Origin of the sequence: Thermomonas sp., from assembly GCF_041919455.1 — a bacterium.
Classification (GTDB): domain Bacteria; phylum Pseudomonadota; class Gammaproteobacteria; order Xanthomonadales; family Xanthomonadaceae; genus Thermomonas.
The window spans coordinates 109,736-151,158 of sequence record NZ_JAYRTQ010000010.1; the positions used below are offsets into that span (position 1 = coordinate 109,736).

Genomic DNA, 41,423 nt, shown 5'->3' on the forward strand with positions numbered 1-41,423 from the left:
GAAGCTGATCCGGGTCGCGCTGCCGCCGCCGGCCGAGGCCTGGTAGAGCTGCGGGCGACCACCGCGATCCGAGGTGAACACCAGGCTGGCGCCGTCCGGGCTCCAGGTCGGTTCGGTGTCGATGCCGAAGTGGTTGGTCACCTGGGTGAGGTGCTTGCTGCCCAGGTCCATCACGTAGATGTCCGGATTGCCGCCCTTCGAGAGGGTCAGCGCCAACCGGTTGCCATCCGGCGAGAAACTCGGCGCACCGTTGATGCCGCGGAAGCTCGCGACCTTTTCACGCGAGCCGCTGGCGATGTCCTGGATGTAGACCGCCGAGTTGCCGCCTTCGAAGCTGACATAGCCCAGCCGACGCCCGTCCGGCGCCCACGACGGCGACATCAGCGGCTCGGTGGAATTCACCACCGTGCGCGGGTTGAAGCCGTCGGAGTCGGCGACCATGAGTGCGTACCTCGCATTGCGGCCCAGCCCGCTCGAGGTCACGTAGGCGATGCGGGTCCAGAACGCGCCGGGCACACCGAGGATCTTCTCGTACACCGCATCGCTGATCTGGTGGGCCACGTCGCGCATCGCGCCGGCCGGGGCGGTCAGCGCGAAGCCGAGCAGGCGCTGCTGCTTGGCCACGTCGAACAATTCGTATTCGACCCGGTAACCGTCGCCGCTCGGGATGCTGCGACCGACCAGCAGGAAGTCCTGCTTGAGCATGCGCCACGTGGGATACGCGACTTCGCTGCCCTGGGTCGGGCGTTCCGGCAAGCCGGCTTCGGCGATGGTGCGGAACTGGCCGGAGCGGGCCAGGTCGGCGCGGATGATGTCGTCGACATCGGTCTCGCCGGTCTCGCCGCCGAACGGCACCACCGCGATCGGAAGGGCCGCGGCATTGCCGCCGACGATGTCGATTTCCAGCCCGCCACGCGATTGCGCGGATGCCGCGAACGCCGGGGCCAGCAGGAAGAGGGAAACGAACAGGCGACGGGCAATCCGGATCATGCGGCCTCGCGGGCGGTCGACAAGATGAACAGGGTCGCCCATCCGGTGTGAAAGTGGATGAACGGCGACGGACCAAGCCGCCATCTTCGGCGATTCAGAGGTCTTCGGCGCGGAACTTGAGCACGGGGTTGCGCTCGAACACGTCCTCGAAGCCGGCATACGGCAGCGGCGAAGCCTTCAGCACGGCTGCTTCGACCGAACGCCGGCCTTGTTCGTCGTAAGGACAGCTGGGCGAAATCTCCACGGACACCACTTCCCCGCCCGGGATCTGCCGGATCAGGACCTGGCAGACCTGGCCCAGCTTCACCGACTCCGGTCGCGTCCACTGGCGCAGGATCGCGTTCATCAGGGCGACCTGATAGCCCGCGCTTTCCCGCAGGCGACTGTCGGGATTGCCCGGCGGCGGCCGGGTCGGCGTGGCGGCGCTGTTGCGCGCATCGTTCAACTGCTGGGCGCGCTGCTCGGCCATCGTGCGTTCCTGCACGGCCAGGGCACGTTGCCGGCGGATTTCCGCCAGCGCCTGCATGCGTCGACGCGCGTCCAGTTCGGCCTGGTCCGGCGCCTTGCGCTGCTCGTCCTGCTCCTGGTCGACCTTGGCCACCTGCGCGGAGTCGGCATCGCGTTGCACGCGCTCCTGCTCGACCGGCGCGGGATCGGGCTCGGGCGGCGGCAGTTCGTCCACCGGCGGCTCGACCACGGGCTCCGGCAAGGGCTCGGGTTCCGGCGGCAGGGGTTCGGGTTCGACGATGGGCTGCGGCAGCGGCTCGGGATCGCGACGCAATGCGCGCTGCATGCTGGCGCTGAGGTCGGATGCCGTGGCCAGGTCGGCGGAAACCGCCTCGCCTCGCGCGGCCTCGGCCACCGTCTCCCGCGGCAAGTACATGCTCGCGAACAGCAACGCCAGCAGGCCAAGATGCAGGCCGACTGCCTGCAACACCGCCGTACTCACGCGGGCACTGGATTCCCGCCCTGCCTGCAGGCTGCCTCGGCGATCTGCGCTCACTTGCCCGCGCTACCCGCCGTCTGGTCGCCCATCAAGCCGACGCGGCCGATCCCGGCACGTTGCAGGTCCGCCATCACGCCCAGCACTTCCGAATAGCGGGCGTCACGATCGCCTGCAACGTAGACCACCAGATCGGGGTCTGCGCTCTTGAAGCCTTGCACCATGCTCACCAGTTGCTCGCGGGTCACCCCGCGCGGCCGGTCCTGGCCTTCGTGCATCAACGCCAGGTTGCCGTCCTTGTCGACCTGCACCACCACCGGATCCTTCTTCTTGGTGTCCAGCGCCTTGGCATTCGCCTGCGGCAGGTTCACGTCCACGCCCACGTTGAGCAGCGGGGCGGTGACCATGAAGATGATGAGCAGCACCAGCATCACGTCGATGTACGGCACGACGTTGATCTCGGACTTGAGCTTGCGGCGCTTGCGATGGATCGCGATTCCGGCCATGGAGGACTCCGGTCAGCCCGCGGGTGCCTGGCGCTGCAGGATGGAACTGAGCTCCTCGGCGAAGCTGTCGTAGCGCACGGCGAGCCGTTCCACGCGCGTGGTGAAGCGGTTGTAGGCCCACACCGCCGGGATCGCCACGAACAGGCCGATGGCGGTCGCGAACAGCGCCTCCGAAATGCCCGGCGCCACCGCGGCGATGCCCGCCTGCTCGCCGCTGTTGAGCATGTCGTGCATGGTCACCATGATGCCGAACACGGTGCCGACCAGACCCACGTAGGGCGCCGTCGAGCCGATGTTGGCGAGCAACTCCAGATTGCGTTCCAGCTGGTCGATCTCGCGCGTGCCGGCCACCCGCATCGCCCGCTGCGCGCCTTCCAGTTGTACCCGCCCGTCGGGATCACGCCTGTCCTTCAAGCGAACAAACTCGCGAAAACCGTTCTCGAAGATCGCCTCCAGCCCACTGGACACGCGGCTGCGGTCGCTGGCGGCGGCATAGAGCTTGTTGAGGTCGGTGCCCGACCAGAACCGGTCCTCGAACTCGCGGGCCTCCTCGTTGGCCTGCTTGAACACCCGCGACTTGCGGAAAATGATCACCCAGCTGATCAGCGACCCCACCAGCAGCAACGCCACGATGAGCTGCACCGGCAGGCTGGCCTTGAGCATCAGGTCGATGTAGTTGATCCCGCCATGCGCGCCTGCCGCCATCGCGGACGTCGCCGCGTTCGCGGCCAGTTCGGTGGTGGTCGCCACGGCCTCTTCCGGCAGCGGCTGGGGCATGGATTGCAGCATCGCGACGGGCATCAAGCGGTCTCCAGCAAGGACTTCAATTCGGTGAGCAGTGCATCGGGGATCGGCCGCGGCCTGAAGTCGGAGGCGCGCAACGCGGCGATCCTGACCCGGGATTCGACCAGCAAGGCGCCATCGCGTTCAATGCGCTGGCCCACGCTGAAGCTGGCCCCGCGGCATTCAAGCAGCCGGACGCTGACCTGCAGCTGATCGTCGAGCCGGGCCGGCGCACGGAAGTCGATGTCCATCGCCCGCACCACGAAGACCTGGTCGTCGCGATCGCGCAGCACGCCCTGGTCCCAGCCGAGCGCCCGCATCCATTCGCTGCGCGCACGCTCCATGAAGGCGAGATAGCGTGCGTGGTAGACCACGCCGCCGGCATCGGTGTCTTCCCAGTAGACGCGGGCGGGCCAGGAAAAGGCAGAGCCGGGAATTTCGCTCACGGCATCGCCGCTGCGGAAAAGGGGTCAGAGTGAAGTTTCCTGACGGAGCGTCCGGAACGATGGGAGAGGTTGGGCAGGAAATTCACTCCGACCCCTTTTCCGAATCGAACAGTTCCGTGTTGCCGCCCGCCTTCGGCTTGAAGCCCAGGTGGCGATAGGCCTTCGCTGTCGCCATGCGCCCGCGCGCGGTGCGCACCAGGTAGCCCTGCTGGATCAGGTAGGGCTCGATCACGTCTTCCAGCGTGCCGCGCTCCTCGCTCAGCGCCGCCGCCAGCGACTCCACGCCAACCGGGCCGCCATCGAAGGCGTCGATGATGATGCCGAGCATGCGCCGGTCGAGTTCGTCGAAGCCCTCGGGGTCGACCTTCAGCATGTCCATCGCCGCGCGCGCGATGCCCGCGTCGATGCCGCCGCTGCCCTTGACCTGCGCGTAGTCGCGGACGCGGCGCAGCAGGCGGTTGACGATGCGCGGCGTACCGCGCGCGCGGCGGGCGATCTCGCCGGCGCCGTCCGCATCGCAGTCGATGCCGAGGATGCGCGCGGATCGGCGGACGATGCGGGTGAGCTCCTCCGGCGAATAGAACTCGAGCCGCTGGACGATGCCAAAGCGGTCGCGCAACGGCGCGGTCAGCAGGCCGGCGCGGGTGGTGGCACCGATCAGGGTGAACGGCGGCAGGTCCAGCTTGATCGAACGCGCGGCCGGACCCTCGCCGATCATGATGTCGATCTGGTAGTCCTCCATCGCCGGATAGAGGATTTCCTCGACCACCGGCGACAACCGGTGGATCTCGTCGATGAACAGCACGTCGTGCGGCTGCAGGTTGGTGAGCAGGGCCGCGAGGTCGCCGGCCTTCTCGATCACCGGGCCCGACGTCACCCGCAGGCTGACCCCGAGTTCGTTGGCGATCACGTGGCTCAGCGTGGTCTTGCCCAGGCCAGGCGGCCCGAAGATCAGCACGTGGTCCAGCGCCTCGCCACGGCCCTTGGCGGCCTGGATGTAGATCTCCATCTGCTCGCGGACGGGCTGCTGGCCGAGGTAATCGCCCAGGCTGCGCGGACGGATGCTGGCCTCGGCGGCTTCGTCTTCGCGGGTGGCGCCGGCGCCGATGATGCGGTCTTCGGTCATGCCTGGATTATCGCCGCATTTCAGCCCTGCCCTTCGTCTCTGGCGAAAGGCAGGGAACAGATCGCTTACGCCAGCCGCGTGTCGATGAAGGCCTGGCTGGCCAGCGCGAACGAATACTTGCGCGCGGCGTGGTCGAAGATGTTGCCGGTCAGCATCAGTTCGTCCGGGCGATGCCGGGCCACGAAGGCGGCGATGCCCTCGCGCAGGTCGGCCGCGTCGCCCACCACGCTGCAGGCCAGCGCCTCGGCCACCATCGATTTCTCGGCCGGTGTCCAGAACGCCTCGATGTCGTCGATCGGCGGCGGCACCAGCCCGAGTTCACCACGACGCAGGCGGACGAAACTCTGCTGCTGGCTGGTGGCCAGGCGCTTGGCCCCGGCGCGGGTATCGGCACCGAACACGTTCAGCGCCAGCATCGCGTACGGCGTGCGCAGGCGCGCAGAGGGCCGGAAATCGCGGTGGTAGAGGGCCAGCGCCTCGTCCATCGCCGCCGGTGCGAAATGCGAGGCGAAGGCGTACGGCAGTCCCAGTGCAGCGGCCAGGCGCGCACCGAACAGGCTGGAGCCGAGGATCCACACCGGCACGTCCTGCCCGCTGCCCGGCACCGCCTGCACCGCCTGTCCCGGCTGCACCGGCTCGAAGTAATGCAGCACTTCCTGCACGTCGCGCGGAAAGGCATCGGCGTTGTCGTAGTAGCGGCGCAAGGCCTTGGCGGTGGCGTGGTCGGTGCCCGGTGCGCGGCCCATGCCCAGGTCGATGCGGCCCGGATGCAGGGCGACCAGGGTGCCGAACTGCTCCGCCACCTGCAGCGGCGAGTGGTTGGGCAGCATCACTCCACCCGCACCCACGCGGATCCTCGAAGTGCCGCCGGCGATATGGCCAATCAGGATCGAGGTCGCCGCGCTGGCGATGCCCGGCATGTTGTGGTGTTCGGCCAGCCAGTAGCGCTTGTAGCCCAGCGCTTCGGCATGGCGGGCCAGGTCGAGCGCATTGGCGAAGGCCTGCGAGGGCGTGCTGCCTTCGCAGACCGGGGCGAGGTCGAGCAGGGAGAACGGGATGGTCGGCATCTGCAGGAGATGCAGGCGCCCAGCGGCGGAATCAACCTGTCGTCAGATTTCGACCTGTGCGCCCAACTCGACCAGCCGGTTGCCGGGAATGCGGAAGAAGCCCGTGGCCGGCGCGGCATTGCGATGCATCAGTGCGAACAGCTTGTCGCGCCAGATCGGCATGCCGCGATGGTGGCCGGCGACGATGGTCTCGCGGCTGGCGAAGTACGTGGTGTCCATCGGGTTGAAACTGAGGTCGCACTGGTCGCAGCTGCGCATCAGCGCCAGCGGCACGTCGGGTGTTTCCATGAACCCGTAGCGGATCAGCACCCGGTGGAAATCCTCGCCGCTGATCGACTCGATCTTCAGCCGCTTTTCCTTCGGCGCGTACGGCGTGTTCAGCGTCTCCACGGTCAGGAACACGTTGTGCTCGTGCAGTACCTTGTTGTGCTTGAGGTTGTGCATCAATGCGTGCGGCACCACGCTCGGGTCGGCGGTGAGGAACACCGCGGTGCCCGGCACCCGCACCGGCGGCGCCAGCATCAGGCCGGGCAGGAAGGTATCCAGCTGGATGCCTTCCTTGCGCACTTCGGCGCGCAGCAGCTCGCGTCCGCGACGCCAGGTGCGCATGAGGGTGAACAGCGCCGCACCCAGCACTACCGGGAACCAGCCGCCAGCGAGGATCTTCGCGCCGTTCGCGATCACGAAGGCGACATCGGCGACCAGGAACACCACGCACAGCGGCAGGACCCACCAGCGCCAGCGCGTCCACAGCGCGCGCGCCACGATCGCCAGCAGCAGGGTGTCGATCAGCATCGTCATCGATACCGAGATGCCGTATGCGGTGGCCAGCGCGGTCGACGTGCGGAACGTCAGTACCAGCACGATGACCAGCACCATCAGCATCCAGTTGATGCCGGGAATGTAGATCTGGCCGATGGTGTCGCGGCTGGTGTGCTTGATCCGCATGCGCGGGATGTAGCCCAGCTGCATCGCCTGCCGCGCGATCGAGAACGCGCCGGTGATCACCGCTTGCGATGCGATCACCGTCGCCGCCGTCGCCAGCCCGATCATCGGCCAGCGCGCCCACTCCGGCACGCCGATGTAGAACGGGTTGCGGATCGCCGCCGGGTCTTCCAGCACCAGTGCGCCCTGGCCCAGGTAATTGAGCATCAACGCCGGCAGCACGAAGAAATACCAGGCATAGCGGATCGGCCTGGCACCGAAGTGACCCATGTCGGTGTAGATCGCCTCGCCGCCGGTGACCGCCAGCACCACCGCGCCGAGGATGAACACGCCGCCCCAGGTGTGTTCCGCGAAGAAACGCATCGCCCACCACGGGTTGATCGCGTGGAGCACTTCCGGCTCGTGCAGGATGTTGACTACGCCGAGCACCGCCAGCGAGGTGAACCAGAGGATCGTGATCGGACCGAACACCTTGCCGACCTTGGCCGTGCCGAAACGCTGGGTGGCGAACAGCGCCACGAGGACCAGCAAGGTGATCGGCACGATCCAGCTGTGCAGTTGCGGGGCGACCACCTCCAGGCCCTCGACCGCGGAGAGGACCGAGATCGCCGGGGTGATCACCCCGTCGCCGAAGAACAGCGAACCGCCGAGGATGCCGAGGATGCCGATCGCGTAGGTCGACTTCGAGCCCTTCGGCAGGCTGCGCTGGGCCAGCGCCATCAACGCCATGATGCCGCCCTCGCCATCGTTGTCGGCGCGCATGATGATGGTCACGTACTTCAGGGTGACCACCAGCATCAGCGCCCAGAACACCAGCGACAGGATGCCGAGCACGGTGTCGTGGTTGGCGATCAGGCCGTAATGCGGGCTGAAGGCCTCGCGCAGGGTGTACAGCGGGCTGGTGCCGATGTCGCCGAAGACGACCCCGACGGCACCGACGATCAGGCCGGCGAGGCCGACCTGGCCATGACCCTGCGCGTGCGACTGCGGGTCATGCGGCTGGCTGGCGTGAGATTTGGACATGCGATTCCGGGGTCCCCGGCCTCAGCGAAGCGCGGACTGTAGCGCTTTTCGAATGATGGTTTCGGCCGTGTCGCCATCCACGGCGACCTTGCGCGCCATGCGGTCGGCGTCGGCCGGCTTGTAGCCCAGCGCCTGCAGGGCGGTGATGGCCTCGGACAGCGGATCGTGCGGCAGCGTGGCGGCACCCGAGGGCAGGCCCGTGGCCATGCCGGCAGCGCGGTCGCGCAATTCCACCACCATGCGTTCGGCGGTCTTCTTGCCGATGCCGGGGATGCGGGTCAACGCGGCCACGTCGCTGGCCTGCAGCAGGCGCGCGAACTCGTCCACGGAGACGCCGGACAGCACCGCCAGCGCGATCTTCGCGCCGATCCCGCTGACCTTCTGCACGTCGCGGAACAGCCGGCGCTCGGATTCGCGCAGGAAGCCATACAGCGAGACGCTGTCTTCCTTCTGCGCGTGGTGGACGAACAGGAACACCTCGCGGCCGACCTCGGGCAGGTCGTAGAAGGTACTCATCGGCGCTTCGAGTTCGTAGCCGACGCCATGCACGTCCACGACCAACCACGGCGGCGCCTTGTGGATCAGGATGCCTTTCAAGCGACCAATCATGGCGCCGCCTCACGCAGCCATCCATGGCGCAACTGCCTCGCTTCGGCAACCCCCGGCCCGGCCTTCCGTGGCCGGGCGCTCGGCAGCGCGCGAGGCAATGCCTCGCAAGCGCGCCGCTTCGCCCACGGCGGCGCCTTGTGGATCAGGATTCCCTTGAGCCGACCGATCATCGCGAGCCTCTCATCGTGCGGCTTCTCATCGAGATTTCCGCCACGCCGTGCGCGTGGCCACGCCCAGCCGGTTGGCGCTGACGCGCACGTGCGCATGGGTGATCGCGACCGCCAGCGCGTCGGCGGCATCGGCCTGCAGCTTGCCCTGCAGGCCCAGCATGATCCCGACCATGTGCTGCACCTGGGTCTTGTCGGCGCCACCGCTGCCGACCAGGCCCAGCTTCACTTCCTTGGCCGCGTATTCGCTCACCGGCAGGTCGCGCGCCACGCAGGCGGCGATCGCGGCGCCACGCGCCTGCCCCAGCTTGAGCGCGGACATCGCGTTGTTGGACAGGAACACCTGTTCGATCGCGACTTCATCCGGCGCGAACTGTTCGATCAGTGACCACAGCCCGTCCAGCAACACGCGCAGGCGCAGCGGGAAGGATTCGGCATCCAGCAACTTGATCGGCTGGTGGTGCACGTGCACGACCTTGCCCGCGGCGTCCACGTCGATGATGCCCACGCCGGTCCGCTGCGAACCGGGGTCGATGCCGAGAATTCGGGTGCGCATGCTAGCGGGCGCCCTCAAGGCGCACGCTGCGCACCCGAATGCCCGACCATGGATGGCCGGGCCAGGGCCCGAGACATCGAATGTGTAGCGCCATGGATGGCAGCGACTGCATGCGACAGGATATGGATCCGGCGTCTTACGCAGCGTCGCCGAGGTCGGCGTTGGAATAGACGTTCTGCACGTCGTCCATGTCTTCCAGCCACGCCAGCAGCTTCTTCACCTGCTCGGCGGTATCGCCTTCCACCGCGATGTCGTTGTCGGCGCGCAGGGTGGTTTCGGCGAAGCCGGGGACATGGCCGGCGGCTTCCATCGCCGCCTTGACCTCGGCGAAGGCATCGGGCGCGGTGATCACGTCGATGGCGCCGTCGTCGTAGACGGTCACGTCGTCGGCACCGGCCTCGATCGCGACCTCGGTGATGGCGTCTTCATCGGCACCGGTGTCGTAGCTGAGCACGCCCAGCTTCCTGAACATGAAGGCGACCGAGCCTTCGGTGCCCATGTTGCCGCCGAACTTGCCGAACGCATGGCGGACGTCGGCCACGGTGCGCACGCGGTTGTCGGTCAGGCAGTCCACGATCACCGCTACGCCACCGGGCGCGTAGCCCTCGTAGCGGATTTCCTCGTACTCGACGCCTTCCAGCTCGCCGGTGGCCTTCTTGACCGCACGCTCGATCACGTCCTTGGACATGTTGACCGCCAGGCCCTTGTCGATCGCCACCCGCAGGCGCGGGTTGCCGGCCGGGTCGCCGCCACCGGCGCGCGCCGCCACCGAGATCTCGCGGATCACCTTGGTGAAGATCTTGCCGCGCTTGGCGTCGACCGCGTTCTTGCGACCTTCGATGGAAGGACCACGTCCCATTGCAGCATCCAGCGGAAACCAGAGGGCGCGGATTATACGGCGGGCGGTTCGGCGGCGCGCTCGAAGCGGCCGTGGCGGAGGAAATGCGCGGCCTGGCGCACTGCCGCGGGCGAGAACACCAGCCCGGTGTGGCTGCTGTGCACGGTGCAGTGGTCGGCCAGCCCTGGCAGGCGGGTTTCCTCCAGCCCCACGGTGCCGTCCGAACCCCCATCGAAGCGCGCGAACAGCCGGCCCAAGCCATGCGCCACGTCGCCGGCCACCACGCCGACCTGCGCCGGCCCGTCCCAACCGGCCAGCCCGCCGGCCAGCATCGGCGCGCTGCGGCCGAGCAACGGACGCGTCCACGGACTGGCCGCGAGGTTGCGCGCAGTCTGGCTGCCGCACAGCGGCGAGCCCAGGCAGACCACCCGCGACACCGCCAGCTCCGGCGCCTGCCGCAACGATTCCAGCGCGATCAGCCCGCCCAGGCTGTGGCCGACCAAGGCGTCGGCCGGCTCGCGGCGCAGCCGCTCCAGCAACTTCGGCACCGCCCGTTCCGGGCCGTCCAGCACGCTGGAGTAGCCGAACAGCGCGGTCTCGAAGCCCTCGGCACGCAGCCGCGCGGCCAGCGGCCGCAACCACCAGTCGGCATTGAGCAGGCCATGCACCAGCAGCACCCGCGGCTTGCGTTCACTCACTGATGTGATCCTGCACGTCTGCGCCCGATTGATGGCCCGGATAGTACGCTTGGCATCCGACCCGCCCCAGGAACCCCCCGCCATGTCGATCGAAACCGTCCTGTATTCCGCCACCGCCACCGCCACCGGGGGCCGCGACGGCCGCGCGGTGTCGTCCGATGGCGTGCTCGATGTCGCCCTGGCCGTGCCCAAGGGGCTGGGCGGTGCCGGCAACCCGGGCACCAACCCGGAGCAGTTGTTCGCCGCCGGCTACTCGGCCTGCTTCCTCGGCGCGCTCAAGCACGTGGCCGGCAAGCAGAAGGTCGCCCTGCCCGCCGACACCACCGTGACCGGCAAGGTCGGCATCGGCGCGATCCCCACCGGCTTCGGCATCGAGGCCGAACTCACCATCAAGGCGCCGGGCGTGCCGCGCGACACCCTGCAGGCGCTGGTCGATGCCGCCCATATCGTCTGCCCGTACTCCAACGCAACCCGCGGCAACATCGACGTGACCCTGGTCGTCGCCGACTGATCCTCGCGCCGACGTTGCATGCGAAAACGGCCACTGCAAGGTGGCCGTTTTCATGTCGGGGTTCAAGCGGCGCGCGGATGCCGCCGGTAGATGAATTCGCGGTCGCGCTGCTCGCCGACGATGAATTCGTACTCCCCGGCGTACTCGAAGCCGTGGCGCCCGTAGAAGCGCTGCGCGCCGAGGTTTTCCGACCACACGCTGATCCACAGCATGCGTGGCCCGTCGCGTTCCAGCCAGGCCAGCGCCTGCTCGAACAGCGCGCGGCCAACGCCGCCGTTCTGCTCGCCTTTCAGCAGGTACAGGCGCTTCAGCTCGCCATCGCCGGGCCGGACGTCCGCATGCGGCAAGCCTGACGGCCCGGCCTGCGCATAACCGATCGCGCGGCCACCCCTCTCCGCGATCCACAGTGCGTAATCGGCGTTCGCCAGCACCTTCGCGTAGGCGGCCACCGAATGACTTTCCTCGAGGAAGGCCTGCAGGTCCTCCGGCGAGTACAGCTGGCCGAAGGCTTCGATGAAGGTCGTCGCGCCGAGTTCGGCGAGCGCGGGCGCGTCGTCAAGGTTGGCGCGGCGGATCGTAGTAGTCATGCAACCTCGAAATCGTCATCCCGGCGAATGCCGGGATCCAGCTTCCGGAAAAGGGGTCAGAGTGAAGTTTCCTGACCAGGAATATTGCAAGGCCAGACAGTCAGGGCAGGAAATTCACTCTGACCCCTTTTCCTCACAGTGACGCCACATCGCCCATCAAGCTTTCTCGCGGGCGCGTACCGATACATGCACTTCGGCGAGCTGCTTGTCCGGCACTTCGCTCGGCGCGCCGGTCATCAGGCATTGCGCGGTCGTGGTCTTGGGGAACGCAATCACGTCGCGGATCGAATCGCTGCCGGCCATCAGCGCGGCGATGCGGTCGATGCCGAAGGCGATGCCGCCGTGCGGCGGCGCGCCGTACTTCAGCGCGTCCAGCAGGAAGCCGAACTTGCCTTCCGCTTCCTCGGCGCCGATGCCGAGCAGCTCGAACACCGCCGACTGCATCGCCGAGTTGTGGATGCGGATCGAACCGCCGCCGATCTCGTTGCCATTGAGCACCATGTCGTAGCCACGGCTCACCGCGGTCTTCGCGTTGGCGCGCAGGTCCTCGATCGAATCCACGGCGGGCGCGGTGAACGGATGGTGCAGGGCGACGTAGCGCTGCTCCTCGTCATCCCACTCGAACATCGGGAAATCGGTGACCCACAACGGCGCCCAGCCGTCGGCGACCAGGTTGAAATCCTTACCGGCCTTCAGGCGCACCGCACCCATGAAGTCGGACACCTTGTTGTACGCACCGGCACCGAAGAACACGAGGTCCCCATTGCCCGCGCCGACATGCCTGAGCACGGCATCGAAGGCACCTTCGGCGAAGAACTTGGCGACCGGCGAATTGACCGCGCCAGCCTCGTCGATCTTGGCGTAGGCCAGGCCCTTGGCACCGAACTTGGCGGCATGGGCGGCGTACTCGTCGATCTGCTTGCGCGACAGCGACGCGCCACCGGGGATGCGCAGCGCGACCACGCGACCGTCGGGATCGTTCGCCGCGGCGGTGAATACCGCGAATTCGCAGTCCTTGACCTGCTCGGCCACGTCCACGAATTCCAGCGCGATGCGCAGGTCGGGCTTGTCCGAGCCGTAGCGGCGCATCGCCTCGGCATAGGTCATGCGCGGGAACTCGGCGGCCAGTTCGACGCCCATCACCTCGCGGAAGACGTGGCGGACCATGTCCTCGGTGAGGTTCTGCACGTCGCTTTCGGCGGCCCACGCGAATTCCATGTCGAGCTGGGTGAATTCCAGCTGGCGATCGGCGCGCAGGGCTTCGTCGCGGAAGCAGCGCGCGATCTGGTAGTAGCGGTCGAAGCCCGCCATCATCAGGATCTGCTTGAACAGCTGCGGGCTCTGCGGCAACGCGTAGAACTCGCCCGGGTGCATGCGCGCGGGCACCAGGAAGTCGCGCGCGCCTTCCGGCGTGGCCTTGGTCAGGATCGGCGTCTCGATGTCCTGGAAGCCGCGCGCGTCCAGGTAGTGGCGCAGCGCACTGACCAGCCTGGTGCGGGTGCGCATCTTGCGCTGCATGTCCGGGCTGCGCAGGTCCAGGTAACGGTACTTCAGGCGCACGTCCTCGCCCGGGTTCTCGTGGTGGTGGAACGGCAGCGGCTCGGCCTTGTTGAGCACTTCGATACGTTCGGCAACGACCTCGACCTTGCCGGTCCTGATCTTGTCGTTGACCGAATGGCGCACGCGCACGGTTCCGGTGATGCGCAGGCAATCCTCGTAGCCCACCTTCGATGCGGCGGCGATCACCGCGGCATTGCCGGCGGCATCGGACGGCTCCGCCACGACCTGGACGATGCCCTCGTGGTCGCGCAGGTCGATGAAGCACAGGCCGCCGAGATCGCGGGCGACATCGGCCCAGCCGCAGAGGATGACGGTCTGGCCGACCAGGGACTCGTCGACGAGGCCGCAGAAATGGGTACGCATGGGAACTCCGGAGGTGACTCGGGCGGCAACGCAGGCGCGTGCCGCGGAAACGCCATTTTAACGGGGCGAAGCGCTACTGTGCCGGCGACCGGGCGCATCCATCCGTCATCAAGCCAACGACCAACGCCACGGGGAACCACCATGCCAAGTCCTTCGTCACATCGCCTGCTGCTCGCATCGCTGCTGTCCCTCGGCCTGGTTGGTGGCCTGACCGCGCTTCCGCTCCCGGCCAACGCCCAGATCGGCACGCGTGCTTATGCGCCCGAAGACCTGTGGACGCTGAACACCGCGGACCAGACCCGGGTCATTTCGCTGGAGTACCGCGAGCAGTCGAGCGGCCGCACCATTCCGAACGACCAGTTGCGCTTCTACCTGGACCAGGTGCGGTTGTCGCGCTGGACCTTCAGCAAGGTCAAGCAGGACATCGCCAAGTCGCTGGGCAACAACGGCGGCTGGAATCCGGGCCCCGGCCCCGGGCCGGATCCTGGCGCTCAGACCATTCGCTGCGAAAGCAATGATGGCCGCATCCGCACCTGCCAGGCACCGTGGCAGGGGCAATCGCGCCTGGTCAGGCAACTGTCGAGCGCGCGCTGCACACTCGGCCAGACCTGGTTCACCAGCCGCGGACAAGTCACCGTCACCCAAGGCTGCCGTGCCGAGTTCGGCCCCGGGGTCGGCATCCCGGGCGGCCAGCAGGTCACCGTGCAATGCGAGAGCAACGATGGCCGCCTGCGCACCTGCGGCAGCAACCTGGTCGGCCGCGCCACGTTGCAGCGCCAACTGTCCAACCAGCGCTGCATCGAGAACAGCAACTTCGGCCTGCGCAACGGCGGCGTGTGGGTGAACAACGGCTGCCGCGGCGTGTTCCTGGCCCGTAGCAACCAGGGTGGCGGGTTGCCGGGCAACTACAGCGTGACCTGCTCCAGCGACCGCGACCGCTACACGACCTGCGCCTGGGATGCCCGGTATGGCGCGCCGCGATTGATCCAGCAGTTGTCCAAGGATGCCTGCCGCGAGGGCTATTCCTGGGGCTATGCCGCGCGCACCGGGATGTGGGTCAACCACGGCTGCCGCGCACGCTTCGGCACGCGCTGAAGCATCGACTCAAGCGGCCGGGGTTGCGCCCCCGGCCGGCTTGGCCGGTTCGGCCTTGGTGGCAGGCGCCGCAGCGGGTTTCGCGTCGGACTTGGTCTCGCTGGCGGGCTTGGCACCCTCTCCGCCTTCGCCCGCCAGGTTGCGCTTCCTGTCGCCGTCCTTCTTGAAGTCGGTTTCGTACCAGCCACCGCCTGCAAGGCGGAACTGCGGCGCGGTCAGCTGGCGGCGCACCTGCCCGCTGGCCGCGCAGGCCGGGCAATCCACCGGGTCGGCATCGGAGAGCTTCTGCAGGCGGTCGAAGGCGTGCCCGCAGGCGTCGCAGGCGAAAGCGTAGATGGGCATCGGGCTACTTCCAGGAATCGAGCCCGGATTCTGGGGCCCTTGCATCGGGTTTCAAGTCGGCGACCTCAGTCGTACAACGCCAGCAGATCCGCTTCCGCGGTTTCCAGCTTGCTGCGCAGTGCGGCCTGTTCGCGACCGAGCTCAGCCACGCGGCCGGCGTTGCCGTAGATCTTGGGATCGGCGAGCTGGGAGTCGATGCCGGCCAGCTTCGCTTCCAGGTCGGCGACCAGCGCCTCCGCCTTCTGCAGCTTGTGCGGATTGACCTTCGACACCGGCTTCGCGGGTGCCGGCGCGAGCGCCGGCTGGGCCTTGGGTGCCGGCGTCTTCGGGTTGTCGCTGCCCGGGCGCGAGCGCAGCCACGCGGCGTATTCGTCCAGGTCGCCAGCGAACGCTTCGACCTTGCCACCGGCCACGCGCCAGTACTCGTCGCAGACCAGGCCGATCAAATGGCGGTCATGGCTGACCATCACGATCGCGCCATCGAAATCGCTCAGCGCTTCGGCCAGCGCCTCGCGCATGTCGAGGTCGAGGTGGTTGGTGGGTTCGTCGAGCAACAGCACGTTCGGACGGCGATATGCGAGCAGCGCCAGCGCCAGGCGGGCCTTCTCGCCGCCGCTGAAGGTGTCGATCACCTCGAAGGCGCGGTCGCCGGGGAAATTCCAGCGGCCCAGGAAATCGCGCAGTTCCTGGTTGGCCACGTCCGGCGCCAGCTTGCGCAGGTGGTCCAGCGGGGTGGTGCCGAATACCAGCGATTCGACCGTGTGCTGGGCGAAGTAGCCGATCCGCATGTCCGGGTGCGCCTTGCGCTCGCCGGTCATCGGCGCGAGCTCGCCGACCAGGGTCTTCACCAGGGTGGACTTGCCGGCGCCATTCGGGCCCAGCAGGCCGATGCGGTCGCCGGCCTCCAGGCCGAAATTGACGTTGGCAAGGATCCGCGCGTCCGCACCGTAGCCGGCGTCGACATCGTGCAGCGACAGCAGCGAGTTCGGCAGCCGCAGCGGTTCCGGCAGGGTGATGTGCAGGGAACGCTCGGCGCGCACGGCCTCGGTGCCTGCAAGCTTGGCCAACCGCTTCATGCGGCTTTGGGCCTGCTTCGCCTTGCTCGCCTTGGCCTTGAAGCGGTCGATGAAGCTCTGCAGGTGGGCGCGCTCCGCCTGTTCCTTCAGGTGGGTGATCTGCTGCAGGCGCAGATGTTCGGCGCGCTGCCGCTCGAAGTCGGTGTAGTTGCCGACGTACAACTTCGCCCGGCCATCGTGCAGATGCAGGATGTGGGTGGTGACGTTGTCCAGGAACTCGCGGTCGTGCGAGATCACCAGCAGGGTGCCGGCATAACGCTTCAACCATTCCTCCATCCAGACCACCGCATCCAGGTCGAGGTGGTTGGTCGGTTCGTCGAGCAGCAGCAGGTCGGACGGCGTCATCAGTGCGCGGGCGACGTTGAGCCGCACCCGCCAGCCGCCGGAGAAGTCCGCGACCGCCTTGCCATGGGTCTCCGCCGGAAAGCCCAGACCATGCAGCAGGCGGCCGGCACGCGCGGAAGCGTCGTAACCGTTGAGTTCTTCCAGGCGGTGATGGGCCTCGGCGACCGCTTCCCAGTCCTCGTTGGCGAAGGCATTCGCCTCGGCCTGCACGGCCGCGTGGACCTCGGCATCGCCGGACAGCACGAAGTCCAGTGCCGGGTCCGGCAAGTGCGGGGTTTCCTGGGCCACGCTGGCGATGCGCGCCTTGCCGGGCAGGTCGAGGTCGCCCTTGTCGGGCTCGACCTCGCCCATCAGGGCCGCGAACAGGGAGGACTTGCCGGCGCCGTTGCGGCCGATCACGCCGACCCGCCACCCCGCATGCAGGGTCAGGTCGACATCGGACAACAACAGGCGCTCGCCGCGGCGCAGCGCGAAATTGCGGAAGGAAATCATCCGCGCATTGTAGTTCGGACGGCGGCCACGACTGCCATGCGATCATGGGCCGCCACCCAGACGGAACCCGGATGCCGCATCACACCTCGCTCATCGCCTTGCTCAGCGTCGGCTTCGTGTCGGCCTTCGTGTTCGGCCTGCTCGCCCAGCGCCTGAAACTCTCGCCGCTGGTCGGCTACCTGCTGGCCGGCATCATCGTCGGCCCGTTCACGCCCGGCTTCGTCGCCGACCAGGGCCTGGCCTCGCAGCTGGCGGAGATCGGGGTGATCCTGCTGATGTTCGGGGTGGGCCTGCATTTCTCGCTGCGCGACCTGCTCGACGTAAAGGGGATCGCGATCCCCGGCGCCCTCGGCCAGATCGCCTTCGTCACCGCGATCGGCACCGGCTTCGGCCTGTGGCATGGCTGGGACACCATGGGCGCGGTGGTGTTCGGGCTGGCGCTGTCGGTGGCCAGCACCGTGGTGGTGATGCGCGCACTGGAAGAGCGCCGGCTGCTGGACACCCGCCGCGGGCGGATCGCGATCGGCTGGCTGGTGGTCGAGGACCTGGCGATGGTGCTGGCGCTGGTGCTGCTGCCGGCGATCGCCGGTGCGCTGGGCGCGGGCGAAAAAATCGGCGCGGCCGGCATCGCCGGCGCGCTGGTGTGGACCCTGGTGAAGGTCACTGCCTTCGTGGTGGTGATGCTGGTGGTCGGCAAGCGCGCGATCCCGTGGATCCTGGAACACGTGGCCGGGCTGGGCTCGCGCGAGCTGTTCACCCTCAGCATCCTGGCGATCGCCCTGGGCGTGGCCTTCGGCGCGGCCTACCTGTTCGACGTGAGCTTCGCGCTGGGCGCGTTCTTCGCCGGGATGCTGCTCAACGAATCCGAACTGAGCCACAAGGCCGCGGCGGATTCGCTGCCGATGCGCGACGCCTTCGCCGTGCTGTTCTTCGTCTCGGTGGGCATGCTGTTCAACCCGTCGATCATGCTCGAGCAGCCGATGTGGGTGTTGGCGACGGTCGGCATCATCGTGCTGGGCAACGCACTGGTCGGCTACCTGATCGTGCGCCTGCTCGGCCTGCCCAAGCTGACCGGCCTGACCATTTCCGCCAGCCTGTCGCAGATCGGCGAGTTCAGCTTCATCCTGGCCGGGCTGGGACTGTCGCAGAAGCTGCTCCCGCAGGAAGCGCACGACCTGATCCTGGCCGGCGCACTGCTGTCGATCATCGCCAACCCGTTCCTGTTCGCCTGGCTGGATGCGTGGCAGAGGCGCCAGCAGCCGGGCACCGCGGTGACGACGGTGACCCAGCCGCTGTCCGAAGTCCCGGAAGACATGGGTGGCCACGCGATCGTGATCGGCTACGGCCGGGTCGGCCGCGAACTCACCCGCCTGCTGCAGCATCGCGGCATCCCGCTGGTGCTGGTCGAAAGCGATCCGGACAGGGTCGAGGCCGCGCGCAAGAATGGCCTGGTCACGGTCCGCGGCAACGCCGCTGCGGAAGGCGTGCTGAAAGCCGCACGCCCGCAGAGCGCACAACTGGCGATCCTGGCGATGCCGCAGGCGCTGGAAGCCGGCGAGATCATCGCCCGGCTCAAGGCGATCCACCCCGGCATCAGCGTGCTGGCGCGCGCGCACAGCGAGGCCGAGGTCAAGCACCTGCTAGCCCACGGCGCCGACGCGGCCGTGCTGGCCGAACGCGAGCTGGCCTATTCGCTGGTCGACATGATGATGGCCACGCCGCCGTGGCGCGCCGCGCGCGCGGACGTCGCGCCCGCCGCGAGCTGAGCCGCGCCTACTTCGCGTTGCCGGTCTGCGCGGGCAGCGTGCTGCCCGGCCGCGCCACGGCGTACATCTCCCACGCCATCTTCTTCAGCAAGGCACGGCGGTCATCGCCTTCGACGTAGAGATCGGAGTGGGTCTTCCCGGGCAGCAAGCGCACCTCCGCCTTTGCGCCCAAGCCATCCAGCACGACCTTGAGCCGGCGGGCGGCGCCGTCCAGGTAGAACGTGTCGGCATCGCCCACGATCACCCGGATCTTGCCGTCGAGATCGGGTTTCAAGGCCGGCCACTGGGTCTGCAACTTGTGCGCGATGTCGTAATGCTCGCGCCAGTAGGCGACCACCACCGGATCCACCTTGCCGGTGGCGCGATCGAACATCGGCATCGGCCGGCCATCCGCGCCGCGCGGCGAGAACACCCAGTCGAACGACGCCAGCTGCCCGCCCACCTCGCCCTTCACCGCCTCCTGCCGCGCGTACTGCTCGAAGGTGGAAACGACCTTGCCATCGACCCGGACCAGCGGCCAGGCGCTGCCATCCGGCCGGCGATAGACATTGGCATTCGCTGCGTACAAATCCGGGCCGGTGAAATCGTGGAAGTCGCTGGAATCCGGCGCGGTCGACCAGGTGCCGCCGAACAGCGCCGGATAGGTGACCTGCAGCCACAACGTCGCCCAACCGCCGGAGGAATGGCCGTTGAGCAAACGCCCGGAGGCCTTGCCGTCCATCCGGTAGCGGGTTTCCAGCGCCGGGATCAGTTCGGCGGTCAGCGCCCGGCCCCACGGACCGTTGTTCACCGAATCGGCGAACTCGTGGGTGCCGGTGGCGCTGGATTCGTCCAGGAACACCCAGATCATGGGCGGCATGCTGCCCTCGCGCATCGCCTCCGCCACGTACGCCACGCTTCGCACCAGGCCCGGCAGGCTGCCGCCGAACCCGTGGGTGAAGTACACGGCGGGATACCGCGTTTTTGCATTGCCGGCATCGGCATAGCCGGGCGGTAGCAGGACCCAGCCGCGCATGCGGATGTCGCGGCCCCAGAACTTGCTGAGCGCCGGACTGGCGAAGTCCAGCAACTCGGTCTGCGCGCGGGTGGCGGCCATGGCGGCGCGCGCCTCCGCGGGCGCGTCGTCGGCGACGGCCCATGGATCCGGCCGCGCAGGCAGCACCCGGGTGAGAGACAGCGACGGCATCCACCCGGCAGTGCCGAGGCGAACCCGGGTCGGTTCGCTGACCAGGTCGCCCTCGCCACGGCCACCGTAGTTGTAATCGCGATTGCCATCGAGCACTGCCTGGAGGTAGTAATCGCCCTTCGGCAGTCGCGAGAACGGCTGCGGGAAGGCGATCGCATCGGCATCCAGCACCACGCCTGCGCCCGCGGCCAGGAACGGGACCTCCATCGCGGCAATCGTCACCGCCTCCGGTGTCATCGGGCTGGCATTGACCACCACGACCTTGCCCTCCTTCGCGGCCGCTTCCGCCTCGTCGGCGGGCATCGCGAAGACCAGCAATCGGCCCGACGCATGCGACTGCCCGGCGGCGGAATCCAGCCGGACTTCGACATGCCGCGACACTTGCGCGACCGCCACCATCGGCGACAGCGCACAACACAACACGAATGCGGCGTGGATCGTTTTCGGAAGGCATGGCGACGACATGGCGGATTCTCCCGGGGCGATGCATGGATTAGACACCACGCATGCCCCTGCCTGCCCGTCGCACCTGCGGGTTACGCGCCCGCGCCCGCCACGAACACCAGCTTGCCGCCCTCCGCATCCACCTTGACCGTATCGCCATTGCCGAACCGGCCGGACAGGATCGCCTGCGCCAGCGGGTTCTCCAGTTGCTGCTGGATCGCGCGCTTGAGCGGTCGCGCACCGTAGACCGGATCGAAGCCGACGTTTCCGAGCAGCTCGAAAGCCTTGTCGCTCAGTTCGATGCGGATGCCGCGCTCGCTCAGTCGCTTCTCCAGGCCGCGCAGCTGGATGCGCGCGATCGACTTGATCTGCTGCTTGTCCAGCGGATGGAAGACCACGATGTCGTCGAGCCGGTTGATGAACTCCGGGCGGAAGTGCGACTGCACCACGCTCATCACCACCGCCTTCATCTGCGTGTAAGCCTCCGGACTGTCGTCGTTGCCAAGCTCCTGGATGTGTTGCGAGCCCAGGTTGCTGGTCATCACGATGACGGTATTGCGGAAGTCCACCGTGCGGCCCTGGCCGTCGGTCAGGCGACCGTCGTCCAGCACCTGCAGCAGGATGTTGAACACGTCCGGATGCGCCTTCTCCACCTCGTCCAGCAGGATCACGCTGTAGGGACGGCGGCGCACGGCTTCGGTGAGGTAGCCACCCTCTTCGTAGCCCACGTAGCCGGGAGGCGCACCGATCAGGCGACTGACCGCGTGCTTCTCCATGAACTCGCTCATGTCGATGCGGACCATCGCATCGCTGCTGTCGAACAGGAACTCGGCCAGCGCCTTGCACAGCTCGGTCTTGCCCACGCCGGTCGGGCCGAGGAACAGGAACGAGCCGCTGGGGCGGTTGGGATCGGACAGGCCGGCGCGCGAGCGGCGCACCGCATCCGACACCACCTTGATCGCCTCTTCCTGACCCACCACGCGCGTGTGCAGCGCCTCTTCCATCTTCAGCAGCTTCTCGCGCTCGCCTTCCAGCATCTTGCTGACCGGGATGCCGGTCCAGCGCGCCACCACCTGCGCGATCTCCTCGGCGGTGACCTTGTCCTGCAGGAGGGTGAAGCCCTTGGTTTCCGCTTCCTGCGCGGCGGCGAGCTGCTTCTCCAGTTCGGGAATGCGGCCGTACTGGATCTCGCTCATTGCGGCGAAATCCTGCTTGCGCTGCGCCGCTTCCAGTTCAAGCCGCGCCGCTTCGATCTGCTCCTTGATCCGGGTCGCGCCCTGCAGGGTGGCCTTCTCGGCCTTCCAGACTTCCTCCAGGTCGCTGTACTCGCGCTCGAGCACGTCGATCTCCTTTTCGAGATCGGCAAGGCGTTGCTTCGACTCGGCGTCCTTCTCCTTCTTCAGCGCCTCGCGCTGGATCTTCAACTGGATCAGCCGGCGCTCCTTGCGGTCCATCTCCTCCGGCTTGGAATCGATCTCCATGCGGATCCGCGACGCAGCCTCGTCCATCAGGTCGATGGCCTTGTCCGGCAGCTGCCGGTCCGCGATGTAGCGGTGCGAGAGCGTGGCCGCGGCGACGATGGCGGGATCGGTGATCTCCACGCCATGGTGCACGGCGTAGCGTTCCTTCAGGCCGCGCAGGATCGCGATGGTGTCCTCGACGCTGGGCTCACCGACGAACACCTTCTGGAAGCGGCGCTCCAGCGCGGCGTCCTTCTCCACGTACTTGCGGTATTCGTCCAGCGTGGTCGCGCCGATGCAGTGCAACTCGCCGCGGGCGAGCGCGGGCTTGAGCATGTTGCCGGCATCCATCGAGCCTTCCGCCTTGCCGGCACCGACCATCGTGTGCAGTTCGTCGATGAACAGGATGATCTGCCCTTCGTTCTTCGACAGGTCGTTGAGCACGGCCTTCAGGCGCTCCTCGAACTCGCCGCGGAACTTCGCACCGGCGATCAGCGCGCCCATGTCCAGCGACAGCAGGCGCTTGCCGCGCAGGCCTTCGGGCACCTCGCCGTTGATGATGCGCTGGGCCAGGCCTTCAACGATCGCGGTCTTGCCCACGCCGGGTTCGCCGATCAGCACCGGGTTGTTCTTGGTGCGCCGCTGCAGGACCTGGATGGTGCGGCGGATCTCCTCGTCGCGGCCGACCACCGGATCGAACTTGCCGCTTTCCGCGCGCGCGGTCATGTCGATGGTGTATTTCTCCAGCGCCTGGCGTGCCTCCTCGGCGTTCTCGTCCTGCACCTTCTCGCCGCCGCGCAGCTTGTCGATCGCCGCTTCCAGCTTCGCCTTGTCGCCACCCGCGGCCTTCAGCGCCTTGCCGGCATCGCCGGAATCCTCCAGCGCGGCGAGCAGGAACAGCTCGCTGGCGATGTAGGCATCGCCGCGCTGCTGGGCCAGCTTGTCGGTGACGTTGAGCAGTCGCAGCAGGTCGTTGCCGGCCTGCACATTGCCTGCCTGGCCGGTGACCTTCGGCAGCTTGTCGAGCGCTTCGGTAAGGCGCTCGCGCAGCACCGGCACGTTGATGCCGGCCTGCGCGAGCAGCGGCCGGGTGCCGCCGCCCTGCTGGTCGAGCAGAGCCAGCAGCAGGTGGGTGGGTTCGATCAGGTTGTGGTCGCGGCCGACAGCCAGCGACTGCGCATCCGCAAGGGCCTGCTGGAAGCGCGAGGTGAGTTTGTCCATGCGCATGGGGGAAATCCTTCAAAGGGATGGGCCGTCGCGGCCAATGTGCTCCAGATGCGGTTGCCCGGCCGTGATTCAAGTCAAATCGCGCGCATCGGTTCGGCGTCGGTTATGGTCGCGGCTGCCTGTTCCGGAAACCACTCGATGCTTCGTTCCCGTGCCCTCGCCTGCGGCCTGCTGCTCGCACTGTCCGTCGCGCCCTGCCTCGGCGCCACGCCATCCGCGAGCGAACAACGGATGCGCGACTCGATCCGGTCTGACCAGCCGCATGCGATCGCGCTGCTGGAACGCCTGGTCAACCAGAACTCGGGCTCGCTCAACCTCCCCGGCGTCACCGCGGTCGGCGAGATGGTCCGCGCCGAACTGGAGCCGTTGGGGTTCGACGTTCAATGGATCGACATGCGCGCAACCGGGCGCGCCGGCCATCTGATCGCCACCCACACCGGCAACGGACGCGGCAAGCGCGTGCTGATGATCGGGCACCTCGACACCGTGTTCGAACCCGACTCGCCGTTCCAGCGCTTCGTCCGCAATGGCGACAGTGCGACAGGACCCGGCATCGGCGACGACAAGGGCGGCGTGGTGATCATCATCGGCGCGTTGCGTGCGATGCATGCCGCCGGCAGCCTGCGCGATGCCGACATCAAGGTGATCCTGACCGGCGACGAGGAATCCGCCGGCACGCCGCTGCAGGCCGCCCGTGCCGACCTGGTCGCGGCCGGGAAATGGGCCGACGTGGCGCTGGAATACGAAGGCCTCATCGTCGATGGCGGCCAGGATTACGCCACGGTCGCGCGCCGTGGCGTGACCGACTGGGAACTCACCACGACCGGCATCACCGGGCATTCCAGCGGGGTGTTCGGCAGCGGCCTCGGCTACGGCGCGAACTACGAACTGGTGCGCATCCTCGACGCCTTCCGCCGCGAACTCCCGGAACCGAACCTCACCGTCAACGCCGGCCTGATGGTCGGTGGCACGCCCGCGACGCTGGAGCCGGGCGGCGCCCGCGGCAGTGCGGCCGGCAAGACCAACATCGTGGCCGAGCGCGCCGTCGCGCGTGGCGACCTGCGCGCGCTCACCCCGGATCAGCAGGCGCGTGCGGTCGCGCGCATGCAGGCGATCGTGGCGCAACACCTGCCGAAGACCGGCGCGTCGCTGGTGTTCGAGGATTCGTATCCGCCGATGGCGCCCACCGACGGCAATCGCGGACTGCTCACGTTGCTCAACCAGGTCAATGCGGACCTGGGCCTGGCCGCGATGGGCGAGTGGGATCCGGCCAGGCGTGGTGCCGCCGATTCCAGCTTCGTCGCCGCCGACGTGGACGTGCTGGCAGGACTGGGTGCGGCCGGTTCGGGCTCGCACGCGGAGGGCGAAACCGTCGACCTCGCCAGCATTCCCCGCCAGGCGCTGCGCAGCGCGGTGCTGATCGAGCGGTTGTCGCGCACGCCGCGATGAGCGCGGGCTGGCATCTCTACCTGCTGCGCTGTCGTGGCGGCAGCGTGGATGCCGGCATCACCACCGATCTCGAACGCCGCTTCCGCGAACACGTGTCCGGACGCGGCGCGAAATACACCCGCGCACATCCGCCGGAATGCGTGCTCGGCAGCCGCGCCTATCCGGATCGCGCCAGCGCCTCGCGCGCCGAACACGCGCTCAAGCGGCAGCCGAAGGCGCGCAAGCTGGCGTGGTTGCTGGCCGACGACGACATGCCATGACACCCGGCATGCAAGGCATCACGTCGGGTCAGAGGAAGCGGCTTCGATGCCCGGGGGCAGGAATGCTGCAGGCATCGTGGCGGCCGAACCAGCGATACCGATTGCGCGCCAGCCAGCGGTACGCCACATCGCGGATGCGACGTGGCACCAGCGCGATCACATGCGCGGAACGCCAGGCACCGCCCAGTCCCGCCAGCACGCGACGGATCGCATCGGAGTCGGTGGAGATGCGTGGCAGCGCGCCGACATCGTGTTCGACCAGCAGGAACGACGCGGGATCCTCGGGATCCAGGCCGTGAGCCGACAGCAGCGCGCGGCCGGCGTCGGTCTGCATCGCCGCGTAGCGATAGCGACCCACATGATCGTGGCGCAGCAGGAAACCGACCCAGCCGTTGCACAGCACGCAGACGCCATCGAAGACGATGACGGCGCCACCTGGCTCAGCCTGCGGCATCGTCCACCGGCAGCAGCCAGCCTTCGTAACGAATCACCTGGCCGACCAGTGGCAGGCGCGCTTCGACATCGAATCGATAGCGCGCTTCATCGCCGCGCTCGCAACAGCGCACCCCGCGAAACCAGCGTGCCGGCAGCGGCAATAGGCCGAACAGGCGCACGCCGGCGACCCGCCACCAGATCGCCCCGGCATTCGCCAGCAACGCATGGCGGAACTGCAGGGGACCGATCCGCTCGTGCAGCAGGCCGTCCTTGAACGCCAGCCGCGACTGCATGCGGGTGCCGGCGAAATCGCGCCGCCAGGTTTCGCCGCGCGCATCGGCGGTGAATTCGACCGTGATCGGCACGTCCTGCATCGTGCCGGGCAGGCCAGCCACGCGCGCGCACAGCCGCGCCAGCGGATTGCGCCCGCGCTGGACGCTGGCGATGCCGGCATAGCGCGCACTGCCGCGCACCGCATGCAGGCTGCGCACCGGTGCCGGCAGGTTGAAGAAGGACGCGCCCAGCGCCTGCTGGAACAGGGTGGGCTGCACGGAATGGCTCACCGTTCGATCCATGCCAGCGTCGCGATGCGCCCGCTGCGGCCGTCGCGGCGATGCGAGAAGAAACGCGACGGATCGCTGATCGTGCACAGACCACCACCATGCACGTCGGTGACGCCGACGGCGGCCAAGCGTCGACGCGCCAGCGCATACAGATCGACATTCCAATGGCCGGGGCGGGTCGATGCGAATGCCGCGGAGGCTCCGGCATCGTCCGACATGAAGGCCTCGAAGACCTCCTCGCCGATTTCGTAGGCATCGGGGCCGGCGGCAGGGCCGAGCCAGGCGACGATGTCGTTTGCGGGCGTGCGCATTGCCGCCACGGTCGATTCCAGCACGCCGTCGGCCAGTCCGCGCCAACCGGCATGCGCGGCAGCGATTTCGGAACCGTGGCGGTCAGCGAACACCACCGGCAGGCAGTCGGCAGTGAGGATGGCGAGCACCGTGCCGGAAGTGGCCGTGACCGAAGCGTCGGCTTCGGGTTCGTCGACGCTTCCACCCTCACCCCGGCCCTCTCCCGCCAGCGGGAGAGCGAAGTCAACGCGCGCCACGTCGATGCCATGCACCTGGCGCAACCAGTGCGGCGGCGAGGGCAGCTGCAATGCAGCTTCAAGCTGCCGGCGATTCTCCATCACCGCCTCCGGGTCGTCACCGCAGCGCGACCCGAGGTTGAAGGCATCGAACGGTGCCTGCGAGACACCCAGCCCGCGGCGCGTGCTGGTCAGCGCGCGGACGCCGGGCGGCGCGCGCCAGTCGGCGTCCAGCCAGGCGCTCATCGGCGCTGGCGCTCCGCTTCCGCATGCACGGCGGCATCCTCGCGCAGCAGTTTCATCAACCGCTGCATGTCCCCGGGCACCGGCGCGCTGCGGCGGATCGGCTCGCCCGTGACCGGATGCGCGAACTCCAGCACCTCCGCATGCAGGGCCTGCCGCTTGAAGCTGCGCAGGGCGGCGATGAACGCGTCGCTGGCGCCCTTGGGCAGCTTGAACGACCCGCCGTACAACGGATCGCCGACGATCGGGTGCTTGAGGTGGTTCATGTGCACGCGGATCTGGTGGGTACGACCGGTCTCGAGCCGGCATTCCAGCGCGGTGTGGTTGCGGTAGCGCTCGCGCAGGCGGAAATGGGTGATCGCATCCTTGCCGTCCTCGCGCACGGCCATGCGCAGGCGGTCGCGCGGGTGGCGGTCGATCGGCGCGTTGGCGGTGCCGCCGGAGACCAGCGCGCCGACCACGATCGCCAGGTACTGCCGATGGACTTGCCGCGCGGAGAGTTGCGCGACCAGCGCGGTATGCGCGGGCAGCGTGCGCGCCACCACCATCACCCCGCTGGTGTCCTTGTCGAGCCGATGGACGATGCCGGCGCGCGGCAGCAACTCGAGGTTGGCATCGAGGTGCAGCAGGGCATTGACCAGGGTACCGGCCGGATTGCCGGCACCGGGATGGACCACCAGCCCGGCGGGCTTGTCGAGGACGAAGACGTGTTCGTCCGCGTACAGGATGTCCAGCGGGATGTCCTCGGCGACCGCGTGGGTCTGGGTTTCCTGGATCGCGGAGAGGATGACTTCCTCGCCGCCGCGAACCGGATCGCGGCCGCGCAGCGACGCGCCATCCGCCAGTACGTCGCCGGACTTGATCCACGCCGACAGCCGCGAGCGCGAATATTCCGGGAACAGTTCGGCCAGCACTGCGTCGAGCCGCCGGCCAGCGGCGGACTGGGGGACGATGGCGAGGCGGGGGCTTGCGGCGTCGGTCATGGGATCGGGCATGGCGGTTCAGGCGCCGCACAGGGGCGGCGGCCCGACTCTCAAAACGGGCTGGTATTATCCCACCCTCTCCAGGCCTCCGTGCCTCCAGGCGCCGACTCGATGCCCATGCCCGCCCGTTCCACCCTGCTGCGCCCCGCCCTGCTCGTCGCCCTTGTCATCGCCGCCAGCGGTTGCTCGGGCGTCAAGGGCATGTTCAAGGACAAGGACAAGAACGAAGGCCTGCCGGTCAGCCAGTTGTACGACAAGGCCCACGGCTCGATGGAACAGGGACGCTGGAGCACCGCGGTCGAGACCTTCGGCCGCCTGATCGCGCAGTACCCGTACGGCCCGTATACCGAGCAGGCGCTGATGGAACAGGCCTACGCCGAGCACAAGGCGGGCAAGTACGACGAAGCGGTGTCGACCATCGACCGTTTCATCCGCACCTACCCGACCCACAAGAACATCGCGTACCTGTATTACCTGCGCGGCCTGAGCAACATGAGCCGCAACACGGTGTTCCTGTCGAAGGCGTTCAAGCTGGACATGAGCACCCGCGACCTGCAGGCACCGCAGCAGGCCTACAACGACTTCAACATCGTCGCCACCCGCTACCCGAACAGCCGCTACCAGGCCGATGCCCGCCAGCGCATGATCTTCCTGCGCAACGAGTTCGCCCGCTTCGAGCTCAACACCGGCCTGTACTACCTGCAGCGCGGCGCCTGGGTGTCCGCCGCCGACCGCGCCACCTTCCTGCTGGAAACCTATCCGCAGACCGCTTACCAGAACGATGCCGTGGCCCTCCTCGCCGAGTCCTATACGCGCATGGGCAACGCCACCCTGGCCGCCGATGCCAAGCGCGTGCTGCAGCAGAACGACCCGCAGCATCCGTGGCTGGCCGGGAACTGGCCGAAGGGCAAGGGCATCATCGCCCGCCTGAATCCGCTCAACGGCAACTGACCGGTTGACGCCGCGCAGGCGTCGTTGACATCGAAGGGTGGCGTGAGGTTCTGCGGAACATCACGCCACCCTTTTTCGCTGGATGGTTTGCAACCCCGTTTCGCGTTGTCCCGCGTTTCCGCTTGGCACGCCCGGCTCGCCGGTTGAATGCCACTGCAGAGGACGCTCGATGACCATCCTGTCCCAGGTACGCCTGCTTTCCTTGACCATCGCCGGCCTGCTGCTCGCCGGCTGTGCCGCCCATCGCGACACGGTCGCCGCCGCCGACGCCGCCGCTGTCGAAACCGATGTCGGGCGCGAGGCAACGCCACCGCCAGCACCTCCAGCACCTCCAGCACCTCCAGCACCTCCAGCATCGGTCGGGTTGGCGGCCCCCGCCACCGCTGCACCTGCCGGTGCCGCGACGCTGGACAGCGTGTCGGTCAGCGGCAGCCGCATGCGCGTGAGCGCGGAGGCGAAGGCGATCGCGCCTGGCGAACCCGGGCGCGGCCATGTCCGGCAGCAGGCACAGTCCGGCACCCTCACCGCCGGCGACTACGACGACCTGCTCAATCCCGGCCAGTACGCGCGGTATGCCGAGGGCTACCTGCAAGGCCGCGCGCAAGCGGGCCTGCCGTTCGTGGATACGCGCTCGCCGCTGCAGGTGCGGGTGCTGGGCAAGGACGGTCAACCGCTCGCCTTCGCCAATGTGACGGTCAGTGACAGTCGCGGACGCAGCCTGCGCTTGCCGACGGCCGCCAACGGCAGCGCGGTGTTCTTCCCCAGGCTGGACGGATTGGCGGGACGCCTGCAACTCGCGGTGGACGCCGATGGATCGCAACGGATCCAGCGCAGCGTGGACCTCGGCCGGCCGGGCGCGGATCGCACGATCAGCATCACCCTGCCCGTCGCCGGTCGCGCTCCGCAGGCGCTCGACCTCCTGCTGGCCATCGACACCACCGGCAGCATGGGCGACGAGCTCAAGTACCTGCAGGTCGAGCTGGACAGCATCGTGACCTCGCTGCGCCGGATCCGCCCCGGCACCGACATGCGGGTGGGCCTGGTGGTGTATCGCGACGACGGCGACGAGTACGTCACCCGCCGCTTCGAGTTCACCGGCGATCTCGCGGACCTGCGCAAGCAACTCGGTGCGCAACGGGCCAACGGCGGCGGCGACTACCCGGAAGCCGTGGATCGCGCCTTCGCCGAGGCGAATGGGTTCGACTGGCGCGAGGATGCGACCAAGGTGATGCTGCATGTCGCCGACGCCCCGCCGCATGCCGAGCGCGCCGGCGCGGCATGGGACCAGGCGTTGTCGCTGCGGAGGCGCGGCGTGCACATCGTGCCGGTGGCGGCCAGCGGCGTGGCCGATGACGCGCAGTACCTGATGCGCTCGATGGCGGCGGTCACCCAGAGCCGCTACCTGTTCCTGACCGACGACAGCGGCGTGGGCCTGCCGCATGACGAACCCGACGTGCCCTGCTACGTGGTCAGCCGGCTGGATGGCCTGATCGAACGCGTGGTCGCCTCGCTGCTGGTCGGGCATCGCGTCGAGCCGCAGCCCGAAGCGATCATACGCCGCACCGGTGACTACGACCGCGGCGTGTGCCGGCCTGCCGAGCGGCCGCGCATCGCACGATGATCATCGCTGGCTCCGCTGGCGCATTGCCGGCGGAGCCAGCGGTCAGTCGCGGTAGCCGTTGGTGATCGGATAGCGCCGCTCGCGCCCGAACGCGCGCCGGCTCACCTTCGGCCCGGGCGCTGCCTGGTGGCGCTTCCACTCGCCGATGCGCACCAGCTTCAGCACCTTGTCGACGGTGGCGGCATCGAAACCGGCCGCCACGATCTCCTCGCGCGACTGCTCCTGGTCGACGTGGCGCAGCAGGATCGCGTCGAGCACGTCGTAGGGCGGCAACGAATCCTGGTCCTTCTGGTTGTCGCGGAGCTCCGCGGACGGCGGGCGATCGATCACCGCCTGCGGCACCACCCGGTCGCCGACGGTATTGCGCCAACGCGCCAGCGCGAACACCTCGGTCTTGTACAGGTCCTTGATCGGCGCGTAGCCACCGCACATGTCGCCGTAGATGGTGGCGTAGCCCACCGCGTATTCGCTCTTGTTGCCGGTGGTCAGCACCAGCCCGCCGAACTTGTTGCTCAGCGCCATCAAAAGCGCACCGCGGGCGCGCGACTGCAGGTTTTCCTCGGTGGTGTCGACGGGTTTGCCGGCGAAGATGTCGGCCAGCGTGTCCAGGTAGCCCTGGAAGGGTTTTTCGATGGACAGCGCGATGAGCTTGACGCCCATCGCATCGCACTGTTCCTGCGCCAGGTCGTTGGACAGGTCCGCGGTGTAGCGCGAGGGCATGCGCACCGCGGTGACATTCTCCGCACCGAGTGCATCGACGGCGATCGCCAGCACCAGTGAGGAGTCGATGCCGCCACTCAGCCCCAGCCACGCATGCTTGAAGCCGTTCTTGGCGAAATAGTCGCGCGTGCCGCGCACCACCGCGCGCCATGCCAGCGCATCGCGGCTCTCGTCGCCGTCGACCATCCATTGCACCGGGGTGAAACGGCGCGATGCGGAATCGAAATCGACCACCAGCCACTGGTCGGTGAACGCCGCCGCGGCCGGATGCACGCTGCCATCGCCATCGGCCACGACCGAGGCGCCATCGAACACCAGCGCATCCTGGCCACCGACCACGTTGAGGTAGGCGATCGCCGCGCCGGTCTCGGACACGCGCTGCGCCAGCAACGTGTCGCGCTGCGCATGCTTGTCGCGCTCGAACGGCGAGGCATTCGGCACCAGCACCAGTTGCGCACCTTTCGCGACGGTCGAGGCGATCGGTTCGGCGAACCACAGGTCTTCGCAGATGACCAAACCCACCCGGGTGCCATCCACCTCGAACACGCAGTCGTCGCGATCCGGGTCGACATCGAAGTAACGGCGTTCGTCGAACACCGCGTAGTTGGGCAGTTCGCGCTTGCGGTAGGTCTGTTCGATGGCGCCGTCGCGCAACACGCTGGCGGCGTTGTAGACCACCGCGCCGGCCGCCTGCGGCCAGCCGACGATCGCGACGATGCCGTGCACGTCCGCCGCGATCCCGTCCAGCGCGACCTGGCAATCGCGCAGGAACGACGGTCGATACAGCAGGTCCTCCGGCGGATAGCCGGACAGCGCCAGCTCGGGGAACAGCACGATGTCCGCTTCGTACTCATCGCGCGCCTCCGCGATCATGCGCGCGATGCGATCGCGGTTGCCGGTCACGTCGCCGACGGGGAAATCGAATTGGGCCATCGCGATGCGGAGCGCGGTCATCAGTCAGATTCCGGAAACCAACAGATCAAGCGCTGCCATCACGGTGGCACGCTCGTGGGACAGGTCGGCCTCCATCGCACCCAGATCGGATGCTTCGATGGCCGCCAACAAGGGCACAACCAACACATGCGGGTTGCCATTGACGTCGATGATCGGCGCCAATGACGAAATGGACGGCAGATTGCGCTTGCGCGTTGCCGGCACCAACGGCACAACGACACGCGTCCCGGTTTCCGAGATCAGGTCGCTCTGAATGTTCAGCAGCAGCGGATAGGCGGATCGCGTGGCTGCATCGCGGTTCCGGTAAGCGCAGAACTGGCGCATCAGCGTTTGCGGAACATCGGACTGAAGACGCCGTTCTCTTCCACGAAGGCGTTGTACGTGGCAATCGCCTCGCGGTTTTCCTCCAGCCACCGCTCGCGCCTGCGTGCGCGCACCTCGGCCTCCAGCGCGCGCTCCAGCGTGGCGGACAGGTTGATATCGAGCGCCTTGGCGGCTTCCAGCAGCCCCTGGTTGATGCTGACATTCGTGGGCCGCTTGCCGTAGCCCGCATAGTCCTCGCCGATGCGCATTTGTCTTTTTCTCCGGAATGCGCATCGATCATGCGCATTGAGTATGCCGCGGTCAAGCACATCGACTTGGTTCAGGCCTTTCGCCGCAGCAGCTTCAGCGCCAGCGCTTCCCATTGCCGCGGCCCGCGCACGCCGTTGGATGCGCGTGCCAACCAGCCTGTCTCCCAAGCCTTGTAGACGCGCGGGTCGATGTAGGACTTGCGGCACACCGCCGGCGTGTTGCCGAGCTGGCACGCCACGTCGGTTTCGACCGCCTTGCGCATCGATGCCATCGCCCGCTGGCTGGCGCCGGCTTCATCCCAGGGCATGTCGGCGAGCAGGCGGATCGCGGCGAGGGTACCGCCCCAGGTACGGAAATCCTTGGCGGTGAATGCCTCGCCCATGGCGGTGCGCAGGTAACCGTTGACCGTCCCGGAATCCACCGGCTGCACGTTGCCGTCGTCGTCGAGGTACTGGAACAGGTGCTGGCCAGGGAGCTGCTGGCAGTTGCGCAGCAGGCGTGCAAGCTTCGCATCGTCCAGCACCACGTCATGGTCGATGCCGCCCTTGCCGCGGAACCGGAAGCGCGCGCGACCGCCGCGCAGGAACTGCACATGGCGATTGCGCAACGTGGTCAGGCCATACGATTTGTTGTCGCGCGCATAGCCGGCGTTGCCGATGCGGACCAGCGTATCCGCCATCACCGCGACGACCATCGCCGCAACCTTCCTTTCGGGGAAACCGGGTAGCGCCAGATCGCAGCGCAACTGCCGGCGCAGTCGCGGCAAGGCCTTGCCGAACGCCTCGATGCGGCCGAACTTCTCGCGGTCGCGGACCTCGGCCCAACGCGGGTGGTAGCGGTACTGCTTGCGCCCGCGGGCGTCGCGGCCGGTCGCCTGCAGGTGCCCATTCGCCAGCCTGCAGATCCAGACGTCGCGATAGGCGGGCGGGATCGCCAGTGCACGGATGCGGCCGAGCGTCGACGCGTCGCGCACCGTCTTGCCGGCCGGATCGAGGTAACGAAAGCCGCTCGCCGTGGGGCACCGACTGAGTCCGGGTTCCGCATCGCCCACATAGACCAGCCCGCCTTCACGGGCGGAAGCGGCTTCGGGCGTCAGCGATTTGCGTGTGCGCGGCATGCCCTGACGATGCCGATCGCCGCGTCAACGCCGCGAAACGACGCCCGGAAACGACGAAGCCGCCCGCAGGCGGCTTGTCGATTTCGCTCGATCACGCCTGGCGAGCGAGAGGCCGTCAGCGGGTCGTGCGGGCGGCGCGCAGAAGGCGTGGCGTACTCAAGTACGCGAGCCTTCGAGCACCGATCGCGCGTGCCCGATCACGGCCTCGCAGCCGTCAGGCGAGGCGCTTCGCGATCGCCGCGCCCAGGTCGCCCGGCGACTTCACCGTGGTCACGCCTGCCGCTTCCAGCGCGGCGAACTTGCCTTCCGCGGTGCCGGTACCGCCCGACGCGATCGCGCCGGCATGGCCCATGCGCTTGCCCTTCGGCGCCGACGCACCGGCGATGAAGCCCACCACCGGCTTGGTCACGTGCTTGCTGATGTAGTCGGCGGCTTCTTCCTCGGCGCTGCCGCCGATCTCGCCGACCAGGATGATGCCCAGGGTCTGCGGGTCGGCCTGGAACAGCTTCAGCGCGTCGATGAAGTTGGTGCCGTTGATCGGGTCGCCGCCGATGCCGATGCAGGTCGACTGGCCGAGGCCGGCGTCGGTGGTCTGCTTCACTGCTTCATAGGTCAGCGTGCCGCTGCGCGAGACGATGCCGACCTTGCCCGGCATGTGGATGTGGCCCGGCATGATGCCGATCTTGCACTCGCCGGGGGTGATCACGCCGGGGCAGTTCGGGCCGACCAGCACCACGTCGGGATAGCCCTTCAGGGTGTTCTTGACGCGCAGCATGTCGAGCACCGGGATGCCTTCGGTGATGCAGACGATCACCTTGATGCCGGCATCGGCCGCTTCCAGGATCGCGTCGGCCGCATACGGCGGTGGCACGTAGATGACGGAGGCATCGGCGCCGGTCGCCTTCACCGATTCGGCCACGGTGTTGAACACCGGCAGGCCGAGGTGCTGGGTGCCGCCCTTGCCGGGGGTCACGCCGCCGACGACCTGGGTGCCGTAATCGAGCATCTGCTCGGCGTGGAAGGTGCCCTGCGAGCCGGTGAAGCCCTGCACGATGACCTTGGTGTTCTTGTTGATCAAGACTGACATTGCTTGAGGTTCCTGATGTAGCCCGGATAAGGCCAAGGGCCGCACCCGGGGATATCTTGGAGTTTCGAGGCGGTCCCGGGTGCGCTGCGCTTACCCGGGCTACGTGGCTTGCGTCAGGCGGCGGCAGCGGCGACGGCTTTCTTCGCGCCGTCGTTGATGTCGTCGGCCGACGTGATCGCCAGGCCGGAGTTCTTCAGCAGTTCCTTGCCGGCATCGACATTGGTGCCTTCCAGGCGAACGATCACCGGCACCTTGACGCCCACTTCCTTGACCGCGGCGATGATGCCCTCGGCGATCATGTCGCAGCGGACGATGCCGCCGAAGATGTTGACGAAGATCGCCTTCACGTCCGGCGAGCGCAGGATCAGCTTGAACGCCTCGGTGACCTTCTCCTTGTTGGCACCGCCGCCGACATCGAGGAAGTTCGCAGGCGCGCCGCCTTCCAGCTTGATCACGTCCATCGTGGACATCGCCAGGCCGGCGCCGTTGACCATGCAGCCGATGTTGCCGTCCATGGTCACGTAGTTGAGGTCGTACTTGGAGGCGAGCACTTCGGTCTCGTCTTCCTGCTTGATGTCGCGCATCTCCACCAGCTCGGGGTGGCGGAAGTTGGCGTTGTCGTCGGAATTGATCTTGCCGTCGAGCACGGCGAGGTTGCCGTCGGTGAGGATCGCCAGCGGGTTCAGTTCGACCAGCGCCAGGTCCTTCTCGTTGAACAACTTGTACAGGCCCAACATGATCTTGCTCAGCTGGTTCACCTGCTTGGCGTTCAGGCCCAGCGCGAAGCCCATGTCGCGGGTCTGGTACGGCTGCAGGCCCTGCACGTAGTTCACCACCAGCGTCTTGATCGCGTCGGGGTTGTCGACCGCGGTCTTCTCGATCTCCACGCCGCCATCGGCGGAGGCGATGAAGGTGATCGACTGGGTGGAGCGGTCCACCATCACCGACAGGTACAGCTCCTGGGCGATGTCGGTGGCCTGGGTGACCAGCACCGAATCCACCGGCAGCGCCACGCCGGCCGACTGGTAGGTCTCCATCTTCGTCCCAAGCATGCCCTTGGCGTACTCGCGCACTTCATCGAAGGACTTGCTGTACTTGACGCCGCCGGCCTTGCCGCGGCCGCCCGCGTGGATCTGCGCCTTGACCATCCAGGCCTCGCCACCGATCGCCTTGGCCGCATCCACGGCCTCCTCGGGCGAACGCGCGACGCGCCCGGCCGGTACCGCGATGCCGTAATCGGCAAACAGCTGTTTCGCCTGGTATTCGTGGAAATTCATGGGTCACCCGGGAAGAGGATTGCCGATGCCGGCATGGACGCGGCGCGGGACCGTGAACCGGCCGGCGCGGGCGGACCGGCATTTTAGCGTGTTGCAGCGCCGCATGCAGACCCGACCATGGTCGACACGGGGTCCGCATCTTGCATACTCGGGCCGATGCCCTCGTCCAGCGCCAGCCTCACCCAGGCCGCGATCCGCCGCGAACTGCATTTCTTCAGCCTGTACCGGGTGCTGGAAGCGGCATTGCTGTGCCTGGTGGTGTTCAGCCCGGTCGGGGTCTGGCTGGGTGGCCTGCCCCGCCATCCGGCAATGGCGGCGGCGGTCGCCGCGGTCTATTTGCTGAGTGCCTGTCTGTTGTTCTTCGCGCGCAGGCACGGGCATGTCCGGCCGATGGTGCTGGCCGGGATCGGGCTGGACATCGCCGCATCGCTGCTGGCCATGCATGCCCTGCCCGACGCCGTGGCCGGCATCGCGATGATGCTGCTCTTCAATGTCGGCGCCGCCGCCCTGCTGCTGCCGCTGCGCTGGAGCCTGTGCGTCGCCGCCCTGGCCGGTGCGGCCCTGGTCGGCGAGCACCTGTGGACCCTGCTGGCCGGGCACGGCCGCGATCGACCGCTGGCCGAGATCCTGATGTTCTCGGTGAGCTATCTCGCCATCGCCACCCTGACCAGCATCGTCGGCCGGCAGATGCGCGACAGCCAGGCCCTGGCCGAGGAGCGCGGCAGCCAGGTCGCCAACATGGCCGAGGTCAACGAGCTGATCATCCGGCGCATGCGCACCGGCGTGTTGCTGGTCGAAGGCAACGGCGAGATCCGCCTGGCCAACGAGGCGGCGATGCTGCAGCTGGGCAGTTCCGGCGAGGGCAGGCGAACCCTAGCCACCGCCGCGCCGGAGCTGGCCCGCCACCTGCAGCGCTGGCAGCAGGACGGCGACGGCGAGCCGGTACCGCTGCAGCTGACCGCTGGCCTGCCCGAAGTCCTGCCCCGCTTCACCCGGCTGCTGGCCGGCAGCGACCAGGTGCTGGTATTCCTGGACGATGCCTCGCTGGCCTCGCGCCGCGCGGAATCGCTGACCCTGGCCACGCTGGGGCGCTTCTCGGCCAGCCTGGCCCACGAGATCCGCAACCCGCTGGCGGCGATCAGCTATGCGACCCAGTTGCTGGAGGAATCCCGCGACATCCCCGAGGCCGACCGCCGGCTGCTGGAGATCATTTACCAGCAGACCCACCGCATGAACGGCATCGTGGAGAACGTGCTCGGGTTGGCGCGGCGCGAAGCCGCCCGACCCGAATACGTGGACCTGGGCGACTTCGTCCGCGGCTTCGTGGCCGAGTACCAGGAAAGCCATCCGCTGGAAAACGACCGGCTGGAAGCCCACTTGCCGCGATCGATGGTGGCGGCGATGGTCGATCGCCGCCAGCTGCAGCAGGTGGTCACCGTGCTGGTCCATAACGCACTCGTGTACGGGCGGCTGCCCGGCGAACCCGCGCGAATCGGGGTGCACGCCCACCTCGACGACGCCGGCGCGCCGGTGCTGGACGTCACCGATCGCGGGCCCGGCATCCCGGAAACCGTCGCCGCCCAGTTGTTCCGCCCGTTCTTCACCACGTCTGGCCACGGCACCGGGCTGGGCCTCTACATCGCCCGCGAGTTGTGCCAAGCCAACCAGGCCCACCTGGATTACGTGCCGGTGCCCGCCGGCGGCGCCTGCTTCCGGATCCGCCTGGCCGGCGCCCGCGCAATCGCCACTGCCTGAGGTGTCGGATCGACCGCTGTGCCCCTCTGCGTCGCACTTGGACGCAGCGCGGCAACGCGTTATCGTGAACGGACATGAGCGCCCCCGCCCGCAATACCCAAGCCTGCGCCCTGGTCGTCGACGACGAGCGCGATATCCGTGAATTGCTGGTCCTGACCCTCGGACGGATGGGACTCAAGTGCGATACGGCCTCGTCACTGCACGACGCCCGCGCCTTGTTGCGCCATAACAGCTATGCGCTGTGCCTCACCGACATGCGGCTGACCGATGGCTCCGGGCTGGACCTGGTCCGCGAGATCTCCCAGCTGTATCCGCAGACGCCGGTGGCGATGATCACCGCCTTCGGCAACCAGGAGGCGGCGGTGGGCGCGCTCAAGGCGGGCGCGTTCGATTTCGTCAGCAAGCCGGTCGATCTGTCGGTCTTGCGCGGCCTGGTCCAGCACGCATTGAAGCTGGGCCTGGAATCCGCGGCAGGCGGGGCGGCGCGGCCCGCCGACGCGCCCGGCCCTGCAGCCACCCGCCTGCTCGGCAGCTCGATGGCGATGGCGGAGCTGCGCACCACGCTGGCCAAAGTCGCGCGCAGCCAGGCCCCGGTCTACATCGCCGGCGAATCCGGCGTGGGCAAGGAACTGGTGGCGCGCACCATCCATGACGAAGGCATGCGCGCATCCGGCCCGTTCGTCCCGGTCAACTGCGGCGCGATTCCCGCCGAGCTGATGGAAAGCGAATTCTTCGGCCACAAGAAGGGCAGCTTCACCGGCGCGCACGCCGACAAGCCCGGCCTGTTCCAGGCCGCCGAAGGCGGCACCCTGTTCCTGGACGAAGTCGCCGAACTGCCGCTGCCGATGCAGGTCAAGCTGCTGCGCGCGATCCAGGAAAAATCGGTGCGCCCGGTCGGCGCCAACAACGAGATCGCGGTGGACGTGCGCATCCTGTCCGCCACCCACAAGAACCTCGCCGCACTGGTCGAGGACGGCCGCTTCCGCCACGACCTCTACTACCGCATCAACGTCATCGAACTGCGCGTCCCGCCGCTGCGCGAACGCCGCGAAGACCTGCCCCTATTGGCAGACGCCATCCTGGCCCGCCTGGCCACGGCGCAGCATCGCGCCCGCCCCGTCCTGCATCCGGACGCGGTCGAGGCACTGGCCCGCTACAACTTCCCCGGCAACGTGCGCGAACTGGAAAACATCCTGGAACGCGCCTTCGCCCTGGCCGACGACGACGGCATCCGCGCCGCCGACCTGCGCCTGCCGGAAATGCGCCCCAGCATGCCGGCGCAGGCCGCCGCAGCCGCCCTGGATCCGACCCGGATCGATCCGCGCGAGTCCGCCACCAGCGCGCTGCCGAACTTCATCGAGGAGATCGAGCGCAAGGCCATCGAGCAGGCCCTGACCGACAACCGTTACAACAAGACCCGGGCAGCCGCGCAACTCGGCATCACCTTCCGCGCGCTGCGCTACAAGCTCAAGAAGCTGGGGATCGACTAGGAGCCAGCGCGCGCTCCAACCGCCGGCGCAATTCCAACAAGCGCTGTTGCAGCACGGCCATCGGCATCGCCATCGCCATCGCCTGCATGCACCGCTGCACATGGACGGGATCCGTCTTCAGGCGATCCAGCGCACGCCGCATGTCGACGACAACGGCATCTCCGTAAGCCTCCATGGCCTTGTCGATCGCCGGCCGCAGCTTGCGAGGCGGCAGATCCAGCATGGCAAGGTCGATCGCATCGCGGGAAAAAGCACTGTCATCCCGCCATCGGTCCGAATTGGCCAGCAGCTTGCTGGCAGCCAGATCCGTCACCGACAAGGTGGCGATCCCGCACACGGCATCCGTGCGCCCCGGCGTGTCCAGCGCGATGCGCGATTCGCGCACGATCTCGAACTTGATCCTGGCACCCTCCACCAGCAGGACGGTGCGGATGCCGTACTGATCGGCCCGGACCTCGCGCGCGACGGCGATCGCAGGCAGTCCCGGCCGCTGCAGCGCAGCGACGTCCTGGCGCCCGACCAGCATCTGCCGGAGAGCGCGATACGCCTCCGCTTCCGCCACCAGGAAATCGATGTCCACCGACTCCCGGTATTCCCCGCAGCGCAGGGCGATGGCGGTCCCGCCACCGAACAGGCACGACAGCGTGCGCAACTGGTCGCCATCCAGCGCCTCCAGCACGGATGCAATGCGCCTGTGATGGGGTCGCTCAAACACCCAGGAACTCCGCACCAAACACACGCCGCAACGCGTCCAGCAGAGCAAACTCTCGGGGATCCAGCGCCGTATGCTGCACGTGGCGCCAGTTGCGCTCGTACAGGCCCAGCGCCTCGCGTGGTGTCAGCACGTGCCGGTCATCCCCCACCTGCCAGGCCAACTGGCGAAGTTGTGGATAGTCGGCCAGAAGGATCTGAAGCGGCAGGTAATCGTCGCCTGTCGATGGTGCGGGCTTGCCAGCGGCGCCCTTTGGCACCAATACCACTGACATATCCAGGACCTGCGCGGCCGCCACCAGCGCGCCCAGCGCCACCGTCCGCTCGCCCTTCTCCAGACGGTGCCATGTCACCCGCGAGATCTGCGCCGCCTTCGCGGCGGCCGTCACCGTGATCCCCAACGCCTTGCGGGCGGCGCGCAAGGCCTGCCCGAGGCGCAACGCTTCGGCCTCGCCCACCTGCGACCGAGGCTGTTCGTCCAACCGGCCCATGCATATCACTCAACGAAATATGTTTCTCATATAGATCAAAATCACAATTTTGTAAATCCTAGAGTGCATTTTTCAAATTTACCTGCATGACTTGCCGCGCTCTATCCGACCCGCATCGACCCCCGTGAGTCCGCCACTAGCGCCCTGCCGAGCTTCATCAAGGAGATCGAGCGCAAGGCGATCGAGCAGGCGCTGACCTGTAACCGCTACAACAAGACCCACGCCGCCGCACCGCTGGGCATCACCCTCCGCTCGCTGCGCTACAAGCTGAAAAAGGTGGGGATCGATTGATGAACGCATGAACCGAACCTGACAAACTGACGAATCACGTCGCATTTGTGACGCCTAACGTCACATTTCTCGTCAGGCAATAGCGCATGAAGCGTGACATCCATTTCAGAATCCACATGCGGGAACGCCTGTCCTGAATTGGCACGCATCCTGCGTTATACCTTTCGCACGTGCCAAAGCCATCCGGCTGCCGAAGGACCGTCACAGCGGATGGCGCGGTACGTGGATCACTCCAACCACCCTAGGGGATACACCATGAAGAAGCAGCAAGGCTTTACCCTCATCGAACTGATGATCGTTGTCGCGATCATCGCCATCCTGGCCGCCATCGCGCTGCCGGCGTACAACAACTACCGCATCCGTTCGGCCGAAGGCGCTTGCCAGGCTGAAGCGAAGGCGTTCGTGAACTCGTTCGTCGCCGCAGTCCAGTCGCAAATGAGCCCGACTCCGGTTCACAACGGTCCGGCTTGCACCGCCGCCGCTCCGACGGCAGCCGACGTCACTGGCTCGAACAACGTAACTTTCAATGCTGCGGCTCCTGGCATCCGCGACACCCAGTGCAACATGGGTTCCGCAACCTGCAGCCTGCTGCCGTAATTCAGATCCGGGGCTTTTTTCAAGAAGCTCAACCGAAGCCCCTCGCAAGAGGGGCTTTTTTTTGGTTCATCTCCCAACTCCGGGGAATGCGGCTCGGATCTTGAGGAAGAAGTAGGCGTCGTCGCGGTAGCCGTAGGCGATGCGCTTGATGACCTTGATCCGGTTGTTGATGCCCTC

The 41,423-nt window shown here is 67.7% G+C and carries 41 protein-coding genes and 1 pseudogene (1 of these 42 cut by a window edge); 11 read left to right on the plus strand and 31 right to left on the minus strand.

From position 1 onward, the window contains the following. The 12 genes from tolB to ACE3T8_RS09190 form a co-directional block, all read right to left on the minus strand. On the minus strand, window positions 1–990 hold the 5' portion of the coding sequence (gene tolB, locus ACE3T8_RS09135) for a Tol-Pal system beta propeller repeat protein TolB (RefSeq protein ID WP_374608667.1). 318 nt of this gene lie to the left of the window's left edge; 990 of the gene's 1,308 nt are visible here — the first part of the coding sequence; the start codon lies at window positions 988–990; its stop codon lies off the left edge, out of view. A 94-nt stretch (window positions 991–1,084) separates the two neighbouring features. Further along, window positions 1,085–1,927, minus strand: coding sequence for a TonB C-terminal domain-containing protein (locus tag ACE3T8_RS09140; protein WP_374608669.1), 843 nt, complete (start codon window positions 1,925–1,927; stop codon window positions 1,085–1,087). Window positions 1,928–1,989: 62 nt separating this feature from the next. Continuing rightward, window positions 1,990–2,439, minus strand: a complete 450-nt coding sequence (tolR, locus tag ACE3T8_RS09145; protein WP_374608671.1) for a protein TolR — start codon at window positions 2,437–2,439, stop codon at window positions 1,990–1,992. 12 nt (window positions 2,440–2,451) lie between these two features. Beyond that, entirely contained in the window at window positions 2,452–3,216 is a 765-nt protein-coding gene (gene tolQ / locus ACE3T8_RS09150; protein WP_374608673.1) for a protein TolQ, read from the minus strand. A 23-nt stretch (window positions 3,217–3,239) separates the two neighbouring features. Beyond that, window positions 3,240–3,668, minus strand: coding sequence for a tol-pal system-associated acyl-CoA thioesterase (gene ybgC / locus ACE3T8_RS09155; protein ID WP_374608674.1), 429 nt, complete (start codon window positions 3,666–3,668; stop codon window positions 3,240–3,242). A gap of 82 nt (window positions 3,669–3,750) precedes the next feature. Then, entirely contained in the window at window positions 3,751–4,794 is a 1,044-nt protein-coding gene (gene ruvB / locus ACE3T8_RS09160) for a Holliday junction branch migration DNA helicase RuvB (RefSeq protein ID WP_374608676.1), read from the minus strand. Window positions 4,795–4,859: 65 nt separating this feature from the next. Continuing rightward, the gene (locus ACE3T8_RS09165; protein WP_374608678.1) at window positions 4,860–5,861 is read right to left on the minus strand and encodes an LLM class flavin-dependent oxidoreductase; all 1,002 of its coding nucleotides are present in this window, start codon (window positions 5,859–5,861) and stop codon (window positions 4,860–4,862) included. A gap of 42 nt (window positions 5,862–5,903) precedes the next feature. Next, entirely contained in the window at window positions 5,904–7,829 is a 1,926-nt protein-coding gene (locus ACE3T8_RS09170) for a potassium transporter Kup (protein ID WP_374608680.1), read from the minus strand. Between the two features lie 21 nt (window positions 7,830–7,850). Continuing rightward, on the minus strand, window positions 7,851–8,438 hold the full coding sequence (gene ruvA, locus ACE3T8_RS09175) for a Holliday junction branch migration protein RuvA (RefSeq protein WP_374608682.1): 588 nt from the start codon (window positions 8,436–8,438) through the stop codon (window positions 7,851–7,853). Between the two features lie 195 nt (window positions 8,439–8,633). After that, window positions 8,634–9,161: a crossover junction endodeoxyribonuclease RuvC gene (gene ruvC, locus ACE3T8_RS09180; protein ID WP_374608683.1), complete on the minus strand. Its 528-nt coding sequence runs from the start codon at window positions 9,159–9,161 to the stop codon at window positions 8,634–8,636. Window positions 9,162–9,297: 136 nt separating this feature from the next. After that, complete coding sequence (locus ACE3T8_RS09185; protein WP_374353207.1) at window positions 9,298–10,020, minus strand: YebC/PmpR family DNA-binding transcriptional regulator; 723 nt, start codon at window positions 10,018–10,020, stop codon at window positions 9,298–9,300. A gap of 32 nt (window positions 10,021–10,052) precedes the next feature. After that, window positions 10,053–10,697, minus strand: a complete 645-nt coding sequence (locus ACE3T8_RS09190; protein ID WP_374608685.1) for a lipase family alpha/beta hydrolase — start codon at window positions 10,695–10,697, stop codon at window positions 10,053–10,055. Between the two features lie 82 nt (window positions 10,698–10,779). On the opposite strand from ACE3T8_RS09190, the gene ACE3T8_RS09195 reads away from it, so the two are divergent. Continuing rightward, window positions 10,780–11,208 carry an organic hydroperoxide resistance protein gene (locus tag ACE3T8_RS09195; RefSeq protein ID WP_374608687.1) on the plus strand — a complete coding sequence of 143 codons (429 nt, stop codon included), beginning with the start codon at window positions 10,780–10,782 and terminating at the stop codon, window positions 11,206–11,208. Between the two features lie 62 nt (window positions 11,209–11,270). Here the strand turns inward: ACE3T8_RS09195 and ACE3T8_RS09200 are convergent, their stop codons facing one another. After that, the gene (locus tag ACE3T8_RS09200) at window positions 11,271–11,795 is read right to left on the minus strand and encodes an N-acetyltransferase family protein (RefSeq protein ID WP_374608689.1); all 525 of its coding nucleotides are present in this window, start codon (window positions 11,793–11,795) and stop codon (window positions 11,271–11,273) included. A gap of 156 nt (window positions 11,796–11,951) precedes the next feature. After that, entirely contained in the window at window positions 11,952–13,718 is a 1,767-nt protein-coding gene (gene aspS / locus ACE3T8_RS09205) for an aspartate--tRNA ligase (RefSeq protein ID WP_374608691.1), read from the minus strand. Window positions 13,719–13,859: 141 nt separating this feature from the next. Here aspS and ACE3T8_RS09210 point away from each other — a divergent pair, with 141 nt between their 5' ends. Continuing rightward, complete coding sequence (locus ACE3T8_RS09210; protein WP_374608693.1) at window positions 13,860–14,813, plus strand: DUF3011 domain-containing protein; 954 nt, start codon at window positions 13,860–13,862, stop codon at window positions 14,811–14,813. Between the two features lie 9 nt (window positions 14,814–14,822). On the opposite strand, the gene ACE3T8_RS09215 is transcribed toward ACE3T8_RS09210, so the two are convergent. Both ACE3T8_RS09215 and ACE3T8_RS09220 read right to left on the minus strand, forming a co-directional pair. Then, window positions 14,823–15,155, minus strand: coding sequence for an FmdB family zinc ribbon protein (locus ACE3T8_RS09215; protein WP_374608695.1), 333 nt, complete (start codon window positions 15,153–15,155; stop codon window positions 14,823–14,825). Between the two features lie 65 nt (window positions 15,156–15,220). Further along, on the minus strand, window positions 15,221–17,068 hold the full coding sequence (locus ACE3T8_RS09220; protein ID WP_374608697.1) for an ABC-F family ATP-binding cassette domain-containing protein: 1,848 nt from the start codon (window positions 17,066–17,068) through the stop codon (window positions 15,221–15,223). A gap of 71 nt (window positions 17,069–17,139) precedes the next feature. Between ACE3T8_RS09220 and ybaL the strand changes: the two genes are divergently transcribed. Then, the gene (ybaL, locus tag ACE3T8_RS09225) at window positions 17,140–18,834 is read left to right on the plus strand and encodes a YbaL family putative K(+) efflux transporter (RefSeq protein WP_374608698.1); all 1,695 of its coding nucleotides are present in this window, start codon (window positions 17,140–17,142) and stop codon (window positions 18,832–18,834) included. A gap of 7 nt (window positions 18,835–18,841) precedes the next feature. Here the strand turns inward: ybaL and ACE3T8_RS09230 are convergent, their stop codons facing one another. Further along, on the minus strand, window positions 18,842–20,485 hold the full coding sequence (locus ACE3T8_RS09230; protein ID WP_374608700.1) for an alpha/beta hydrolase: 1,644 nt from the start codon (window positions 20,483–20,485) through the stop codon (window positions 18,842–18,844). A gap of 71 nt (window positions 20,486–20,556) precedes the next feature. Continuing rightward, the gene (gene clpB / locus ACE3T8_RS09235) at window positions 20,557–23,151 is read right to left on the minus strand and encodes an ATP-dependent chaperone ClpB (RefSeq protein ID WP_374608702.1); all 2,595 of its coding nucleotides are present in this window, start codon (window positions 23,149–23,151) and stop codon (window positions 20,557–20,559) included. Window positions 23,152–23,289: 138 nt separating this feature from the next. On the opposite strand from clpB, the gene ACE3T8_RS09240 reads away from it, so the two are divergent. Together ACE3T8_RS09240 and ACE3T8_RS09245 are read left to right on the plus strand one after the other, a co-directional pair. After that, entirely contained in the window at window positions 23,290–24,600 is a 1,311-nt protein-coding gene (locus ACE3T8_RS09240; RefSeq protein WP_374608704.1) for a M20/M25/M40 family metallo-hydrolase, read from the plus strand. After that, the gene (locus ACE3T8_RS09245) at window positions 24,597–24,860 is read left to right on the plus strand and encodes a GIY-YIG nuclease family protein (RefSeq protein WP_374608706.1); all 264 of its coding nucleotides are present in this window, start codon (window positions 24,597–24,599) and stop codon (window positions 24,858–24,860) included. Before ACE3T8_RS09240 ends, ACE3T8_RS09245 begins: the two co-directional genes overlap by 4 nt. Before the next feature lie 28 nt (window positions 24,861–24,888). On the opposite strand, the gene ACE3T8_RS09250 is transcribed toward ACE3T8_RS09245, so the two are convergent. From ACE3T8_RS09250 to rluD, 4 genes are read right to left on the minus strand one after another with little or no spacing between them, the layout of a single operon-like run. Continuing rightward, window positions 24,889–25,314, minus strand: coding sequence for a thiol-disulfide oxidoreductase DCC family protein (locus ACE3T8_RS09250; RefSeq protein ID WP_374608707.1), 426 nt, complete (start codon window positions 25,312–25,314; stop codon window positions 24,889–24,891). Further along, window positions 25,301–25,858, minus strand: coding sequence for a DUF4166 domain-containing protein (locus ACE3T8_RS09255; RefSeq protein ID WP_374608709.1), 558 nt, complete (start codon window positions 25,856–25,858; stop codon window positions 25,301–25,303). Before ACE3T8_RS09255 ends, ACE3T8_RS09250 begins: the two co-directional genes overlap by 14 nt. Continuing rightward, window positions 25,855–26,631, minus strand: a complete 777-nt coding sequence (gene pgeF, locus ACE3T8_RS09260) for a peptidoglycan editing factor PgeF (protein WP_374608711.1) — start codon at window positions 26,629–26,631, stop codon at window positions 25,855–25,857. The genes ACE3T8_RS09255 and pgeF overlap by 4 nt, the downstream gene beginning before the upstream one ends. Then, window positions 26,628–27,623 carry a 23S rRNA pseudouridine(1911/1915/1917) synthase RluD gene (rluD, locus tag ACE3T8_RS09265; protein WP_374608713.1) on the minus strand — a complete coding sequence of 332 codons (996 nt, stop codon included), beginning with the start codon at window positions 27,621–27,623 and terminating at the stop codon, window positions 26,628–26,630. The genes pgeF and rluD overlap by 4 nt, the downstream gene beginning before the upstream one ends. A gap of 105 nt (window positions 27,624–27,728) precedes the next feature. Between rluD and ACE3T8_RS09270 the strand changes: the two genes are divergently transcribed. Both ACE3T8_RS09270 and ACE3T8_RS09275 read left to right on the plus strand, forming a co-directional pair. Further along, on the plus strand, window positions 27,729–28,562 hold the full coding sequence (locus ACE3T8_RS09270; protein WP_374608750.1) for an outer membrane protein assembly factor BamD: 834 nt from the start codon (window positions 27,729–27,731) through the stop codon (window positions 28,560–28,562). A 169-nt stretch (window positions 28,563–28,731) separates the two neighbouring features. Continuing rightward, a complete protein-coding gene (locus ACE3T8_RS09275) occupies window positions 28,732–30,183 on the plus strand; it encodes a VWA domain-containing protein (protein WP_374608714.1) in 1,452 nt (483 codons plus the stop codon). Window positions 30,184–30,225: 42 nt separating this feature from the next. Here the strand turns inward: ACE3T8_RS09275 and ACE3T8_RS09280 are convergent, their stop codons facing one another. From ACE3T8_RS09280 to sucC, 6 genes are all read right to left on the minus strand, one after another. Further along, window positions 30,226–31,860: an NAD+ synthase gene (locus ACE3T8_RS09280; protein ID WP_374608752.1), complete on the minus strand. Its 1,635-nt coding sequence runs from the start codon at window positions 31,858–31,860 to the stop codon at window positions 30,226–30,228. Then, complete coding sequence (locus ACE3T8_RS09285) at window positions 31,861–32,181, minus strand: CcdB family protein (protein ID WP_374608716.1); 321 nt, start codon at window positions 32,179–32,181, stop codon at window positions 31,861–31,863. Then, entirely contained in the window at window positions 32,181–32,429 is a 249-nt protein-coding gene (locus ACE3T8_RS09290) for a type II toxin-antitoxin system CcdA family antitoxin (protein WP_374608718.1), read from the minus strand. The genes ACE3T8_RS09285 and ACE3T8_RS09290 overlap by 1 nt, the downstream gene beginning before the upstream one ends. 71 nt (window positions 32,430–32,500) lie before the next feature. Further along, window positions 32,501–33,547, minus strand: coding sequence for a DNA topoisomerase IB (locus tag ACE3T8_RS09295; protein ID WP_374608720.1), 1,047 nt, complete (start codon window positions 33,545–33,547; stop codon window positions 32,501–32,503). Between the two features lie 214 nt (window positions 33,548–33,761). Further along, window positions 33,762–34,634, minus strand: coding sequence for a succinate--CoA ligase subunit alpha (gene sucD, locus ACE3T8_RS09300; protein WP_374608722.1), 873 nt, complete (start codon window positions 34,632–34,634; stop codon window positions 33,762–33,764). Window positions 34,635–34,747: 113 nt separating this feature from the next. Further along, window positions 34,748–35,911: an ADP-forming succinate--CoA ligase subunit beta gene (gene sucC, locus ACE3T8_RS09305; RefSeq protein WP_374608723.1), complete on the minus strand. Its 1,164-nt coding sequence runs from the start codon at window positions 35,909–35,911 to the stop codon at window positions 34,748–34,750. A gap of 156 nt (window positions 35,912–36,067) precedes the next feature. Between sucC and ACE3T8_RS09310 the strand changes: the two genes are divergently transcribed. Then, window positions 36,068–37,666 (plus strand): PAS domain-containing sensor histidine kinase, encoded by a 1,599-nt coding sequence (locus ACE3T8_RS09310; RefSeq protein ID WP_374608725.1) that lies wholly within the window; start codon window positions 36,068–36,070, stop codon window positions 37,664–37,666. A gap of 74 nt (window positions 37,667–37,740) precedes the next feature. Continuing rightward, window positions 37,741–39,156 (plus strand): sigma-54-dependent transcriptional regulator, encoded by a 1,416-nt coding sequence (locus ACE3T8_RS09315; protein WP_374608727.1) that lies wholly within the window; start codon window positions 37,741–37,743, stop codon window positions 39,154–39,156. On the opposite strand, the gene ACE3T8_RS09320 is transcribed toward ACE3T8_RS09315, so the two are convergent. Beyond that, window positions 39,134–39,835 (minus strand): nucleotidyl transferase AbiEii/AbiGii toxin family protein, encoded by a 702-nt coding sequence (locus ACE3T8_RS09320; RefSeq protein WP_374608729.1) that lies wholly within the window; start codon window positions 39,833–39,835, stop codon window positions 39,134–39,136. The two genes, ACE3T8_RS09315 and ACE3T8_RS09320, sit on opposite strands and share 23 nt — an antisense overlap. A gap of 28 nt (window positions 39,836–39,863) precedes the next feature. Further along, complete coding sequence (locus ACE3T8_RS09325) at window positions 39,864–40,358, minus strand: helix-turn-helix transcriptional regulator (protein WP_374608731.1); 495 nt, start codon at window positions 40,356–40,358, stop codon at window positions 39,864–39,866. A gap of 165 nt (window positions 40,359–40,523) precedes the next feature. On the opposite strand from ACE3T8_RS09325, the gene ACE3T8_RS09330 reads away from it, so the two are divergent. Both ACE3T8_RS09330 and ACE3T8_RS09335 read left to right on the plus strand, forming a co-directional pair. Next, window positions 40,524–40,649 carry a helix-turn-helix domain-containing protein gene (locus ACE3T8_RS09330; protein WP_374608754.1) on the plus strand — a complete coding sequence of 42 codons (126 nt, stop codon included), beginning with the start codon at window positions 40,524–40,526 and terminating at the stop codon, window positions 40,647–40,649. A 255-nt stretch (window positions 40,650–40,904) separates the two neighbouring features. Further along, window positions 40,905–41,003, plus strand: a pseudogene (locus ACE3T8_RS09335) (prepilin-type N-terminal cleavage/methylation domain-containing protein); the annotation flags it as partial. A 309-nt stretch (window positions 41,004–41,312) separates the two neighbouring features. Here the strand turns inward: ACE3T8_RS09335 and ACE3T8_RS09340 are convergent. Further along, window positions 41,313–41,423: transposase (locus ACE3T8_RS09340; protein WP_374608756.1), on the minus strand; the 111-nt coding region annotated here is incomplete at its 5' end.

What these genes read in the sequence shown, in the direction of transcription:
- tolR (WP_374608671.1), bottom strand. Translation starts at nt 2,439, where the DNA reads ATGGCCGGAATCGCGATCCATCGCAAGCGCCGCAAGCTCAAGTCCGAG.
- tolQ (WP_374608673.1), bottom strand. Translation starts at nt 3,216, where the DNA reads ATGCCCCAGCCGCTGCCGGAAGAGGCCGTGGCGACCACCACCGAACTG.
- ruvB (WP_374608676.1), bottom strand. Translation starts at nt 4,794, where the DNA reads ATGACCGAAGACCGCATCATCGGCGCCGGCGCCACCCGCGAAGACGAA.
- ACE3T8_RS09165 (WP_374608678.1), bottom strand. Translation starts at nt 5,861, where the DNA reads ATGCCGACCATCCCGTTCTCCCTGCTCGACCTCGCCCCGGTCTGCGAA.
- ACE3T8_RS09170 (WP_374608680.1), bottom strand. Translation starts at nt 7,829, where the DNA reads ATGTCCAAATCTCACGCCAGCCAGCCGCATGACCCGCAGTCGCACGCG.
- ruvA (WP_374608682.1), bottom strand. Translation starts at nt 8,438, where the DNA reads ATGATTGGTCGCTTGAAAGGCATCCTGATCCACAAGGCGCCGCCGTGG.
- ruvC (WP_374608683.1), bottom strand. Translation starts at nt 9,161, where the DNA reads ATGCGCACCCGAATTCTCGGCATCGACCCCGGTTCGCAGCGGACCGGC.
- ACE3T8_RS09185 (WP_374353207.1), bottom strand. Translation starts at nt 10,020, where the DNA reads ATGGGACGTGGTCCTTCCATCGAAGGTCGCAAGAACGCGGTCGACGCC.
- ACE3T8_RS09195 (WP_374608687.1), top strand. Translation starts at nt 10,780, where the DNA reads ATGTCGATCGAAACCGTCCTGTATTCCGCCACCGCCACCGCCACCGGG.
- ACE3T8_RS09200 (WP_374608689.1), bottom strand. Translation starts at nt 11,795, where the DNA reads ATGACTACTACGATCCGCCGCGCCAACCTTGACGACGCGCCCGCGCTC.
- aspS (WP_374608691.1), bottom strand. Translation starts at nt 13,718, where the DNA reads ATGCGTACCCATTTCTGCGGCCTCGTCGACGAGTCCCTGGTCGGCCAG.
- ACE3T8_RS09210 (WP_374608693.1), top strand. Translation starts at nt 13,860, where the DNA reads ATGCCAAGTCCTTCGTCACATCGCCTGCTGCTCGCATCGCTGCTGTCC.
- ACE3T8_RS09215 (WP_374608695.1), bottom strand. Translation starts at nt 15,155, where the DNA reads ATGCCCATCTACGCTTTCGCCTGCGACGCCTGCGGGCACGCCTTCGAC.
- ACE3T8_RS09220 (WP_374608697.1), bottom strand. Translation starts at nt 17,068, where the DNA reads ATGATTTCCTTCCGCAATTTCGCGCTGCGCCGCGGCGAGCGCCTGTTG.
- ybaL (WP_374608698.1), top strand. Translation starts at nt 17,140, where the DNA reads ATGCCGCATCACACCTCGCTCATCGCCTTGCTCAGCGTCGGCTTCGTG.
- ACE3T8_RS09230 (WP_374608700.1), bottom strand. Translation starts at nt 20,485, where the DNA reads ATGTCGTCGCCATGCCTTCCGAAAACGATCCACGCCGCATTCGTGTTG.
- clpB (WP_374608702.1), bottom strand. Translation starts at nt 23,151, where the DNA reads ATGCGCATGGACAAACTCACCTCGCGCTTCCAGCAGGCCCTTGCGGAT.
- ACE3T8_RS09240 (WP_374608704.1), top strand. Translation starts at nt 23,290, where the DNA reads ATGCTTCGTTCCCGTGCCCTCGCCTGCGGCCTGCTGCTCGCACTGTCC.
- ACE3T8_RS09245 (WP_374608706.1), top strand. Translation starts at nt 24,597, where the DNA reads ATGAGCGCGGGCTGGCATCTCTACCTGCTGCGCTGTCGTGGCGGCAGC.
- ACE3T8_RS09250 (WP_374608707.1), bottom strand. Translation starts at nt 25,314, where the DNA reads ATGCCGCAGGCTGAGCCAGGTGGCGCCGTCATCGTCTTCGATGGCGTC.
- pgeF (WP_374608711.1), bottom strand. Translation starts at nt 26,631, where the DNA reads ATGAGCGCCTGGCTGGACGCCGACTGGCGCGCGCCGCCCGGCGTCCGC.
- rluD (WP_374608713.1), bottom strand. Translation starts at nt 27,623, where the DNA reads ATGCCCGATCCCATGACCGACGCCGCAAGCCCCCGCCTCGCCATCGTC.
- ACE3T8_RS09270 (WP_374608750.1), top strand. Translation starts at nt 27,729, where the DNA reads ATGCCCGCCCGTTCCACCCTGCTGCGCCCCGCCCTGCTCGTCGCCCTT.
- ACE3T8_RS09275 (WP_374608714.1), top strand. Translation starts at nt 28,732, where the DNA reads ATGACCATCCTGTCCCAGGTACGCCTGCTTTCCTTGACCATCGCCGGC.
- ACE3T8_RS09285 (WP_374608716.1), bottom strand. Translation starts at nt 32,181, where the DNA reads ATGCGCCAGTTCTGCGCTTACCGGAACCGCGATGCAGCCACGCGATCC.
- ACE3T8_RS09290 (WP_374608718.1), bottom strand. Translation starts at nt 32,429, where the DNA reads ATGCGCATCGGCGAGGACTATGCGGGCTACGGCAAGCGGCCCACGAAT.
- ACE3T8_RS09295 (WP_374608720.1), bottom strand. Translation starts at nt 33,547, where the DNA reads ATGCCGCGCACACGCAAATCGCTGACGCCCGAAGCCGCTTCCGCCCGT.
- sucD (WP_374608722.1), bottom strand. Translation starts at nt 34,634, where the DNA reads ATGTCAGTCTTGATCAACAAGAACACCAAGGTCATCGTGCAGGGCTTC.
- sucC (WP_374608723.1), bottom strand. Translation starts at nt 35,911, where the DNA reads ATGAATTTCCACGAATACCAGGCGAAACAGCTGTTTGCCGATTACGGC.
- ACE3T8_RS09310 (WP_374608725.1), top strand. Translation starts at nt 36,068, where the DNA reads ATGCCCTCGTCCAGCGCCAGCCTCACCCAGGCCGCGATCCGCCGCGAA.
- ACE3T8_RS09315 (WP_374608727.1), top strand. Translation starts at nt 37,741, where the DNA reads ATGAGCGCCCCCGCCCGCAATACCCAAGCCTGCGCCCTGGTCGTCGAC.
- ACE3T8_RS09325 (WP_374608731.1), bottom strand. Translation starts at nt 40,358, where the DNA reads ATGGGCCGGTTGGACGAACAGCCTCGGTCGCAGGTGGGCGAGGCCGAA.